Origin of the sequence: Sphaerisporangium aureirubrum (assembly GCF_042658925.1) — a bacterium.
In the GTDB taxonomy this organism is placed as follows: Bacteria; Actinomycetota; Actinomycetes; order Streptosporangiales; family Streptosporangiaceae; genus Sphaerisporangium; species Sphaerisporangium aureirubrum.
Genome location: NZ_JBHSRF010000021.1, coordinates 57,672 through 115,342, shown reverse-complemented (window position 1 = coordinate 115,342; position 57,671 = coordinate 57,672). Strand labels below are relative to the sequence as shown.

General features: G+C 72.3%; 18 protein-coding genes (2 of these 18 cut by a window edge). 10 read left to right on the top strand and 8 right to left on the bottom strand.

The window, feature by feature from the left end:
• The 5 genes in view from ACFP1K_RS16825 to ACFP1K_RS16805 are tightly spaced (at most 16 nt apart) and all read right to left on the bottom strand, a layout consistent with a single transcriptional unit that may run on beyond the window.
• On the bottom strand, nt 1–2,070 hold the start of the coding sequence (locus tag ACFP1K_RS16825) for a DUF6603 domain-containing protein (protein ID WP_380753732.1). Its footprint begins 2,220 nt before the window's first position; only the first 2,070 of its 4,290 coding nucleotides appear in the window; the start codon lies at nt 2,068–2,070; the stop codon falls past the left edge of the window.
• 16 nt (nt 2,071–2,086) lie between these two features.
• On the bottom strand, nt 2,087–3,736 hold the full coding sequence (locus ACFP1K_RS16820; protein ID WP_380753730.1) for a hypothetical protein: 1,650 nt from the start codon (nt 3,734–3,736) through the stop codon (nt 2,087–2,089).
• 12 nt (nt 3,737–3,748) lie between these two features.
• Nucleotides 3,749–6,397, bottom strand: a complete 2,649-nt coding sequence (locus tag ACFP1K_RS16815; RefSeq protein ID WP_380753727.1) for a LamG-like jellyroll fold domain-containing protein — start codon at nt 6,395–6,397, stop codon at nt 3,749–3,751.
• Nucleotides 6,394–6,573: a hypothetical protein gene (locus ACFP1K_RS16810; protein ID WP_380753724.1), complete on the bottom strand. Its 180-nt coding sequence runs from the start codon at nt 6,571–6,573 to the stop codon at nt 6,394–6,396. Before ACFP1K_RS16810 ends, ACFP1K_RS16815 begins: the two co-directional genes overlap by 4 nt.
• A complete protein-coding gene (locus tag ACFP1K_RS16805) occupies nt 6,573–10,145 on the bottom strand; it encodes a hypothetical protein (protein ID WP_380753722.1) in 3,573 nt (1,190 codons plus the stop codon). The genes ACFP1K_RS16810 and ACFP1K_RS16805 overlap by 1 nt, the downstream gene beginning before the upstream one ends.
• 193 nt (nt 10,146–10,338) lie before the next feature.
• On the opposite strand from ACFP1K_RS16805, the gene ACFP1K_RS16800 reads away from it, so the two are divergent.
• From ACFP1K_RS16800 to ACFP1K_RS16780, 5 genes are all read left to right on the top strand, one after another.
• On the top strand, nt 10,339–11,241 hold the full coding sequence (locus ACFP1K_RS16800) for a DUF6039 family protein (RefSeq protein ID WP_380753719.1): 903 nt from the start codon (nt 10,339–10,341) through the stop codon (nt 11,239–11,241).
• 2 nt (nt 11,242–11,243) lie between these two features.
• Nucleotides 11,244–12,467, top strand: coding sequence for a hydroxymethylglutaryl-CoA synthase family protein (locus ACFP1K_RS16795; RefSeq protein ID WP_380753716.1), 1,224 nt, complete (start codon nt 11,244–11,246; stop codon nt 12,465–12,467).
• A 5-nt stretch (nt 12,468–12,472) separates the two neighbouring features.
• The gene (locus ACFP1K_RS16790) at nt 12,473–13,186 is read left to right on the top strand and encodes an enoyl-CoA hydratase-related protein (protein ID WP_380753713.1); all 714 of its coding nucleotides are present in this window, start codon (nt 12,473–12,475) and stop codon (nt 13,184–13,186) included.
• Between the two features lie 16 nt (nt 13,187–13,202).
• Complete coding sequence (fabD, locus tag ACFP1K_RS16785) at nt 13,203–15,500, top strand: ACP S-malonyltransferase (RefSeq protein ID WP_380753710.1); 2,298 nt, start codon at nt 13,203–13,205, stop codon at nt 15,498–15,500.
• 713 nt (nt 15,501–16,213) lie between these two features.
• Nucleotides 16,214–16,711 (top strand): nuclear transport factor 2 family protein, encoded by a 498-nt coding sequence (locus ACFP1K_RS16780; RefSeq protein ID WP_380753707.1) that lies wholly within the window; start codon nt 16,214–16,216, stop codon nt 16,709–16,711.
• 249 nt (nt 16,712–16,960) lie between these two features.
• Here ACFP1K_RS16780 and ACFP1K_RS16775 read toward each other — a convergent pair whose 3' ends face one another.
• Both ACFP1K_RS16775 and ACFP1K_RS16770 read right to left on the bottom strand, forming a co-directional pair.
• A complete protein-coding gene (locus ACFP1K_RS16775) occupies nt 16,961–17,161 on the bottom strand; it encodes a DUF397 domain-containing protein (RefSeq protein WP_380753704.1) in 201 nt (66 codons plus the stop codon).
• On the bottom strand, nt 17,158–17,910 hold the full coding sequence (locus tag ACFP1K_RS16770; protein WP_380753699.1) for a helix-turn-helix domain-containing protein: 753 nt from the start codon (nt 17,908–17,910) through the stop codon (nt 17,158–17,160). Before ACFP1K_RS16770 ends, ACFP1K_RS16775 begins: the two co-directional genes overlap by 4 nt.
• Nucleotides 17,911–17,929: 19 nt before the next feature.
• Between ACFP1K_RS16770 and ACFP1K_RS16765 the strand changes: the two genes are divergently transcribed.
• Complete coding sequence (locus ACFP1K_RS16765; RefSeq protein WP_380753696.1) at nt 17,930–18,265, top strand: hypothetical protein; 336 nt, start codon at nt 17,930–17,932, stop codon at nt 18,263–18,265.
• A complete protein-coding gene (locus ACFP1K_RS16760; RefSeq protein WP_380753693.1) occupies nt 18,265–18,696 on the top strand; it encodes an ATP-binding protein in 432 nt (143 codons plus the stop codon). The genes ACFP1K_RS16765 and ACFP1K_RS16760 overlap by 1 nt, the downstream gene beginning before the upstream one ends.
• A gap of 160 nt (nt 18,697–18,856) precedes the next feature.
• Here the strand turns inward: ACFP1K_RS16760 and ACFP1K_RS16755 are convergent, their stop codons facing one another.
• Nucleotides 18,857–19,612, bottom strand: coding sequence for a thioesterase II family protein (locus ACFP1K_RS16755; RefSeq protein WP_380753690.1), 756 nt, complete (start codon nt 19,610–19,612; stop codon nt 18,857–18,859).
• 97 nt (nt 19,613–19,709) lie between these two features.
• Between ACFP1K_RS16755 and ACFP1K_RS16750 the strand changes: the two genes are divergently transcribed.
• The 3 genes in view from ACFP1K_RS16750 to ACFP1K_RS16740 are tightly spaced (at most 4 nt apart) and all read left to right on the top strand, a layout consistent with a single transcriptional unit that may run on beyond the window.
• Entirely contained in the window at nt 19,710–33,503 is a 13,794-nt protein-coding gene (locus tag ACFP1K_RS16750; RefSeq protein ID WP_380753687.1) for an amino acid adenylation domain-containing protein, read from the top strand.
• A gap of 4 nt (nt 33,504–33,507) precedes the next feature.
• Nucleotides 33,508–56,739: an SDR family NAD(P)-dependent oxidoreductase gene (locus tag ACFP1K_RS16745; RefSeq protein ID WP_380753685.1), complete on the top strand. Its 23,232-nt coding sequence runs from the start codon at nt 33,508–33,510 to the stop codon at nt 56,737–56,739.
• Nucleotides 56,736–57,671, top strand: the 5' portion of a protein-coding gene (locus ACFP1K_RS16740) for an LnmK family bifunctional acyltransferase/decarboxylase (protein WP_380753682.1). The gene runs 18 nt beyond the window's last position; 936 of the gene's 954 nt are visible here — the first part of the coding sequence; it begins with the start codon at nt 56,736–56,738; its stop codon lies beyond the right edge, outside the window. The genes ACFP1K_RS16745 and ACFP1K_RS16740 overlap by 4 nt, the downstream gene beginning before the upstream one ends.

The following is a 57,671-nucleotide window of genomic DNA, read 5'->3' as shown; positions in this document are numbered from 1 at the left end:
GGCGACCGGCGCCTTGAACTCGCCCACCTTCAGCGTCGCCTCGAACGCGAAGCCCGCCGCGATGTCGCGTTCCGGCAGCTTGGCCACCGTGTCGGGCAGCAGCTCGTTGATCTTCTTCACCTGGTCGGCGGCGATCGGCGCGGACGCCACGACGATCCGCAGCGGATCGACCCCCGCCGTGCCGAGATGCTCCCCGGCGACCGGCAGCCCCGACAGGTCCACGGTGGCCGCGACGTCCGCCATGAACAGGTACGCCGTCGTGGTGGTGCGGTCGGCGGCGAACACCACGTCGCGCACGTCCACCGAGATCCCGTCCGGGATCAGGCCGGCGGCGGACGGCGAGAACGCGGCGACCACGCTCTTCAGGTCGGGGGCCGGGTCGCCCGCGCCGTGGGAGTAGGCGGCGGCGAACAGCTTGGCGCCGGCGCCGGTGGCGAAGCCCGCGTCGAACCGCAGGGGAGTGCCGCCCGCGAGGACTTCGACCCTCCCGTGGAACGTCGTCGTCGCGGTCCCGCCCCGCGTCGTGGCCGGCTGCACCCCGACGTCCACGGCGAGCGTCACCGGGGCTTCGGCGATCGTCATGCCGCCCCGGCAGGCGAAGGTGAACGCCCCGGTCTTCGTTTGGTAGGCGACCCCGAGCTCGGTCAGCGCGAGGCTGGTCACGGCCTCCGGCAGGTCGTGCACGCCGAACCGGTCGCCCAGCTCCGCGACCAGATCGCCGATCGCGAGATAGGAGCCGGGCGCGGTGCTCCCGGCGAACGCCCACCCCGTCTCCGGTTCGTAGGCGGCGACGAGCCCCAGGCGGGTCGACGTGCCGATGCCGACGACCCCGTGGATCACGCCGCTGAACCCGCGGCCCTGTTTGTAGGAGACGACGACGCCGGCCTCGGCGATGCCGACCGGCCCCGCCTGCCATACGTCGTCGAGGTCGAGCTCGGCCGTGTAGGAGCCGCGCCGGGGCCGGGCGGTCAGCCCCGCCTTGTGGATCTTCAGGGCGGCGGGCACGCCCTGGGTCGGCAGGCCGTACGAGGAGAGCACGTCGGTCAGTGGCACGGGCCCGCCGCGCAGGGAGCCGCGCACCTCGATGTCCGGCAGCCGGAGCACCACGTCGAACTGCAGCGCGCCGAGGGTGAGCAAGCTGTTGACCTGCACATATTCCAGAGCCGGGGCTTTCCAGTCGAAGCCGGTCTCGACCTTCTCGATGGCGAGGTCGAACGCCGAGGCATCGAACCCGGCCGCCTGAAAGGCCGTGCCCACCGGCGCGCCGCCGATCCACGACGCGAGCGCCGCCACCCCGGGGAAGGCGTGGCCCGGGGCGGGCTTCAGGTACGCGTACCACTGCGTCCCCGGCTGCATGCCGACGCCGATCTCCAGGGGGACGCCGTCCACCTCGACCGCACCGGCGAGGATCACGGAGAACGCCACCGTGGACAGGGCCGCCCGCAGCTCGATCCCGTCGAGTTCGACGATCGTGGGCACGATCTTCCACTGCACGGCGGGCAGAGGCACGGTGACGGTGGAGTACGCCTCGGAGGCGGTCCCCGGGTAGAAGGTCACGCCGAAGCCGGTGGCGGGCACCGGATGCGCGCCGGCGAGGGCGTCGAGCTGCGGCGGGATCGGCACGGGAGCCGCGCCGCCGGGCTTGCCGAGCATCAGCAGGTCCAGAGGGGAGACTCCGGGGAGGTCCTGCGCGAGCGCGATCCGCCACGCGCCGGGGTCCGGGCCGGAGGTGACGGTGACCGGTGCCACGACGGACGAGGTGAGCGGCAGGGTGCCGGTGGCGCGACCGGTCACGGGGGGAGTGGCGCCGTCGGTCAGGGTCAGCGCCACGCCGCTGAGGGTGACCTGGACGCCGGAGAGTCCCTGGACGGGCCACATGTCGCCCGACGGTCCGGCGATCGTGAGCGTGGAGCCGCCGGGGGTGACCTCGGCGCCGGTGAGCGTGACTCGGCCGCCGGGGACGGTGGCCAGGAAGTCACGCAGTTCACGCGGCAGCCGGGCGTCGCCGGAGTCGAGCACGACCGGGCCGTCGACCCCGGAGACATAGGTGGCGAGCGCGTTCAGGTCCATGGCTGTCCTCGGCCGTTCAAGGGACGTAGATCCGGTCGAATATGGCGCTGCCGTCAGAGGCTTTGTAGGTGACCACGAACGCCACGGGGGCCGTGGCGCCGATCGCCGAGATGGTGATGAAGACGTGGCCCCGCACGTGCTGCGTGTTGTCGGTGGCGGAGTTGTCGCCGCAGACCGTTGCCTTGCCTCCGGGGACCGGCCGGCGGGGGGCGTTGCCGCCGGGCCGGTAGGTCCGGGGGTAGTCGCAGTGCGTCAGGTAGATCCGTTGGATGAGCGCGTTGTCGTGCAGCCTGTCCACGATCTTCTGCGACGGGGACTGACTGAGCTGGAGGGGGTCTATCACCTTCCCCGAGGAGATGAAGGCCACCGCCGGTCGCGCGGTGTTCAGGAAAGCGTCGCTGGTGCCCGCGTCGTCGCCGTGCACGCCGCACTTGAAGCTCGCGATCTTGGTCGCCGGCGGCAAGGGCTGCCCCCCCTGGGGGTTCGGCAGCCCGTAGGTCGTCACGGCCGTGGCGACGAGCTCGGAGCCGGCCCACGGCAGGTCTCCGCCGGTGTAGTGGAAGTAGTCGTTGAAACGCACGACCATGCCGAGCCCGTCCGTCTGTGACACCGACACGGCGCCCGTGAAGGTCTGAGTGGTGTGCCAGACATTGCCTTCCGTGGCCACCAGGAAGACGCCGGGTGCGCCGGCCGGGGCGGGGACGGGATGGGGCCCGGAGTTCCACAGGATCTCGGCGCCGAGATTCGGCGGCGTGAGCCGGGTGACCGTGCGCGCCACGCCGGGTGCCCGCGCCGGCCTGCCCGCGATGAACACCGCGCCCGCCGCCGCGTCCACCATCCACCTGGCGGCGGCTATCGCGGCCTGCCGGGGGCCTGGGCCGTTGTCGCCCACCGTGCCGTTGTCGATGATGTTGGTCGTGGCGTAGGCGCCGCCGGTCTCGAATCGCGCCCCCGGCGGAGCCTCTTTGAGCAACTCGGTGAGAACGCTGTCGCGAATGCCTTTTCTGACTTCGTCCAATGTCGCCTGTGGCGCGTTTCCGTTGGGGAAACCCTCGTCGTCGAACGTGTACCACGCGTCGTCGCCCGCGGCGAACGCCACCGCCTGCGCCACGCGCTGGAGATTCGTCAGCACCGGGTTGAGCGGCGGGGCCGCGTTCAGGTTCGCCGCGACACCCGTGTGTCCGGACGCGATGGCGGCGTTGAGGGTGGCCCGGGTGTCCGCCTGCGCACGGATCGTCGCCGCCTGGTTGGCCACCCATCCGGTCACGCCGGCCTGGCCGCCGGTCATGTCGTAGCCGCCGAAGCACGCGGCGTAGGCTCCGGCGGCGGCACACGCGGCCTGCTGCTTGTCCGAGGTGCCGAGCGCGGCCTCACGGGTGGCGACCTCGGCGATCACTTCGGCGACGCGGTGCATGTTGTCGGCCCAGAGCATGCACAGCAGTCCTTCGTAGTGCTCCTCGCTGTAGGTGCTCACCAGCATGTGGTCGAGCGTGTGGCCTTGAGGCAGCCTCAGGTCGACATAGTCGTGGACGGTTTCGGCGAAGTCCTGCGTGCCCGCGTCGATCAGCATGCTTCGTCGCTGGCTGGTCTGTTCGTTCTCGGCGATGATCAGCGAGCAGTCCCCTTGCCGGACGTCCACCGTACTGATCAGCATTTCCCAGGCCATCGTCGCTCCCTTTCAGGCCGGGAAGGCGATGCGCCATCGCCCCTGGGAGACCCGCGTGTTCTTCTCACCCCAGGTGAAGACGTAGCGGCGGTTGTCGGTGAAGGTGTACGTCCCGGCGAAGGCGTACTCGCTCTGCGCGGTGTTGTACAGGTCGCATTCCAGCGCCCCGGACGCCAGCCGCCGCAGGATCTTCAGCTCGTTCTCGCCGATGGTGGTGGCGCCGATGGTCAGGGAACCCAGGGTGGCGCCGGAGGCCCACAGGGGGACCAGGTTTTCGTAGCTCAGGTCGCCGGTCTTCAGGTAGAAGCCCTCCTTGCCAGCCTCGATGCGGTGCGCGAACTTGCCCGCGTGGTGGAAGCGGATGCTGGGGGAGGTCAGGACACCCGTGGCGGTGTCGGCCTGGTACAGCTCCAGGAACAGGATCTTCCCCGCGGTGGTCGCCTCCCGGCGGAGCTGGAGGTGCTCCGACGCCGAGCCGACCGTCAGCCTCGCGGGGGCCGCGGTCGTCGTGCCGACGCTCACGTTGTTCCCGAGCGGGTTGACGGCCAGCGGCTTGCCGCCGTGCGACTGGATCCAGCCGTACTGGGCGTGGTACCCGAGGCGCAGGTTGGACCCGTCCGGCGGGCCGACGGCCAGGGAGCCGCCGTTCGCGTCGCCGGCCGCGCCCCGCACCGCCAGCGTGCCGACAGAGGTGTTCCCCGCGCGCAGGCCGACCGGTTCGTCGGAGGTCAGGTCGCCGGTCTTGAGGTGGAAGCCGTCGGTGCGGGCCTCGATGCGGTGCCAGAACTCGTAGGCGTGGTGGAACCGGATGCTGGGATACGTCGCGTCCCGGTTGTTGGCCGGGTCGTCCTGGTACAGCTCCAGGTACAGCTGCGGGCCGGCGGACCCCGCGTCGGACTCCCGCCGCAGCTGCAGGTGCCGGCCCTCCGCGCTGACGGTCAGCCGTGCCGGGGGCGCCGCGGACGGCGCCGGTTCCGCCGTGCCGATCGTGACGTCGCGGGCCGTGAACAGCAGCGGCGTGCGCTCGGCCACGACGGAGGCGAACCCGTCCTGGTAGCCGGGGACGTTGCGGTAGGCCACCACGATGGGCGCGTGGCCGGGCGAGCCCAGGGCGTACACGTCGTCGAGCTTCAGGTCCAGCGAGCCGCCGGGCGGCAGCGCCGTGTCGGCCCGGGGGGTCAGCGTCCACTGCACCCGCTGGCCGAGGTCCTCCCGGACGATGTCCCAGCTCACCGCGGTCGGGCCGGCGATGTCGAAGTGGACGTCCCCGGCACGGCCGGACTCGGTCAGGGCCCACTGCCGGTCCTCGCCCTGCTGCCGCACGTCGAAGCCGACGGTGAAGGCGGACGCGGCGTCCTGGGCGGACGCCGACCCGGCGAGGGCGATGGCCGTGTCGCGCGAGACGTTGGCGACGCGGACGCGCAGGGAACTCGGCGTGGCGCCGTCGCTGAGCACCCGGTCCCCGCCGACGAACCCCACGTCCAGCGGGATGCCGGGACGGCCCCGGTGGTTGACCACGTCGAGGAACCGCCGCCGGCTCCCCGACAGCTCGCCGGGCTCGCCCGCGTATCCCAGCAGGCGGTAGGCCAGCTCCACCCGGGTGCCCCGGGTGCCGCCGGCGCCGTCGGCCTTCAGTCCTTGCAGCTCCACTTCCAGGGCGGCGCCGGGACGGATCGTCGTCGCGCCGTCGTGGAGCAGGTGGAACGTGGTGCCGCCGGGTGCGGCGGCCATCGACCAGCCCGGGGTGACGACCCGCGGCGCGGCCGTGGCGGCCAGGGTGCGCGTGCGGAAGGTCAGCGCCGCGTGGTGGTTCACGGCGGACGCCCCCGGCGTGCCGGACGCGCGCAGCTCCACGTCCTGCCGGGAGGAGTTGACCAGGCGCAGCGTCATCGCCTGGCCGCCGGGGTTGTCGTCGATGTACAGCACGGGCTGCTGGTCGGCGTTGGTCAGCTCGAAGTCCAGCGGGTGGGAACGGACGAACGCGGCCAGCGCCGCCTCGTCCGCGGCCATGTCGCGCCGGATCTCCTCCGCGGTCAGGGCGCCGTCGTAGACCCGCAGGTGCGCGATCCTGCCCGTCAGGTAGTTCTGCCGCGCGTCCGGGTGGCGTCCCACGACGAGCGCCGCCCGGCCGGGCAGGGGATCGCCGGGCAGGGCGTACTGCGCGAGCTGGACGCCGTCCACGTGGATCCGCGCGACCCGCCCCTCGCAGGTGACCGCCACGTGGTGCCACTGGTTCCACCCGAGCGCCCCGGCCGCGGTGGCGTACACGTCCGCTCGCCCGGCGGCGGGCACGTTGTGGCGCAGGACTCCCCGCGCGTCCACCGACACCGCGAAGCCGTCGGCCTTCCCGGCGATGAACACCTCGTCCGGGAGGGCCTTCGGGGCGGGAGGGGTCTTGGTGGCCTTGGCCGGCCGCGTGGGCTGGGCGGTGTTGACCCACGCCGCCACGGTGTACGCGGTCAGGCGGAGCGCCTGATCGTCCGGCACGGTCAGGGCGTCCTTCTTGCCGTCCAGGACCAGGCAGCTGCCGAACCGCTCGTCGGGCGAGGCGCCGGGGTCGCCCTCGACGGCGCCGTTGAGGTGGTTGCCCGAGGAGTCGATCGCGCGGCTCTCCGCGGTGAGGTCGTCGAGCTGCCAGTGCAGCACCAGGCCGGGGGTCACGACGCCTCGCCCAGGCGGTGCCCCGGCTGCGCCGTCCCGTCCGTGCCCAGTTGCGCCTCGGCCTGCCGGTGGATCGTGTTCACCAGCTCGTAGACCCGCGCGTAGGGTAACTGGCCGAGCGCCTCCAGGATCAGGTTCGTCTGTGGGATCGGCAACGTGAGGGTGATCTCCTGCATCACGGGTTTCCTTGTCCGGGGGTAGTGGGGCGCAGGGCCAGCCGGCCCTCTCGCACGGTCAGGCCGGCGGGGAACCGCTCCTGTGGCTGGGGTGGGTCCGTGACGCGGGTCCATCCGGCCGGGTCGCGCTCCAGCCACGACCATCGCGCGCCCTGCGCGGCGGGAAGGGGAAGGGCGACCTGTCCGGCGTCGGTGAGGATCGGCGCGACCATCAGGCCGACCTCCAGGCGCTCGACGGCGTCCCGGTAGTGCTCGTCGGCCAGCCTCGCCGACTCGGTGGGCAGGATCCCGGTGGTCGCGTGGATCGCGCCGTGCGGGTCGAGCAGCAGGGTGAGACGGCGCGGCGGCAGGTCCAGGCCCACCAGCACCGGGCTCGTCGCGTCGTCGTCGCCGAGCGCCTGCACGTCGTGGTAGACCTGCCCGAGCGCGCCGGGTGCCTCCTCCAGCCAGTAGCCGAGCACGCCGTCGCCGAGGCGGCCGTGCTCGCCGATCCGGACCGGGAAGCGCACCAGGGGATAGCCGTTGGTCTCCCGCCCGCCACGTGCCATGTCCTGCCGGAAAACGTTCCAGTCCTGGTGCACGGCGGGAGGTTCCAGCGGATCCAGGCCGACCTCCGCGCGCACCACCGCGATCGGGCGGCCGAGCAGCGCCGCCAAGCCACCGAGCCCGCCGGGGTCCTCGGGCTCCACGGACGCCTGGGCGTCGTCCAGCGCGGGCAGCAGCTCGCCGGCCGCCTCCGCGCCGGAGGCGAGCAGCCATTCGACGACGTCCCGCAGGTGCGCGTTCGCCAGGCCGGTCGCCGGGTCGGCCACGCCCGACTCGGGGGCGGCCCGCCACGACGCGCGATCGGGACGGTCCGCGTCGGCGAGGGCGTGCACCGAGCCGGCCCAGGTGCCGTCGGCGGTGTAGACGCGCAGGGCGTCGTCGAGCGCGTCGGGGACCAGCCATCCGCAGACGGGGGAGCAGGTGGGCAGCCCGGTGAGCGGCTCCTGCTCGCGTTCGGCGTCCAGCAGGCTCAGGGCGAGGCGGGCGGGCTGGACCAGGCGCGGGGCCATCGCGATCCACTGCGGGTGGTCCTGGACGGTGAGCCGGGTGGTGGTGCGCAGCAGGCGCACGTCCACGTCGTGCGTGGTGCCGAAGTTGTCGACGATTCGCAGCCGCCGCACCCGCAGCGCGCCCGCCCGGATCGGGTTGAAGTCGCTGAGCGGCTGGGGGGCGTGCCGGTTCTCGCCCGCCACCCGGTCCGCCACCCGCGCGGTGAACTCCCGGGCCGAGGGGAAGCCGAGCGGGTCGTCCACCGGCAGCTGCCGGGCGAGCCGCAGCATGAGCAGCGCGTCGTTGAAGCCGCCGAGGCTCTGGGACAGGTTGTTGTCCTGGTTCTCCGCGAGGTGGCGGTAGACCATGGCCAGGGTCTTCAGGCGGGCGTCGTCGCCGTTCGCGTCGTACCAGTCCAGGACGGTGTCCGGCGCCGCGCGGAAGTCGTCCCCCGGCAGGGTCGCCAGGTGGGCCCGCGTCCGCGCCGCGTTGTACGCGGCCAGCATGTCGCCGGACAGGTAGCGCAGGATGCGCGCCGACAGCACCGGCCGCGCCGACGGCGAAAGGACGGTCGTCCCGGAGTAGACGTTCGCCGCCTTGTCGGGGAAGCCGCGGCCCGGCCGCAGCCGGAGCTCGACGTCGGCGGCGGTCAGGGCGTAGTTCGCGGTGACGAAGTCCTGGTCGTAGTCGCGGTGGCCGGCGCCGATGTTGCCGCCCCCGCCGGTGGGGAAGAACTCCACCTCCCACTGCAGCAGCACCGGATGCCACGGCGCGTGCGTCCACGTGCGCAGCGCCGGGTTCGGGGCGGGCAGCGCCGCGACGCCGGCCGTCACCGCCGTCCGCAGGGCGGTGGCGCCCGCGGCGCCGGCCGGGCTCGCCGCCGGGCCGGTGATCGCCGCGCAGGCCAGCAGCCCGTCCGGGTCGGACGCGCCGTCCTGGCCGTAGCGGTCCGAGGGGGTGGCGGCCGATCCGGTGAGCAGTACGGTCGGCTCGACCGGCCGGTAGTGGCGCGGGCCGGGGACCTGCCGCAGGACGTAGCGGGTGCGCGCCGCCCTGGCCGTGGTGGCGTTGAAGCGGGCTATCGAACGGTCCACGGCGTCGCGGGCCGCGGCGAGGCGGTGGGCCAGCGTGTCGCCGTCGCCCACCGGGGGCTGGACCCCGACGGCGGCCGTCAGCAGGTCCATCTCGTCCATGGCGCGGCCGAGGTAGAACGCGACCTCGTCGGGGGAGGGGTGGCTGTCGTCGCCGGCCGACTCGCCCGGGTAGGAGCAGAGCATGTACTTGTACCAGTCGGCGAACAGCCTGCGGCGCAGCCCGGCCAGCGTGCGGCGGGCCCGGTCGTGGCGCGTCTCGGCCCGGTTGAGCGCGGCCAGCAGCCCGTCCAGCTCGGCCGGGGGCCGCAGCCGTTCGCGGGCCTGTTTCTGCTCGGGGGTGATGGGCGGCGCCCCGGCCGCCGCGGCCTCGGCGTCGGTCTCGTCCTCGGCGTAGACGTTCCACCGCACACCGGCGGAGACGGGGGCGAACGTGGCGGTGTGCCGGGCCTCGTCGAGCCGGATCGAGAGGTCCACCGTGGTGCTCTCGAGATCGTCGGCGTACGTCAGCGCCTCCAGCAGGTCCTCCAGGGACTGCGGCGTGACGCCGGGCAGCGCCGCGCCGAGGTGCGCGGCCAGCGCCTCGGTGATGTTGCCGCCCACGCACACCCCGGTCTCGGTGTCCGCCAGCAACGGGTTGACGGTCAGCGCCGCGGGCGCGAAGCGTAGCTCGCCGAAGCACACCATGCGCGTGGGCCGCTCCGCGCCGGGCTGCGCCTTCCAGCCCAGCCGGTCGGCGAGGGCCGCCCGCCAGTCGCCCTTCGCGGGCAGCACCCGCGCCAGCTCGTCCTGGCCCGGCGTGCCGTACCAGCCCGTCACGTCGTAGCGCAGCCCGGCGGGGGGAGTTCCCGGGTAGGCGGGATCGTGGAACCCGAACACGCTGTGACAGTTCGGGTAGAAGGCGGCGAAGGCCGGGTCGCCGTGCCCGACGACGGTGAGCTCGGGCAGGCTGTCGGGCGGGTCGCGCAGCAGCAGATCCCACTGCCCCAGCGGCAGCTTGCGGCCGAGGTAGCGGTACGGCCGCCCCGCGTTCCCCGGCGGGACGCCGCCGGAGACCGGGTAGGTGACGCCGTCCGCGTTGTCGTCGGACAACGCGTCGCTCAGCACCAGCCACTGCTCCTCGACGGTCTCGCCGCGGGAACGGGTCACCAGCCAGCGGTTGGGGACCACCGGGACACGCGTCCCGTCCTCACCTCTGACCATCCGGGTGAGGGCGTCGGGCAGGGCCCAGTGCAGGTGGATCCCGGCCTTGAGCCGGAGATTGTGATCCTCGAACGGGCTCGCGAGCACGACCTCACCCAGGTAGGGCAGGTTCGCCCCGACGTCCCGGCCGGTGACCGGGTCGACGTAGGGCAGCCGGGTGAAGTCCACCGACGGCCCGGCGACGTCCGTGTCGGCTGCGAGACACAGGGCATCGACATGAACTGGAACACATAACACGCTCACGGCACATCCTCCTCAGGAGGAAGCCAATGATGTGGACCGGACGATCATAGGACCGTTCTCGATCTTTTACGACGGCCGCGACAGGACCGTGACATACCCTCTCGGCAGCCGTCCCCGTGCTCAAGATTGAGCGGACGGCCGGGGACGGTTGCGTGACATTCGGAGGAGGATCTGCCTTTCGGAAAGGGATGTCATGACGGAAACGGATGTGTGGGCGTCGAAGACGTCGGCGCAGCATCAGACCTCTCTGCCGCCCGAGCATCTGCTGCACTCGGGGAACGCCGGGCTCATCATCCATCGCGTGGGGATGCTCGAGTACGAGATGGCGCAGGAGGGCCGGGACTTCAGCGCCGAGCTGGTGAACTACATGAACCGGGCGCAGGCGGGAGTCGCCACGACCTTCCTGTACGAGGAGGTGTTCGGGGTCCGGGACCGGGTGCACTGGTTCGTGCACATGAAGTCCCCCGAGCTGTACAGCAGGCTCCTGGAGATGGTCGACCACGACGCGGTGTTCCAGGACATCTCCCTGCGGGACCGGCTGCCCAAGAAGGGCGGCGGCAACTGGGAGAAGATGTTCATCTACGGCAGCCTGCGCGAGACGATCATGTGCCCGCAGCACGGCTTCGCCAACGTGGACCACGAGGAGCACACCGACCCCCGTGAGCGGCGCGAGACCTTCGTCCCGCCCGCCACCCACCAGACGCACCAGCCCGCCGACCAGCAGCTCAACTCGGCCAACGCCGGGGCCATCATCCTGCGCACCGGGGACGTGCGGTACGAGTTCCGCGAGGAGGGACGCAAGTTCCTCTACGACTGGTCCAGCTACGTCAACGACAACCTGCCGGGCCAGGCCACGGCGTTCATCTACGAGCAGACCTGGGGACAGCAGGACAGGATCCACTGCCTCATCCATCTGCGGCAGCTGGAGGACTACCGGCTCGTCCAGGAGATCGACCGCAGCGAGGGCATGGCCAAGGAGGTCTACGACATCGAGCGGGTGCCGGAGGCCAAGGGCGGCGGACGCTGGGACCGCCTGTTCGTCCCCACCAGCATCAACGACGTGGTGATGGTGCCGCATCTCGCCGACGGGCGGTAACCATGGCGCTCGGAATCGAGTCGATCGGCGCGTACGTGGGCCGGGCCTTCCTGGACGTACGCGGGATGTTCGAGGCCCGCGGCCTGGACATGAGCCGCTTCGCGAACCTCATGATGGAGCGGCGGTCGGTCAACCTGCCCTGCGAGGACCCCGTCACCAACGCCGTCAACGCGGCCAAGCCCGTCCTCGACGCGCTCGACCCGGCCGAGCGTGAGCGCATCGAGATCCTCGTCGTGGGCACCGAGTCCGGGCTCGATTTCGGCAAGCCCATCAGCACCTACATCCACCACCACCTGGGCCTGAGCCCCAACTGCCGCTCCTTCGAGGTCAAGCACGCCTGCTACGGCGGCACGGCCGCCCTGCAGACCGCCGCCGGCATGGTCTCGGCGATCCCGGTGCCGGGCGTGAAGGCGCTGGCCATCGCGACCGACGCCGCGAGCGCCACCGAGAAGGCGTCCTACTGGGAGCCCTCGGAGGGCGCCGGGGCGGTCGCCATGCTGGTGAGCGACCAGGCCAAGGTGCTGGAACTGGACCCCGGCGCCAGCGGCTACCACACCTTCGAGGTGATGGACACGCTGCGGCCCCGCCACGACCACGACGTCGTCGACCCCGATCTGTCGCTGCTGGCGTACATGCGGTGCATCGAGGAGAGCTTCGCCGCGTACCAGCGGCGGGTGGCCGGGGCCGACATCGTGGACACGTTCGCCTACCTCGCCCTGCACACACCCTTCGCCGGCATGGTGAAGGGCGCGCACCGCATGCTGCTGCGCAAGCAGAAGCGGCTCGGCCCCCGCGAGATCGAGGCCGACTTCACCACCAGGGTCATCCCCTCGCTCAACTACGGGATGCGGGTCGGCAACACCTTCTCCGCCGCGCTGTACCTGGCGCTGTGCTCGCTGACCGACCACGGGGACTTCACCGAGCCGAGGCGGGTGGGCCTGTTCTCCTACGGCTCCGGCTGCGCCTCGGAGTTCTACAGCGGCGTCGTCCCGGCGGGCGCACGGCCCGCGATCGACATCGAGGCGGCGCTCGCCGACCGGCGCGAGATCGGCGTCGACGACCTCGACATGATCACGGACCTCAGCGCCGACCGGATCTTCGGCGTGCGCGACGCCGTGTTCGACACCAAGCCGTACGGCGACCTGTTCGAGGACAGGTTCGAGGACCGCGGCCTGCTCGTCCTGGACCGCATCGCGGGCTTCCACCGCGAATACCGGTGGAGCTGATCGCCATGGCCACCACGTTGCGACTCAAGATCCGCGGCACCATCGACGCCGCGGCCATCGCGGAGATCCACGGCGCCCTGGACGAGGCCGAGGCCACCCCCGACTGCCGCATCCTGGTCCTGGAGGGCGGCGGCGACGGCGTCTTCTGCACCGGCCTGAACCTGGAGGGGGCCGCCGCCGACGACGCCTCCGACGGCGGCGCGACGTTCTACGGACTGCTCGAACGCTTCACCACGACCCCGCGCGCCGTCGTCGCCCAGGTCGACGGCCGGGCCGCGGGCGGCGGCGTCGGGCTGGCCGCCGCCAGCGACTTCGTCTACGCCAGCGAACGCAGCGCCTTCAGCCTCCCCGAGGCCCTGTGGGGGCTGCTGCCGTGCTGCGTGCTGCCGTTCCTGATCAGGCGCGTCGGCTTCCAGAAGGCGTACACGATGACCTTCAGCACCCAGCCGGTGAGCGCGTCGGAAGGCGAGCGGTTCAACCTGGTCGACGCCGTCGCCGACGACCCCCGCGCGCTCATCAACCGGCTCGCGTACCGGCTGACCAAGCTCGACGAGTCGATCATCGCGGACATGAAGCAGTACTTCCGCAAGATGTGGATCCTCTCCGACGAGGTGGAGGAGACGGCCGTCAAGGAGTTCAGCCGCCTGATGTCCACCCCCGCGGTGCGGCAGAGGCTCGCCGACTACGCGACGGAGAAGCGCTTCCCCTGGGAGCGCTAGAAAGGATCGCTTGCCGATGTCTGTCGTGTGGGTCTTTCCCGGGCAGGGCTCCCATCGCCGGGGCATGGGAGCCGGGCTGCTGGACCGCTACCCCGATCTGCGCGACCGCGCGGACGAGGTCCTCGGCTACTCGATCGAGGAACTCTGCGGCGACACCCGCCGCCTGCGCGACACCCGGTACGTCCAGCCCGCGCTGTACACCGTCGACGCGCTGAGCTACCTGGCCAGGCGGGAGGACGGCGGCAGGCCGGACTACCTGGCCGGGCACAGCCTGGGGGAGTACGCGGCACTGTTCGCCGCCGAGTGCTACGACTTCGAGACCGGCCTGCGGCTGGTCCGGCGGCGCGGCGAACTGATGGGCGAGGCGAGCGGCGGCACGATGAGCGCGGTGCTCGGCATGCCCCGGGAACGGCTCGAAGACCTGCTGGCGGGCACCGGCGTGGACATCGCCAACGACAACTCGCCCGAACAGGTGGTCATCGCCGGCCCCAAGGACGCGATCGAGACGGCGAGCCAGGCCATCAAGGAGGCAGGCGGCAAGTGCGTGGCCCTCAACGTCCGCACCGCGTTCCACTCGCGCTACATGAAGGACGCCGCCGAGTCCTTCGCCGAGGCCCTTGAGTCCGTCACCTACGCCGCCCCGCGGATCCCGGTCATCTCCAACGTCACCGCCCTCCCGCACACCGCCGCAGCGATGGCGGAAACCCTGCGACGCCAGATCGACAGCCCCGTGCGCTGGCTGGACGGCATGCGCTACCTGATCGAACACGGCGTGGACGAACTGGAGGAGATCGGCCCCGGCGACGTCCTGACCAAGCTCTGGGACGTGACCCGCAGACACCCGTCCGGCTCACCCCCGGCCGCCCCTGAGACCACACCGTCCCGCACCACCGCCCCGGCCGACCGTGAGACCACACCCTCCCGCACCACCGCCCCCGCCGTGGCGCTCGACGGAAGGGGCACGGACGCCGCGGCGAACCTGGGATCCCGGGAGTTCCGCGAAGACTACGGGCTGCGCCACGCGTACATGACCGGGTCGATGTTCAAGGGCATCGCGTCCACCGACCTGGTGATCAGGATGGGCAAGGCCGGCCTGATGGGCTTCTTCGGCGCCGGCGGCCTCACCCTGGCCGAGATCGAGTCCGCGATCGAGACGATCCGGCGCGGCCTCGGCACCGGCGAGGGCTTCGGCATGAACCTGCTGTACGGCTTCGACGAAGACGGCCTGGAAAGCGACACCGTGGGCCTGTACCTGAAACACGACGTCCGCCACGTGGAAGCCGCCGCCTACCCGCACGTCACGGCCCCCCTGGTGCGCTACCGCTTCACCGGCGCCCACCGCGACGCCTCCGGCCGCCCCGTCGCCGTACGCCACGTCCTCGCCAAGGTCTCCCGCCCCGAGGTGGCCGCGGCCTTCATGCGCCCGCCCCCCGAGCCCGTACTCCGCCGCCTGGTGGCCCAAGGCGCCCTGACCCCCGAGGAAGCCGAGGCGGCCTCATCCCTCCCGGTCAGCGAGGACGTATGCGTAGAGGCCGACTCCGCAGGCCACACCGACGCCCGCTCCCCCTACGCCCTGATGCCCGCCATGCTCGCCCTACGCGACCGCGAGAACGCCGGCCACCGCTACGCCAAACCCATCCGCATAGGCGCCTCCGGCGGCCTCGGCTCCCCTGAGGCCATAGCCGCCGCCTTCGTCCTAGGCGCAGACTTCGTCGTCACCGGCTCCGTCAACCAGTGCACCCCCGAAGCAGGCACCTCCGACGACGTGAAGGACATGCTCGCCGGCCTGGACGTCCAGGACACCGCCTACGCCCCCGCCGGCGACATGTTCGAACTCGGCGCCCGAGTCCAGGTGGCAAGAAAAGGCACGCTGTTCCCCGCCCGAGCCAACAAGCTCTACCAGCTCTACCGCCAGCACACCGCCCTGGAAGACCTGGACCCCAAAACTGCCACCACCATCCAGGACAAGTACTTCCGCAGATCCTTCACCGAAGTCTGGGACGAAACCGCCACCTACCTAGCGGCCCGCAAACCCGCCGACCTGGCGAAAGCAGAATCCAACCCCCGCCACAAAATGGCCTTGATCTTCCGCTGGTACTTCGTCCACTCCATCCGCCTGGCCCTAAAAGGCACCCCCACCCGCCGAGTCGACTACCAGGTCCACTGCGGCCCCGCCATGGGCTCCTTCAACCACTACGCCAAAACCATAGGCCTAGCAGACTGGCAAACCAGACACGCAGACACAATAGCCGACCACTTGATGACCGACGCCGCAACCCTCCTAACCACCCGCCTAACCCACCTAACCCACTAACCCCCCAACCCAACCCCGTAGACCAAACCGACCGCCCAAGAAATGGGCCTCGCCTTCGGCTCGGACAGCTCCCCCCAGGGGGCTCCGCCCCCCTCGCCCCCCGAAAACCCCCACTCCAAGCCCCCGAAGCAGCCACATCCGCCGTGCTCCCAACCTACGACTTAAATGTCATCGGAGTGGTGACCCCTTGCACGGCTTACCTCGAACCAGACTGTGCGACCGTTGTGGGAGCCTTCACGATCTTGTCGTTCCCCGGCGAGGCCGATCCTGACGTCGCATATATCGAGAGCACGGCAGGGGACGCGTACGTCCGAGTTCCGAGCAGGTTGATCGCCATAAGGTGGCTTTTGAGCGCCTCTGCGATATGCGCACCGGAACTCGGTCTGCTCCGCGGAGCGGATGTACCGAGCCGGTGAACTTCGGCGGCGCACATCAATCAGCGCACGCCAGTACAAGCGCTGGAAAAGCGGCCAATGCGACTGGCCGCATGAAGATCACCGCGTCTTGCTGGAACGTTTCTGCGGCGAGCCGATCACCGGGGCCGGCTTCACCCCATCCGGCATATCCTCCCCACCGGATCATCGAATGCTTCACGTCCCACACGCCACCGATCTGTTTCCGTCGGAGATGCGCGATCCGGCTCCGGGGGAGCCCGGTGGACGGCACACGCAAGCCACCTCTGTCCGGCACGGGCCGGGGGTTATGGTGATCCGATGACCGAAACTCCTCGCGAAGCCTTCCTGAAACTTGTGCACGGCGTCTGTGAAGAGCGCTGGGCGGACGTGGTGGACCTGTACGCGGAGCAGACCGATGTCTCCCACCCGTTCCACCCGGTGGGGGCACCGCCGCTGCTCTCCCGCGAAGCACTACGGGCCCACTTCGGCGGCGGGCCACAGCCGTACCAAGGCCCGACCCTGCGGCGTCGGCCGACGCGGATCAACGTCCACGAGACCACCGATCCCGAGGTCATCGTGGCCGAGTTCCAATACGAAGGCATCGTGGTGGAGACCGGCGAACCCTTCACCATCCCGGCCGTCTTCGTCATGCGCGTCAGGGACGGAAAGATCGTCGAATCCCGCGATTACCTGGACCATCTGCGTTCAGCCGCGGCCCGCGGCATGCTCGCCGAGGTCTTGGACGACATCCGCGACCACCACGCCAAGGGCTCTGTCACCGACCCACCAGGTCACATCGGCGCCGAACCTCGCTGACCTCGTCGATGTGCCGTCCGCCCAGTCGCAGGCGGCCGCCAGCGGCCGCACCAGGGTCCGGCCGAGAGCGATCTTCGGGTGGCCGTTGCGGTCGCCCGAGGCGGATGGTGGCGCCATCTTGTCACTCCTGTCGATCCACGCTGGACCGTCGAGGAGGCTTCTCCGACGGGGAACAGTCCCCCAGTTGGGCGGGAGCGGCATGCAACGCACAAGGCGCGGTTTCGCTGGCTTACGGCTGCCGGCGAAGCCTCAGACCTCGAACTCCCCGTTCTTGACGCCGTTCACGAAGGCTGACCACTCACCTGGTGCGAAGAGGAGCACCGGGCCGGTTGGGTTCTTGCTGTCTCTGACGCCGATGACGCCTGGCAGGTTTCTGGCGACTTCGACGCAGTTGTTGCCCCCACCGCTGTAGCTGCTCTTACGCCAGGGGGCGCCTGGAAGATCAGTCATTCGAGTCGTTCCTTGGTCTCGGCGATGAGCCCGATGGACTCCTCCGGAGATAGAGCCACATCACAGATGCGCTCAAAAGCCACCTTATAGCGATCAACCTGCTCGGAACTCTCGACGTACACGTCCCCTGCTGTGCTTTCGATGTACGCGACGTCGGGATCGACCTCGTCGGGGAACGACAAGATCGTGAAGGCTCCTTCGAGGCCTGCGTGGACTCCGGCGCTGTACGGGAGAACCTGGATGGTCACGTTTGGCCGCCGGGAGGCGACGATCAGGGTCTCCAGCTGATCGTGCATCAGCTCAGGACTTCCGATCGGACGGCGTATGACGCCTTCGTCCAGTACGGCGTGCAGTTGTGGTGCGTTGGTCCGGCTCAAGAGGGTTCGCCGTGCCATACGAGCCATGACTCGCCGGTCGATCTCCTGAGGGTCGTCCTGTTGCGGCCGTACCACGCTGATCACCGTTCGCGCGTAGTCCTCGGTCTGGAGAAGGCCGGGCACAAGCTGTACTTCCCATTGGTGGATGAGGGACGCTTCGTCTTCCAGCGCGATGTAGGAGCCGGTGAAAACGTCTGAGTACGCCGTCCACCACCCTCGCCGACGGACCTCCTTGGCGAGTTCCACCAAAGCGGCACGTGTGGACGATGGGGTGCCGTAGAGATCACAGACCTGCGCCACGTCGGTAGGGCTGGCACGGGTTCGGCCGGTTTCGATGCGGCTTATCTTGCTACGGCTCCATCCGACGTGCATCACAGCGGATGGAGTCCGAATGACAAGCCAGGATCTTGTGCGCGGTCGCTCCAAGCGGAACAGCGCCGCGCCTGCCACCACAGCGAGCGTCTCCCGGACAATGAGGGAGCAGCAGTACCTCTACCTGGTTCGGCTGGCCTGGAGTCTGTACCGGCGGGGCCTGCGCGTGACGGTGGATCTTTCCTTGAAGTCCGAACCCGTGCTGATAGCGCCCCGGACGGGGGCGGCTTCCCTCAGAGTCATGGTGTGTCGCACCAAGGGGATCTGGATCTATACCTGGGGCCGAGGTGACAGCCAGCGGGTGCGAGTGCTCGCCGACGACGCGGCCGACCGGATCTGGGAGGTCGCCCAGTGATGACCACGGGGGACCGTCTCGGCAAGATCGATCTACTCGGCCTGGCCAGCTCGGCCAAGATCGCGCGAGCGTATGTGTACTCGGTGCTCTACCGAGCGGGACGACGGGATCTGGACGACATCGAAACCGTGGTCAGCGAGGTGTTCACCAACGCCATTCGCCACTCCGAATCGGGACGCAGACCAGGTGGCTTGGTACAGGTCCGGGTGTACGACGACGGTGCGACGAGCCGGGTCGAAGTCACCGACGAGGGCTCGCCCAACGGCATCCCGGCCATTCCTGAGCAGGCCGACCCTGTCAGCGAGGGGGGCCGGGGGCTTTGGTTGGTCCGGGAGTTGTTCTCATCCTGGGGGTGGGGACAGGACCACAGCGGCCGCACAGTCTGGTTCGAGGTAAGCCGAACAAGTAGTCGCCACTTCGATGACATTTAGGTCGTGGGTGGGACCACGGCGGATGTGGCTGCTCCGGGGCTAGGAGGTGGGGGTTTCGGGGGGCGAGGGGGGCGGAGCCCCCTGGGGAGAGCAGTCCGAGCCGAAGGCGAGGCCCATGCCGAAGGCGGGGTTCATGGCGTCGGGGGGCTGTCCGTTCGGGTTAGCGGACGAAGGGGGAGAGTAGGGCTCGGTCCAGGTCTTCCTGGATGGCGTCTAGGACTTCGGGGCGGGGGCCCTTTAGGTAGAAGTGGTCGCCGGGGAAGACGCGGAGGGTGAAGCCGCCTTTGGTGGTGTCGTGCCAGGCGGCTATTTCGTCGGGGTCGACCTCGGGGTCGGCGTCGCCCAGGAGGGCTGAGATCGGGCAGGTCAGGTCGGGGCCGGGGAGAGGGGTGTAGTGCTCGTTCAGGGTGAAGTCGGCGCGGAGGGTGGGGAGGAAGACGTCCAGGAGGCCGGGCTGGTCCAGGACCTCGGTGGGGGTGCCGTTCAGGTTGCCCATCTCGACCAGGAGGTCGTCCTCTGAGAGGTCGGAGAAGCGGCGGCGGGTGGTCGGCAGGTGGGGGGCGCGGCGGCCGGAGACGAACAGGAGGACGGGCTCGCCCTGGCCAGGCGTGAGGCTGCGGGCGACCTCCCAGGCCACGGCGGAACCCATGCTGTGGCCGAACAGGGCGTAGGGGCGGTCGGCGTACGGGCGCAGGGCCTCGGTCAGGGGAGTGATGAGCTCGTCCATGCGGTCGTAGGGAGTCTCGCGGAGCCTTCCCTCGCGGCCGGGCAGGACCACGGGGCAGACGTCCACGCCGGGGGCCAGGTGGTCCTCCCAGCGGCGGAACAGCGCCGCGCCGCCGCCCGCGTGTGCGAAGCAGAAAAGCCGCACTTCCGCGTCCGGCCGGGGTTGTCCTGAGATCCACGCCTTCGACATGCCCCAGACGCTATCGGGGCCCACGCGGAGCGACTGCTCAGTCTTGAGCAGGCATGTCCCGCTCTCGTCATTAGCGTCGATTAGTGGGAGGAGGGCCATGGAGTCGAACGAGAGTGTCATTGAGACGGTCATCCGGTTGCTCGGCGATGTGCTGCCCGGCGACGGGGAGCTGACGAGGGATTCGGTCCTGCGAGACCACGGGCTGGACTCGATCTCAGCGGTGCGGGTGTGGTTCGAGATCCAGCGGGTGTTCTCGCTGGACTTCCCGGTCGAGAAGCTCGGCGAGTGCGCCACCCCGGCCGCCCTGGCCGCGCGCATCGCCGAGGAGACGGACGCCACGGCAGGCGCCGAGCCCGCGTCGGGTGACGCCGGCCCGGTCGTGACCGCGCGCCCGGAGGACCGCTTCGCGCCGTTCCCGCTCACCCCCATCCAGCAGGCCTACCTCATGGGGCAGGACGAGGACCTTACCGACGACCCGGTCGGCTGCCACGTGTACCGCGAGTTCGAGGTGGAGGGCCTCGACGCGGAACGTCTCGAAGCCGCCTGGCGCCGCGTCGTCGACCACCATGACGCGTTGCGCCTGGTCATCGGCGAGGACGGCACCCAGCGTGTGCTCGAACACGCCCCCGACTGGTCCATGCCCGTCCACGACGGCTCCCCGGAGCAGGCCCGTGACCGCCTCACCGGGCACGTGTACGAGACCGGTGTGTGGCCGCCGTTCTCCGTCGAGGTCACCCGCCCCGGCACCGTCCACCTCGGCGTCGACGCGAGCGTCACCGACGGCCGCGGCCTCGACATCCTCCTGCGCGACTGGTGGCGCTGCTACCGCGACCCCGCTCACACGCTCACCGACACCATCGTCTCGGCCAGGGACTGCGTCATCGCCCTGGACGATCAGCGTGACGCGCCCGGCCGTGCCAAGGACCTGGACTACTGGCGGGGGCGGCTGGCTGAAATGCCGCCGGGCCCTCACATCGCCTCCGGCACCCTCGACGAGGACGACACCGCGCGCGTCGGGATGGCCGCCGCGCTGACGGACGCCGAATGGGGTTCCCTGCGCCGCGTCGCCGGTGAGCTGGACGTCTCCCCGACCTCCCTCGTGCTCACGCTGTTCGCCGAGGCGCTCGCCGCGGCGTCCGGCTCCGAGGACGCCGACGGGTTCTCGCTCGCCGTCACCACGACCGCCCGTGCCTGGCTGCCCCGCGAGGTGGACGAGGTCGTCGGCCCGTTCACCTCCACCGCCGTGTTCGTCGCGGAGAACACCCGCGGCGAGCCGCTCGACGACGCGGTGCGCGCCGTCCACCACCGGCTCTGGAGCGATCTCGGGCACGCCTCGGTCTCCGGCGTCGACGTCCTGCGCGAACTGCGCGCCGAGCTGCCCGCGGCGAGCGGCCCGCTGCCCGTGGTGTTCACCAGCCTGCTGGACGCCCGCCAGGACGACGCCGTCCCGCCCGTCACCCACGCCCTGAGCCGCACCTCGGGCGTGGCGCTCGACCACCAGATGTGGGAGCACGACGGCGAGCTGCGCCTGCGCTGGGACGTCACCCCGGGACGGTTCGCGCCCGGCGCGCTGGACGTCGCCTTCGCGGCCTTCGTCAACTCCCTGCGCGCCCTTGGCGCCGACGGGGACGCCGTGGAACGGCCGCTGAACGAGCTGCAGAAGGCGTACTACGTGGCCCGCGCGAACGGCGCCTGCGACTACGACGGCTGCCAGGTCTACCACAGCTTCCACGTCCGCGACCTGGACGTCGGCCGGCTCGCGGCGGCATGGACCCGCCTCGTCGACGCCTACGACGCGCTGCGCTCTGAGGTCACCCACGACGGGCGCGTGCGGACCCGGCCCCGCGCCCCGGAGACATGGACGATCCCGGTCGTCGACGCCGTCACCCCCGACGAGATGGCCGCCGACGCCTACCCGCTCGGCCGCTGGCCGCAGTGGGACCTGCGCGCCACCCACGACGGCGCCGTGCACGTCGCGATCGACCTCACCGTGCTAGACGGCAAGAGCATCCACGTCACGCTGCGCGAGCTGTTCCGCCTCTACGACGACCCCACGGCGACGCCCCGCGAATCGGTGCCGGTCCAGGACGACGCTCCCGTGCCCGACGACGGCTACTGGGCCGGGCGGTTCGCCGGCATGCCGTCCGGGCCGCCGCTCGCCTCGCCGCCCACGCCCCGCGTGCGGCTCACCGGCGAGCTGGAGGAGCGTCCGGGGGCCGAGATCGCCGACGAGACGGTGCTGGCCGCGCTCACCGAGGCGCTGTCCGAGCAGTTCGCGGACCCGTTCACCGTCTCGGTGGTCCGCTGGACGCCGGAGTCCGAACCCCACCGTCCCGGCGAGTTCACCGCCCTGAGCTGGGTGACCACCCCTGAGTCCGGCGAGGACGCCGAGGACGTCTACCGCCGCCAGATCGCCGCCGACCTCGCGCACGGCACCCTCGAAGGCCTCGGCGCGCTGCGCAAGATCGTCATGAAGGAGCGGCGCAGCCGGTCCTACGCCTTCCCCGTCGTCTACACCAGCACCCTCGACCTGCGTGAGCACCCCCTCCCGGACGGCGTCGAGCTCGGCCCGTGGATGACCTACACCCCCGACGTGGCCCTCGACTGCATCGTGGCCAGGGAAGGGGGACGGCTGCGCTACGTCTGGGACGTCGTCGAGGCCGGCTTCCCCGAAGGCCGCCTTGAGGAGCTGTTCGCCGCCTTCGAGTGCGCCCTGCGCTCCGAACGGCGGCCCGATCGCGACACCATCCTCTACACGTGGAACGACACCGCCAGGGAGGTCCCCGAGCAGCGGCCCGCTCACCTGCTGTTCGAGGAGCAGGTGAGGACGCGTCCCGACGCCGTCGCCCTGCGCACCCGCGGCGGGACCATCACCTACGGCGACCTCAACCGCAGGGCCAACGCCATCGCCTGGCGCCTCAAGGGCATGGGTGTCGCACCGGGGACCGTCGTCGGCATCCGCATGTGCCGCGGGTTCGACATGGTCGCCGCCGTGTTCGGCATCCTCAAGGCCGGCGGCGCGTACCTGCCGGTCGAGCCGACCCTCCCGGCCGAGCGCGCACGGGTCATGCTGGACGACGCCGGCGCGGGCATCGTCGTCACCTGCTCCGAGTCGACCAGCGGCTGGCCCGTCCCGGACGACCTGCGGGTCGTCGACCTGAGCCGCGACCTCGCCGACGAGGACGAGGGCGACCCCGAGCCGGTCGGCACCGCCGACGACCTCGCGTACGTGATCTTCACCTCGGGGAGCACCGGCAAGCCCAAGGGCGTCGAGGTGACGCACCGGCCGCTGCTCAACCTGCTCAACTGGTGTAACCGGAGCTTCGGCTTCGACTCCGCCGACGTCGGGCTCTGCGTCACCTCGCTCGGCTTCGACCTGTCGGTCTTCGACATCTTCGGCCTGCTCGGCCGCGGCGCCTCGCTGTACATCGCCGACGAGGAGCAGCAGCGCGACCCCGAGCTGCTGCTCGACGTGCTGCTCACCGAGCCGATCACCTTCTGGAACTCCGCGCCGACCACTCTGAACCAGTTGTCGCCGTTGTTCCAGGACCGGCAGGGCCATGAGGGGACCGGCGACCTGCGCCTGGTGTTCCTGAGCGGCGACTACACCCCGCTGCCGCTGCCGGACGCCGTGCGCGGCCTGTTCTCCCGGGCGGCCATCGTCAGCCTGGGCGGCGCCACCGAGGCCACCGTCTGGTCCAACTACTTCGAGGTCGGGGAGATCGACCCCGAGTGGCGGAGCATCCCGTACGGCAGGCCCATCGACAACTCCCGCTACTACATCCTCGACGAGGACCTCGAACCCTGCCCTGTGGGCGTCGAGGGCGACCTGTTCATCGCCGGTGAGTGCCTCAGCCTCGGGTACCGCAACCAGCCCGAGCTGACCCGGGAGCGGTTCGTGCCCGATCCCTTCGCCAAGGAGCAGGGGCAGCGGATGTACCGGACCGGCGACCGCGCCGCGTTCTTCCCCGACGGGGTCATGACCTTCCTCGGCCGGGCCGACAACCAGGTGAAGATCCGCGGCTTCCGGGTGGAGCTCGGCGAGATCGAGCACCGGCTGCGCGCGCACTCCGGTGTGCGGGACGCCGTGGTGCTCGCCCGCGAGGACCAGTCGGGCGAGCGCAAGCTGGTCGGGTACGTCATCGCGGACACCACCCCGCCGTCCGTCGCCGACCTGCGCCGCCACGCCGCCGAGACGCTGCCGGCCTACATGGTGCCGAACTACATCGCCTTCGTCCCGACCTTCCCGGCCACCTCCAACGGCAAGCTGGACCGCGACGCCTTGCCGTGGCCCCTTACCGACGAACCCGTCCCTTCCGAGGAGCGGACGCCGGCGTCTGAGCCCGTCTCCGAGCAGGTTCCCGAGCCCGTCTCTGAGCCCGCTTCCGAGCCGGTCGCTGAGCCGGTCGCCGAACAGTCACGCCCCGAGCCTGCCCCCGAGCCCGAGCCTGCCCCCGAGCCCGAGCCTGCCTCCGAGCCGGTCGCCTCGGAGCAGTCCGGCCCGGCGCCCGAGCTGGTGGCCGAGATCTCGGCGTTGTTCGCCGAGCTGCTCGCGGTGGCCGAGATCGATCCCGATTCCGATCTGTGGGACCAGGGCGCCACGTCGTTCACGATGGTCCAGGTCTCCAAGGCCCTGCGGAAGAGCCACGGCCGGCGGATACCGGTCCAGTCCCTGCTCGACGAACCCACGATCACCGCCATCGCGGCCGTCGTGGCCGACTCCCTCCCAGGCGACCGGCCCGCGAAGCCGAAGGCCGCGCCCGCCGCCACCAAGCCCGAGCCGTCCGCCAAGCCCGAGCCATCCGCCAAGCCCGAGCCGTCCGCCGAGCCCGTGAAGGCGGTCGAGCCGGTCGTGCGGGACCAGGACGTGGAGCGGGACGGTCCCGGTGAGGTCGAGTTCTTCTCCGCCGAGGATCGCGCCCGTTTCAAGGAGGGAGCGTGGAACCTGCGTCCGCTGGAGCCCGACGCCAGCCTGATCCGGCTCGACCGGATGGAGGTGGCGGACGAGCACTACGCCTGGCGGGCCAGCGCGCGTGAGTTCGCCTCCGGGCCGATCCCGTACCGCTCCTTCTGCAAGCTGCTCGGCCTGCTCCGCGAGGCCACGGCCGGTGGGCGCACGTCGCACCTGTATCCGTCGGCGGGCGACACCTACGCCGTCCAGGTCTACGCGCACGTGAAGCGCGGCGCCGTCGACGGCATCGCCGAGGGGATCTACTACTACAACCCGCGCGAGCACGTGCTCCAGCTCGTCAACGACCGCCCGGACATCGACAGGTCCGTGCACTTCGTCTACAACCGCCCGGTGTACGACCGGGCCGGCTTCAGCCTGTACCTCATCGGCCAGACCAAGGGCATCGAGCCCCTGTACGCCGAGGCCAGCCTGCGCTACCTCACCCTTGAGGCGGGCTACATGGGCCAGCTCCTGATGACCGGCAAGGCCACCTGCGGCATCGGCCTGTGCCCGATCGGCGACGTCGCCTTCGCCCCGCTACGCGACCGTCTGGCCCTGGACGACGGCCACCGTTTCCTCCAGGCCTTCCTCGGCGGCCCCGCGGAGTACGCCCCGCAGGCCGCGGAGACCGGCGAGACCCCGCTGTTCACGGCCCCCGCCAACGGCTCCGCCACCACCGCCCCCGTCACGACCGCGTCCGTCACGACCACCGCCGACCTCCAAGCCGACGGCGAGGTCGTCACCGGCGCCTCCCCGGACGGTGTCGCCGATGTCGCGATCATCGGGCTGGCCGGGCGCTACCCCGGCGCCGCCGACCTGGACGCCTTCTGGCACAACCTCAGCTCGGGGATCTCCGCCATAGGCGAAGGCCCGCGTGGCGGCGTCCCCGGCGGCTACCTGGAGCACATCGACCGGTTCGACAACATGCTGTTCCACATCGCGCCCCGGGAGGCCGAGGCGCTCGACCCGCAGCTGCGGCTGCTGCTGCACAGCGTGTGGGAGTGCCTGGAGGACGCCGGTCACACGGCCGCGTCCCTGCGCCGCGCCGCGCCCCGCGTCGGGGTGTTCGTCGGCGCGATGTGGCAGGACTACCAGCACACCGGTGCCGCCGCGTGGCGTGCGGGCGGTGACGCGGTCGTCTCGGCCACCGCGTCCGAGATGGCCAACCGCGTCTCGCACTTCTTCGGCTTCACCGGCCCGAGCCTCGCGGTGGACACCTCGTGCTCGTCCACCCTCACCGCCCTGCACCTGGCGGCGGAGAGCCTGCGGCGTGGCGAGTGCGACGCGGCCGTCGTCGGCGGCGTCAACGTCGTCGCCGACTCCTACCACACGAGCCTCCTCGCCGGCCTCGGCCTGCTCGCGGAGAACCCGGCGGGCGGTGCCTTCGACGGCGAGAACCCCGGCTGGACGGTCGGCGAGGGCGCCGGCGCGATCCTGCTGCGCCCCGCCGCCGACGCCGTGCGCGACCGCGACGTCGTCCACGCGGTCGTCCAGGCCACCTGGACGGCGCACTCGGGCCACGCGGCCCGCTTCACCGCGCCCAGCGCCGGCGCCATGGCCGCCTCCATGCGGGAGACCCTGGAGCGGGCCGGCGTCGACCCCGGGGACGTCTGCTACGTCGAATGCGCCGCCGCCGGTGCCGGGCTCGCCGACGCGGCCGAGGTGGAGGCGCTCACCCAGGTCTTCGGCGACCGCGAGGAGCCGGTCGCGGCCGGCACGATCAAGCCGAACATCGGCCACCTGGAGGCCGCGTCCGGGATGTCGCAGCTCACCAAGGTGCTGCTGCAGATACGCCACGGCCGGATCGCGCCGACCCTGGTGTCCGGCCACCCGAACCCCCTGATCGACTTCGACGGCGCCGCGGTGGAGATCGCCGACCGGCTCGGCGCCTGGGAGCACGAGCCGCGCACCGCCCTCGTCAACGCCTTCGGCGCGACCGGCACGCACGCCCACGCCGTGGTCCGCTCGCCCGCGCGCCACGAACGGTACGTCCCGGCGCGCCCCGGCGGGGACCCGCACGCCGTCCTGCTGTCCGCGGCCGGCGAGGAGCAACTCCTCACCTCGGCCCGGCGCCTCCTGGACCGTCTGGGCCAGGACACGCCCCCCGCGCTCGCCGACATCGCCTTCACCACCCAGACGGGCCGGGCACCCCTGGCACACCGTCTCGCCGTCACCTGCGCCGACGCGCGTGTCCTGCGCGAGGGCCTGCGCGCCTTCCTGGCCGGAAAGCCGCACGCCGCGGTCACCACCGGCGTCGTGGAGGGCCCGCGTGCCGCCGCCGCCGACCAGCCGCCCACGGAGATCGAGGCCGTGGCCGCCTGGGTGTCCGGGCAGGACGTGGCCTGGGAACAGTACTGGCCCGCCCCCGGCGCCAGGGTGTCCCTGCCCACGTACCCGTTCGCCGAGGAGCCGTACTGGATCGACGCTCCCGCACCCGCGACGCCGATCGACGGTCCCGAGCCCGCGACGCCCACCGCCGAGCCGGTCCCGGCCTCCGAGCCCGTCGACCGGGACGGTTCCGGAACCGCGGCCGCCGCTTCCGCGGAGAGCGTGGAGGGCGTGGAGGACCTGAGGGAATACCTCAAGGCCATCTACGCGGACGTCTCCGGGATCCCGCTCGGCAAGCTGAGCGTCCACGTGCCCCTGGAGCACTACGGCATCACCTCGCTCATGGTGACGCAGCTCAACGCGAAGCTGCGGACGGACCTGGGCGAGCGCTCCCGCACCCTCTTCTTCGAGCACACCGACCTGGCCGGTGTCGCCTCCGCCCTCGCCCGGCGCGGGACGACGCCCCCGGGCGCCGGCGCCACGCCCGCGACCCGGCCCGCGCCGGACGCGGCGCGGCGGTCCGGTGTCACGGCGGCGGTCCGGCCTACGCCGGAGCCGGAAGGGCGGTCCGTCGTGACGGCCACTGCCCGGCCCGCACAGGGCTCCGTACCGGACGCCGGCGGGGACGTGGAGCGGGACGGGATCGCCGTGATCGGCATCGCGGGCCGGTATCCGGACGCGCCCGACCTGGACGCGTTCTGGGAGAACCTGGCGGCTGGACGTGACTCGACGAGGCGGATTCCGGCGGAACGGGCCCGGGAGGGCTGGCCGGTCGACCTCATGCGCGGCGGGTTCCTGGACGACGTCGACAAGTTCGACCCGCTCCTGTTCGGCATCACCCCGCGCGACGCCGCCCTCATGGATCCCCAGGAACGCATCCTCCTCGAAGTCGTCTGGGAGGCGCTGGACGACGCCGGATACCCGCGTACACGGCTGCGCGACCAGCACGGCTCGAACGTTGCCGTCTACGCCGGGGTGATGCACAACGAGTACCCGTACTTCGGCGTGGAGAGCACCCTGCTGGGCACCCCGCAGGACACCGGCGCCACCCCCGCCGGGATCGCCAACCGGGTCTCGTACCACCTGGACCTCACCGGCCCCAGCATGTCCATCGACACGATGTGCTCGTCCTCCCTCACGGCCCTGCACCTGGCGGTCCGCTCGCTGCGCCAGGGCGAGTGCGAACTGGTCATCGTCGGTGGCGTCAACCTGAACCTGCACCCGAACAAGTTCATCCAGCAGGCTCGGATGAAGATGTCCGCCCCCGACGGTGTCTGCCGCAGCTTCGGCGCCGGCGGCGCGGGCTTCGTCCCCGCCGAGATGGCCGGAGCGATCCTGCTCAAGCCGCTGTCCCGGGCCCGTGCCGACGGCGACCGCATCCACGCCGTGATCAGAGGCACCGCCGTCCTGCACACCGGCAGGACCAACGGCTGGGCCGTCCCCAGCCCCGCCATGGAAGGCGAGGTCGTCCGCAGGGCCCTGGCCGACGCGGGCGTGGAGCCCAGCGCCATCGGCTACGTGGAATGCCACGCCCCCGGCACCGACCTGGGCGACCCGATCGAGGCCAACGCCCTGATGCGCGCCTACGCCGAAGCCGGCCTGGAGCCTGCCAGCATCCCCATCGGCTCCGTGAAGTCCAACTTCGGCCACGGTGAAGCCGCAGCCGGACTGGCCGGCCTAACCAAGATCATCCTCCAGCTCCGTCACCGGAAGCTGGCCCCCTCCCTGCACGCCGAAGAACTGAACCCCAACATCGACTGGCCCGCCATCCCCTTCCACGTCCAGCGCCACCTGACCGATTGGCCCACCCCATCCAACGGCACCCCCCGCCGCGCCGCCATCAGCTCCTTCGGCGCCGGCGGCACGATCGCCCACGCCGTGATCGAGGAGTACACCCCTTCCCCCACCCCCGAGCCGCCCCACACGTCCACCACGCGCCGTGAGCCGGCGACCGCCACGGACCAGACACCCACGGCCCCCCACACCCCCGAACCCCACGGCCATGAGCTGATCGTCCTGTCCGCCCGAGACGAGGACCGCCTCCGCGCCGTCTGCGAGCGCCTCGCCGAGTACCTGAACCCTGCCCGAACCCCCGACGACCCCGCCTCCCTCATCAAGGAACTCCGCCGCATAGCCTCCGGCCAGACCCCGACCCCCCTGTCCGCCGAAGCCCTCGCCACCCACCTCCTCCGCACCCACGACGAACACCACACCCCCACCCTGTCCGACATAGCCCACACCCTCCAGGTCGGCCGCGAGCCCCTCCGTGAACGCCTAGCCATGATCGTCTCCACCCTCGACGACCTCCGCGCCCACCTGACCCGCTACACCCAAGGCGACACCAGCGAGGCCCTAAGAGGCCGCGCCACCCCAGGAAACGACGGCCAAGAACCCCCTTCCTGGCACCGAACCCCACCCACCCTCCACACCCTCGCCCACCACTGGCTCTCCGGCGGCCACATAACCTGGCCCCACCACCGCCCCACCCCCGCCCAAATCATCCCCCTACCGTCCTACCCCTTCACCCGCATGCACTGCTGGGCCCCGACCCACCCTTCCCTGACCACAACGGCACTGAGCGCGTCGGCGGGCGGACCGGCACCAGGTGGAGCGACACCTACGCCAACGGCACCGAGCGCGGCGACTTCTGCCCCGACGCCACCGGCCGGGCCGCCGCCGACTGCGGCGGCGACGGCCGTCGCGCCGCCGGGGAGTGCTACGGCCGGTGCGGCGGTACCAGGTGCGGCGGCGACGCCGAATGTGGCGGCACCGGGTGCGGTGGCACCGGGTGCGGTGACGCCGGGTGCGGTGACGCCGAGCGCGGCGACTTCTGCCGCGACGGCACCGGCTGGGGCGCTGCCGACTGCGGCGGCGACGGCCGTCGCGCCGCCGGGGAGTGCTACGGCCGGTGCGGCGGCACCGGGTGCGGCGGCGACGCGGAGTGCGGCGACGCCGGGTGCGGTGGCGCCGGGTGCGGTGGCGCCGGGTGCGGTGGCGCCGGGTGCGGTGGCGCCGGGTGTGGCGGCTTCTGCCGCGACGGTGCCGGCTGGGGTGCCGCCGGTTGCGGCGGCGGCCTTTGGGGCGCCGGGGGGCGCGGCACGTTCGTCGTCCGATGTGACGACGCCTTCCCGGCGCCGCGACGGCGGGGCGTTGTACGGCGAATCCGGCGCCGCTTTGCGGCGGCCGGGCGGGGGGGAGGTGCCGCTTTACCAGAAGGTTTGGGTTGACGCCGGAGGGTTCTCTGGGGGCGGGATCGGTGGTGGCGGGAGTGTTCTGTGTTTGTTCGAGGAGGGGGCGCGGGAGCTGGCTGAGGGGCTGGCGCGGGGGATTGGGGACAGGGCCGTACTGGTGGGGGCGGCGGGGGCGGAGGTTGTGTTGCCTGCTGATCTGGTGGGGTGGATCGATCTGTGTGATCTTGGGCGGGCGGATCCGGGGGCGGAACTTGGACGGCTGCGGCTGCTCCAGCGGGCCCTTGGCGGGCGGGCGGACATGCGGGTGTTGCATGTGACCCGAGGGCTGCTCGACATGGATGGCCCCCAGCCCAGCGTGGCGGGGGCGCGCATGGCGTCGTTCGTGCGGACGTTGACGGCTGAGTACGGGGGAGTGCAGGCCACCGTTCTGGACATCGACAGGCCGGATGCCGGGGCGATCCTCGCTGAGGCGGCCACCGTTGAGCCGTATGGCGAGATCTGCCACCGAGACGGTAGGCGACTCCGGCCGGGGCTGCGGGCACTGGCCGCGCCTTACGCCGGGCTGCGCGCGGACCCCGATGCCGTGTATGTGGTGAGCGGCGGCACCCGGGGCCTCGGCGCACTGGTGGCGCGCCATCTCGTGAACCAGGGAGCCAGGAAGCTCGCACTGCTCGGTGAGCGCCCGATCCCGCCTCGCGACCAGTGGGCCGACACCCCCGCTACCGAGGTGATCGAGGGCATCCAGGCCCTGGAGCAGGCCGGAGCGCGGGTGACGATCCACACCGGCCCGCTGACGGACCGGAACGCGATCGAGGGCTTCCTGGAGGCGGTGCGCGGAGACCTGGGCGACATCGCGGGCGTCGTGCACTGCGCCGGCCGCGGCAGCCAGGGCAGACCCGCGCTGGCCCACAAGGACCCGCACGACATCGAGGCGGTGCTGGCCCCCAAGGCAGGCGGCCTGGAGGTCCTCGCGGACGCCTGCGCGGGCGACCGGCTCGCCTTCTTCGTGACGTTCTCCTCGATCAGCGCCGCCGTCCCCCGCCTGGCCGTCGGCGTCTCCGACTACGCCGCCGCGAACGCCTTCCTGGACCTGTACACCGGGTACCAGCGGCGCGCCGGACACCCGGAGTTCCGCTCGATCGACTGGCCGCAGTGGCACGAGTCGGGCGGCGCCCGCGGCAAGCCCAACGCCTGCGCCCCCGTGGGCATCGCGACCCTCGGCGACGAGGACGGCCTCCGGATACTGGACCGGGTCCTCGCCCTCCCGCACGGCGTCACAGCGGTGCCCTGCCCCCCGCAGGACGTCCCCCTCGACCCCGAAACCCTGCTCACGGTCTCACGGCCTCAGTCCCGGCCCGGCCACGAGGTCCCCAGCTCACCGCCCCGGACCGTGGCCGAGGCCGCTCCCTCGGAGACGGCGACGGCACCACATCGGCGCGCGTCCGGGCCGGACTGGCTCGCGGAGCTGTTCTCCCGGACGCTGGGCATCCCCCTGGACGCCCTCGACCCGACCATGGAGTTCGGCGACATGGGTGTGGAGTCGGTGATGCTGGCCGAGCTGGTGCAGCGCATCGAGGAACACCTGGGCCGCAGCCTGGAGCCCACGGCCCTGCTCGACCACCCGACACTCGACCTGTTGCGTGACCACCTCGGCATCGACGAGGCGAGCGCGACCAGCGAGCTCACGGGCAGCGGCGAGTTCACCGACACCGGCGAGCCGGACCGAACCGGCGCGAGCGGCGAATCCGGCGCGAGCGGCGAATCCGGCGCGAGCGGCGAATCCGGCGCGGCAGACACGGTGCACGGCGCGGCAGACACGGTGCCCGGCGCGACAGACACCGTGGCCGGCGCCGTCGTCACGGCCACTTCCAACGAGGCCGCCACCTCAGGCGCGTCACCGGCCGCCACAGCGGGAAAGGTCGCGATCATCGGTATGGCGTGCCGCCTCCCGGACGCCCCCGACATCACCACCTTCCTGGACAACCTCCTCGCGGGCCGCTCCGCCGTACGTGAGGTGCCGCCGTCCCGCTGGGACCATCGCGCCCTGTACTCCCCGAAGCCGGAACTCGGCCGCAGCATCAGCAAGTGGGGCGCGTTCGTCGACGGCATAGAGGACTTCGACCCCGGCTTCTTCGGCATGAGCGACGACGAGGCCCGAGCCCTCGACCCCGCCATCAGGCTCGTCCTGGAATGTAGCGCCGCGGTCATCGGCGACGCCGGCTACGACCGTACGGAACTGCGCGGAAAGAACCTCGGCGTCTTCATGGGCGCCAGGATGTCGGACTACGGCTGCCGCGCCGGGGTCCGCCCAGGCGGCATGGCGGCGGACCAGAACTTCATCGCGGCCAGGGTCGCCCATCACTTCGACCTGCGCGGCCCCAACCTCGTGGTGGACAGCGCCTGCTCGTCCGCCCTGGTCGGCGTGAAGCTGGCCTGCCAGAGCCTGCTGGCGGGGGAGTCGGAGCTGGCGCTCGCGGGCGGCGTCGAGGTGCTGCTGGACGAGAACGACTACCTGCAGCTCAGCGCGGCCAAGGCACTGTCCCCGACGGGGCTGTGCCACACGTTCGACAAGGACGCCGACGGGTTCGTCCCGGGCGAGGGCTGCGGCGTCGTCCTGCTCAAGCCGCTCGACGCCGCACTCGCCGACGGCGACCGCGTCCACGCGGTCATCGAGTCGGTCGCGGTGAACAACGACGGCCACACCATGGGGATCACCACACCGAACCCGAAGGCCCAGGCCGAGGTCGTCCGCCGCGCGCTGGCGGACGCGGGCCGGACCGCGCGGGACATCGGGCTGATCGAGGCGCACGGCACCGGCACGCTGATCGGCGACCCGATCGAGCTGCGCGCCCTGACCGAGGTGTTCCGCGAGACCACCTCCGAGACCGGCGTCTGCGCGATCGGCAGCGTGAAGACGAACATCGGCCACACCCTGACGGCCGCCGGCATCGCGGGCCTGCTCAAGGCCGCGCTCGCCGTGGAGTCGGGCCGGATCCCGGCGACCCTCGCCTGCGAGACGCCCAACCCCCGGTTCGACTTCGCCGACTCCCCCTTCTACCCCGCCACCGAGACCAAGGACTGGCGCCCGGAAGGACGCGAGCGCGTCGCGGGCGTGAGCTCGTTCGGCCTGGGCGGCACCAACGCCCACCTGATCCTGAGCGAACTCGAACCCGGGGCAAGGGACGGCGCGCCACCCCCACGCGAGCCCAGGCCCGCGCCGGTCTTCGACCGCAGGCGGCTCTGGCTCGACAAACCCGCCCCGGGGATCCCCCGCCAGGCGGCACGGACGGACGAGCCCCCGGCGCGCGAGACGACGCCCGTCCAGGCGGACGAGCGCCCCACGAGCCCGGCCCACCGGCCCGTCTCGATCCTCGACCTCCAACTCACGATGAACGGCGACCGCGCGCGAAGGGGTGCCTGAACATATGCCGGCGATCGAATGTCAGACCCTGCTCACGCACTCCGACTTCATCATGCGCAACCACCGCGTGCACGGAGTGTCCGTCCTGCCCGGTGTGGTGTTCTTCGACATCGTCTACCGCACGCTGGCCGCGGCCGGATGGGAGCACCGCCGGGCCGTGCTCCGCGACGTCCTCTTCACCGAGGCCGTCGCGACCAGGGAGGACGCCGACCGCGAGCTCCGCATCACCGTGGACGAGCCACGCGACGGAGAGCACGAGTTCCAGGCCGAGAGCCGCTGGGTCAAGGACGGCACCCCGTTGTCGCAGTGGCGGCGAAACCTCGCCGGCAAACTCGTCCTCACCGACGAGGAACCCCCCGGCCCGATCGACCTCCCCGCCCTGAAGGCCGCCGCGGAGCGTGTCGGCGACATGGAGGACCTGTACGCGAGGGCCCGCGCCGAGGACATCAGGCACGGCGACGCGATGAAGTGCTCGGGCCCGCTCCACCAGGGCCCCGGCCACCTGCTCGCCGAGCTGCGGCTCACCGCCCCCGAGGCCGGCCACGAGCGGTTCCACCTGCACCCGGCGGCCATGGACGCCTCCACCATCGCGGGCCTCGGCCAGACGCGCGCGTCGGGCGAGGAGCCGTTCATCCCCGTCTACGTCCGCGAGTTCCGCGCCCCCGAGCGGCTCGGCGAAGCCTTCTACGTCTACGCGCCCCGGCCCGAGACGCTCGCCCCCTCGGGTGACGTCATCACCAACGACTACGGCCTGTACGACACGGAGGGCCGCTTCGTCGCGGGCTTCACCGGCCTGTCCTGCAAGCGGATCAGGTTCCCGGGGCTGATGGAGAAGCTGCTCGACGTCGAGCCCAAGGAATCGGCCACGGCCGACGGGACGGCCCCGAAGGGGCTCGTGACGCACCTGCGCGCCATGGTCGCGGAACGGCTCGGACGCGAGCCGCGCGAGGTGCCCACCGACGTGGGCTTCTACGACATCGGCCTGGATTCGGTGACGCTCGTCCGCCTCGGCGAGGAACTGGAACGGCTCGTCGGGCAGGGGCTCTACCCGACCCTGCTGTTCGAGTACAGCGACATCGACAGCCTGGCCGCGCATCTGGCGGAGACGTACGAGGACCTGGCCGAGGGCTTCGACGGTGCCCCGGCCGAGGCACAGGAGGAACCCGCCGCCCCGCGCCTCCCCGGCCGGGTCGCGACTTCGCTGTATCGGGAGGTCTGGGTACCGCAGGAGCCCGAGGACGGCGCCGCGGACCCGGGCGCGCCCGTGGTGATCGCCTCCGGCGGGGACGCCTTCGGCGGCGCGCTGTGGGAGCTCGGCGGTACGTTGGTCCAGGTCGAGCACGCCTCTGAGTTCGAGAAGACGGGCGAGCGGGCCTACCGCCTCGACGCCCGCAGCCGCCGGCAGACCGGCCGGCTGGTCGCCGACCTGTCCGGGACCGCACTGCCGCGCCACTTCGTGCTCGTCGCCACCCCCGGCGACGACGGCACGGACACCTGCCTGAAGGTGTGGTCGCTCGCCTGCGCGATCATCGCCGGGAAGCCCCAGGAGCCCGTGACCCTGACGTTCCTCCACGGCGGGCAGGACCCCGCCGCGGACGCGGTCGGCGCGCTCGCCCGGACGATCTCCGCGGAGACCCCCGTCCTGCGCTGCCGCAGCGTGCGGCTCGACTCCGAGGCGTCCGCCGAGGACCTGGCGCGGGCCGTGCGCGACCCCTCCCCCGAGCACGAGCTCCGCTACCGGGACGGCACCCGCACGGTGCGCCGCTGGGCCGGGCACAAGCCGGGCCTCGGCACCGTCGCGTTCAGGAAGGACGGCGTCTACGTGATCGCCGGCGGCGCGGGCGGCATCGGCAGGCTCGTCGCCGAGCACCTGGAGAGCGAGCACCATGCCCGCCCGGTCGTGCTCAGCCGCACGGCCGGCGTGCGGGCCGACCTCGCGAGCCGGGACGACGTCGAGCGCGCGCTGGCCGCCGTACGGGAGCGTCACGGCCGGATCGACGGCGTCATCCACTGCGCGGGCGTGCAGCACGACGGCGTCTACTTCCGGCTGGACGAGGCCGGGATCGAGGCCGTGCTGGCGCCGAAGACGCTCGGCGTCGCCAACCTCGACGCCGCCACCGCCAATGACGACCTGGACTTCTTCCTGGTCTTCTCCTCGCTCGCCGCCTCCCTGCCCAACCCTGGCCAGGCCGCGTACGCCTACGCCAACGCCTACCTGGAGGGCTTCGCGCGGTGGCGCGAGGAGCGGCGCGACCGGAACGGCAGGACGCTGGCCATCGCCTGGCCGTACTGGGCGGACGGCGGAATGCGTATCGGCGCCGACGCCCTGGAGCGGTCACGCCAGGCCACGGGCCTGGTGCCGCTCCCCACCGCCGACGCGCTCACCGTGCTGAACCGTGCCCTGTCCGCCCCGGGCGCCGGGTTCGTCGTACTGCACGGCGACGAGGACCGCGTCCCCGACCTGCTGCCCGCCGCCGATCCCGGCCAGACCCTAACCACGACCCCGGATCCCGCCCCGCCCCGCGCCACGGCTTCCGATCTCCCCGCGGAAGGCGCCGAGGGCGACGGGCACGCGGACGACGACGCGATCGCCGTCATCGGGCTCGCCGGGCGGTACCCGCAGGCACCCGACCTGGACACCTTCTGGCGGAACCTCGCCGACGGCCGCGACTCCGTCACCGAGGTCCCCGCGAGCCGCTGGGACCACGACGCCTACTACGACCCCGACGAGGGCCGCGAAGGCCGGACGTACGGCCGATGGGGCGGCTTCCTCGACGGCGTCGACCGCTTCGACCGGGCGTTCTTCGGCATCTCCCGGCGCGACGCCGAGCGGATGGACCCCCAGGAGCGGCTGTTCCTCCAGACCTGCTGGCACGCGCTGGAGGATGCCGGCTACCCGCCGGGCGCCCTGAACGGCGAGAGCGTCGGCGTGTTCGCCGGCGTCATGTGGAACCACTACCAGCTGGTCGAGGGCGGCGAAGGGGACGTCGCGCCGCTGGCCATGCACGCCTCCATCGCCAACCGCGTCTCCTACACCTTCGACCTCGTCGGCCCGAGCATGGCCCTGGACACCTCCTGCTCCTCCTCGCTCACCGCCGCGCACATGGCAGTGGAGAGCCTGCGGCGCGGCGAGTGCACGCTCGCTCTGGCCGGTGGGGTCAACGTCAGCGTGCACCCGCAGAAGTACCTGCAGCTCGCCCAGGGACGGTTCCTGTCCCCGGACGGCCGGTGCCGCGCGTTCGGCAAGGACGCCGGCGGCTACGTGCCCGGTGAGGGCGTCGGCGCCGTCCTGCTCAAGCCGCTGGCCGCGGCCCGCCGGGACGGGGACCACATCTACGGCGTGATCCGCGCCTCCGCCGTGAACCACACCGGCAGGACCAGCGGCGCCACCGTGCCCAGCCCCACGTCCCAGGCCGCGCTCATCGGCATGGCCGTGCGGCGGTCCGGCTGGGACCCGGCGACCATCGGGTACATCGAGGCCCACGGCACCGGCACCTCGCTCGGTGACCCCATCGAGGTGGAGGGCCTGCGCAAGGCCTTCGCCGGCGCCGGGTCCGCCTGCGCCCTCGGCTCGGTCAAGTCCAACATCGGCCACCTGGAGGGTGCGGCGGGCATCGCCGGGCTGACCAAGGTGCTGCTCCAGATGAAGCACGGACGGCTCGTGCCGTCCCTGCACACCGAGGAGCTGAACCCGCGGATCGACTTCTCGCGGACGCCGTTCCACGTCCAGCGCGAGCTCACCGCCTGGCCGCGTCCTGACGGGGCGCCGCGGCGCGCCGGGGTCAGCGCCTTCGGCGCCGGCGGTGCGAACGCGCATCTCCTGCTGGAGGAGCACGACCAGGTCCCTGCGGGCGTTCGGCCGAGCGGGCCGTGCCTGTTCGTGCTGTCCGCGCGTAGTGAGGAGGCGCTGAGGGAGTACGCGCGGGCGTACGTCGCGTTCCTGGACTCCGGCGGGCATGAGGTGGCGGGGTCCACCGACGCCGTCGAGCGGGTCGCGGCACTGCTGGGCATCCCCGAGGACCAGATCGACACGGGGGAGACCCTCGGTGACCTCGGTCTGGACGCCGCCGGCCTGCTCCGCCTGACCGGCCGCCCCGGGCTCACGCTGGACAGCACCGTGGACGACCTGGCCGCCCTGGAATCCGATGAGGATTCCGGGACGTCCCCCGGCATCCCTCTCGCCGACCTCGCCTACACGTCGCAGGTCGGCCGGACCGCCCTCCCCGTCCGCCTGGCTCTGGTCGTCGCGGACACGACCACCCTGCGGTCCCGGCTCACGGCGTTCGCCCACGGCGACGACCTGGGTGGGGACGGCTACACCGGCACGGCCGGTGACACCGCGCCCGAGGACGGCCCCGGAGCCGAGGAGTGCGTCCGGCTGTTCCGCGAGGGCCGGCTGGCGGACCTCGCCGCCCACTGGACGTCAGGTGGGCGGATCCCCTGGCAGGAGTGCTACCCGCGCACCACCGGGGACCGCCCCCGCCGGGTGTCCCTGCCCACCTACCCGTTCCAGGAGGAGCGCTGCTGGATCGGCGGCTGGCGCGGCACCGGTCGCGGCGCGGACGCGCCGCTGGTGACCACCGTGCCCAAGGACGCGCGCACGGACGCCGGGCGCGTGGCGAGCGGTCGTTCGGCGACCGGAGATGTGGAGAACGGACACGTGGACAACGGACTTGGCGCCACTGGACATGGGGACGCGGGGCATGTGAACACGGGGCGCACGCAGCCCGAGGCCGTGGGTCCCACCTCTGTTGACCCTACCCCCGTGGACCTTGCCCCCGTGGGTTCCGCCTCCGTGGGTTCCGCCTCCGTGGGTTCCGCCTCCGTGGGTTCCGCCCCCGTGAGCCCCGCCCCCGTGAGCCCCGCTTCTGTGGGTTCCGCCTCCGTTGACTCCGCTCCCGTGGGTAACGGGCGTGTGCGGCCCGAGCCTGTGGGCCCTGCGTCGGCGGACCCTGTCTCCGGGGACATCGCTCCGGAGGACGAGATCGCGTTCGCGCGGCCGCAGGAGCATGAGGATCTGCGGTTCGTCGTCCGGGACGGCGTGGCGCTGGTGACGATGAACTCCGGGCCGAACATGTTCACCGACGCGCTGGTGGACGGTCTGCGGGACGCCTTCGCGCAGGTCGCCGGGCGGGACGACGTGAAGGTGGTCGTCGTCACCGGGGCCGGCAAGGTGTTCAGCATGGGAGGCACTCCCGAGGCGCTGCGCACCCTCTCCGAGGGGCAGGGCCGCTTCACCGACGTGCCGTTCCTCTACGAAGGCATGCTGAAGTGCGACCGTCCCGTGATCGCCGCGATCCAGGGGCACGCGTCGGGCGGCGGGCTGGCGTACGGCCTGCACGCGGACGTCGTGCTGATGGCCCGGGAGGGCGTGTACAGCGCCAACTTCATGAAGTTCGGCTTCACTCCCGGGATGGGCGCGACGTACGTCCTGGAGGAACGGTTCGGACGGTCCCTGGCGCACGAGATGCTGTTCACCGCTCGCTCGGTCAGCGGCGAGGAGCTGGAACGGCGCGGGGCCAACGTCACCATCCTCCCCCAGAACGACGTGCTGAAGGTCGCCCTCCGCCACGCACGTTCCATCGCGGCCCTTCCGCTCCCCGCGCTGCGCGCGTTGAAGACCGAACTCGCCGGCCGGATCCTCGGCCCCCTCACCGACGTCATCGCCCGCGAGGTCGACCTCCACGAACGCGTCCTCGGCCAGGAGTCCGCCTCCCTGGTGGAATCCCACTTCAACAAAATCAACACCTACCGAGCCCAGCCCACCCTTGCTCCCACACCCACACCTTCGTCAACTCCTACTCCGGTCTCCGCCCCGGCTCCGGCTGCGGCCTCGGCTCCGGCTGCGGCCTCGGCTCCGGCTGCGGCTCCGGCTCCGGCTGCAGCCTCGGCTCCGGCTTCAGCTTCCGTTTCAGTTCCGGCTTCGGCCTCGGCTCCGGCTTCGGCTTCGGCCTCGGCTCCGGCTGCGGCCTCGGCTGCGGCCTCGGCCTCGGCTCCTGCCCTCGCATCCCCTCCTGCTCAGCCGTCGCTGGATGCCGCCGAAGTGCGAGAGGTCGTCATGTCGACCCTCACCTCGCACCTTTATCTGGAGCCGGACGAGATCGACGACACCCAGAGCTTCAGCGAGATGGGCCTGGACTCGATCGGTGCCGTGGAGATCGTCCGCGACCTGAACCGCCGCTACGAACTCGACCTGGACTCGGTGGCCGTCTACGACCACCCGACCATCCCCGCCCTCGTCGACTTCGTCCTCACCACAGCCGCCGACCAGGACGTCTCCGTGGGCAGCCCCGAGGCAGTCACCCCTGCCGCCGAGAACGCGACGACGGCCGCCACCCAGGCGCCCTCCCAGCCCGAGCCCTCCGCGATGGCCCGCGGTGGCGTCGCGCACGAGTACGGACCTCGCCCCTCCGGCGCCGGGTCGGCGGGACGCGGGGCGGCGAACTCGGCGCCGTCCTACGGCGAAGAGCCGACCGCTGGAGTTGTGACGGAGGCGGGGGATTCGTACCCGCGTGCGGCGGCGGAGGGCGGGGTCGTGACCGAGTCGGGGCAGATCCGGCTTGGGTCCGTGGGTGGTACCGCGGCAGCCCCGTCCACGGCCGAGAACGTGACAACGGCCGCCGTTCAGCCGCCGTCTCGGCCTGAGCCCTCGGTGGCGTCGGCCGGTTCGGCGCCGTATGGCGGCGCCGACTTCGCCGCCCCGCGTCCCGCCGACCCGGCGCCGGAAGGGCGGGGCCCGTATCCGCGCGTGACGGGGGAGGCCGCCGGCGTTGTGCCCGAGCCGGGGCGCGCGCATTCGCGTGCGGCGGCGGAGCCCGCTGGTGTCGTGACTGAGTCGGGGCTCTCGCACTCGCATGCGTTGACGGAGCCCGCTGGTGTCGTGGCTGAGTCGGGGCAGATCCGCCTCGGCTCCGTAGGAGGCTCCCCGGCAGTCTCCCCTGCGGCTGAGGATGTGACAACGGCCGCCGTTCAGCCGCCGTCTCGGCCTGAGCCCTCGGTGGCGTCGGCCGGTTCGGCGCCGTATGGCGGCGCCGAGTTCGCCGCTCCGCGTCCCGCCGACCCGGCGCCGGAAGGGCGGGGCCCGTATCCGCGCGCGAAGTCGACGGCCGCCGGCGTCGAGGCCGAGGCGGGGCGTTCGTACCCGCGTGCGGCGACGGCCGCCGGCGTCGAGGCCGAGGCGGGAGATTCGTACCCGCGTGCGGTGGCGGCGGGCGGTGTCGTGGCCGAGGCGGGGCGTTTGTATCCCCGTGCGACGTTCTCGGGTGCGTCACCTGCGGCTGCACCCGTTGGGGCGCTTGCCGGTGCGGGGGCTGGTGGCGGGAAGGTGGGGGATTCGGGGGCGGTTGAGGTTGCGGTTATTGGGGTGGCGGGGCGGTTTCCGGATGCGCCTGATCTTGTGAGGTTTTGGGAGAACCTTGCGGAGGGGCGGTGCAGTGTTCGGGAGGTGCCGGGGGAGCGGTTCGACATCTCTGCTGTTTATGACGCGGATCGGAGGGCTTCGGGGAAGACGTACAGCAAGTGGGCGGCGATGTTGGCCGATGTGGACGCGTTCGACGCGGGGTTCTTCAATGTGTCGCCGCTTGAGGCGGAGGCGATGGATCCGCAGCAGCGGTTGTTCCTGCAAGAGGCCTGGCACGCGCTGGAGGATGCGGGGTACGCGGGGCGGAACGGTGTGCGGCGGCCGTGGGGGACCTTCGTCGGGTGTGCGGCGGGGGACTACGCGCGGCTGCTGGCGGCGGCGGGGGAGGGGCACAGCGGGCATGCGTTCCTTGGGAACGTGTCGTCGGTGCTTCCGGCGAGGATCGCCTATCTGCTGAATTTCAGCGGGCCGACGATGGCCGTGGACACGGCGTGTTCGTCGTCGCTGGTCGCGGTGCACCTGGCGTGCGAGAGCATCCGGCGCGGTGAGTGTGAGGCGGCCATCGCGGGTGGGGTGGCCGTGATGACGACGGCGCAGATGCACATCTGGTGCAGCAGCGCGGGCATGCTCTCGCCCAGTGGTACGTGCGCCCCCTTCGACGCGTCCGCGGACGGCATCGTGCTCGGGGAGGGCGTCGGCGCGGTGGTGCTCAAGCGGCTCGACCGGGCGCTGGCGGACGGCGACGACGTGCGTGCCGTCATCCGGGGGAGCGGCACCAACGGGGACGGGGCGTCGAACGGCATCACCGCACCCAGCGCGGCCTCCCAGGCGGAACTGCTGACCGAGGTGCATCGGCGGGCGGGCGTCCGGCCCGAGGACATCGACTACGTGGAGGCGCACGGCACGGGCACGGCCCTCGGGGACCCCATCGAGGCCAAGGCGCTGACGCAGGTCTTCGGTGACGGCGGAGGCGCGGGGCGCGTCCAGGGGCTCGGCTCGCTGAAGGCCAACATCGGGCACACGACGACCGCGGCCGGGATCGGCGGGCTGGTGAAGGTCCTGCTGGCCCTCGGCCACCGGCAGCTGCCGCCGTCCCCCAACTACACGACGGCCAACCCGAAGATCGACTTCGGCGAGATGCCCCTCAAGGTCGTCACCGAGCTGTCCGACTGGCTCCCCGGCCCTTCGGGTCGCCGCACGGCCGCGGTCAGCAGCTTCGGCTTCAGCGGCACCAACTGCCACGTGGTGGTGTCCGAGCCGGAGGACGAGCCTTCGTCCCCCGCCACCGGGCACGACGCGGCCGAGGTCGTGGTGCCGGTGTCGGCACGCGGCGAGCAGGCCCTGACCCGGCGGCTGCGCGAGCTGGCCGACCACCTCGCCGCCCACCCCGAGCTCGACGTCCGGGACGTCGCGTACACGCTCGCCGTGGGCCGCTCCCACCTGCCCACCCGGCTGGCCGTGGTCGCACACGACCTCCCCGGCCTGGTGACCGCCCTCCGCGACGCCGATCCGTCCGGTGCGCGGGAGGACGAGCCGGCCGACTCCCCCGCCGGCGAGACCGCCCGGCGCTACGGAGCCGGAGAGGACGTGGACTGGGAGGCGCTGTATCAGGACCGCCCCGGACGGCGTGTCCCGCTGCCCACCTACCCCTTCTCCCAGGATCGGTACTGGGTCGACACGACGCCGCGGGAGCGGACGGTCTCCGGCGAGCCTGCCGCGACCGGGAAGCGGACCGGATCCGGCGAGCCCGCCGCGACCGGGCAGGGTGCGGGGGACCCGGGTGCGAAGGCGGAAGTGGCGTCGCCCGATCGGATCGATCCGGGTGACTGGATCGTGGCCGATCACCGCATCATGGGGACTCCGGTGCTGCCGGGGGTGGCCTGTCTGGTGATGGCCGCGGAGAGGTCCGGGCTTTCGCTGCCGCTTCGGTTCACGAACGTGCGCTGGGTGCGGCCGTTCGAGGTCGCGGAGCCTCGGGTGGCGAGGTTCTCGTTCACCGAGGAGAGCGGGCGGACGCGGTTCACGCTGGACGACGAGAGCTCCGGCGCCTGTGCCAAGGGAACCGTGGCGCGTGGCTCCGAGGGTGGGGACGTGGAGCCGCTGGATCTGGAGGCCATCGCGGAACGGTGCCCGGGGCAACGGTCCGCCGAGGAGCTTTACGTGGCCTTCGAGGAGGCGGGGCTGCACTACGGGCCGGCCTTCCAGGTGCTGCGGGAGCTTCACGTGGGCCGGGACGAGGCGCTGGCCGTTCTCTCCGAGGTGCCGCGGCGCCGGGGAGCGGACGGGTCGCTTCAGCCCGCGCTCCTCGACGGGGCGTTGCAGGCGATCGCGGCCCTGCGGCCGGAGGACGCCTCGGCGCCTGCCGTCCCCTTCGCGGTGGAGTCCGTGGACGTCATACGGCCGACGGCCGGGCCCGCCCGCGCCCATGTCCGCAGGGACGGCGAGGACAGGTACTCCGTCTGGCTGGCCGATGAGCGGGGACGGGTCTGCGTCCGGTTCACCGGTGTGACGTTGCGTACGCGGCGGGAACCTCAGATGATCTTCGTGCCGGTCTGGCGGGAGGCCGAGCAGCTCACCGAGCCGCCCGCGGGCGGACGGGCCCTCGTGCTGCACACCTCCGCCGACGAGCCGCTCGCGCGGGCCGTGCTCGCGCTGCACGAGGACGGCCGGACGGAACCGCTGACGGAGACCCCGCCGGACCTGTCGGGCACGCCCTTCGACACGATCTATGTGCTGGCGCGGACCGCGGACCCGGAGTCGGCCCCCGAGGACGACCCCAGCACGCTCGCGGTCTTCCGCCTGGTCAAGAGCCTCATCGAGGCCGGCTACGGCGGGCGTCCGCTCACCCTGAAGGTCGTCGTCGCGGGAGCCGTGCCGGTGGACGAGGACGACGCTGTCATCCCGCACGCCGCCGGCCTGATCGGACTCACCCGGACCGCTGGGGCCGAGTACCTGCGCTGGAACGCCGGCTGCGTGGACGTCGGTTCCGCGCCGCCGCAGGCCGAGGAACTGGCTCGCCGCCTGCGGGCCGAAGACTGCGCGGAGCCGCTGGTCGCGCTGCGCGAGCACAGGCTCGTCCGGGTCCTGGAGCCGCATCGCGGGACCGGGACTCCGGGACCGGCGGACGGTGACGCGGCCGGCCGTCCCGGCGCGGGCTCCGGCATGGCGCCGTTCCGGGATGAAGGCGTGTACCTGATCGTCGGCGGCACCGGAGGAATCGGGCAGGTGCTCGGCGGGCACCTCGCGCGGACGGTGCGTGCGCGGCTGGCGCTGGTCGGGCGCGGCCCGGCCACGGAGGCCGTGGCGCGGCAGATCGCCGAGATCGAATCCCTCGGCGGGCAGGCCGTCTACCTGCGGGCGGACGTGTCCGACCCGAGCGCCGTCCGGCAGGCGGTCGCCGCGACGGCCGAGCGGTTCGGGCCGTTGAACGGGGCGTTCCACGCGGCCCTGGTGCTGCGTGACATGACCCTCGCGGACATGGACGAGACCGCCTTCTCCGAGGTGCTCGCCGCCAAGGTCGCCGGCTCCTCGGCGTTCGCCGACGCCCTGCGCGACCAGCCGCTCGACTTCCTCGCCTTCTTCTCCTCCGCCGCCTCGTTCGTGGATGCCGGCGGCCAGGCCAACTACGCCGCCGCCAGCACGTTCGAGGACTCCCACGCCCTGCGGCTGGCCCGCGAGGGCCACCCGGTGAGCGTGGTCAACTGGGGCTTCTGGGGCAGCGTCGGCGCCGTCGCCCGAGGCGGCTACGCCGACCGTTTCACCGCGCTCGGCATCGGCTCGATCGAACCCCAGGAGGGCCTGGAGTCACTGTCCCGGGTGCTCCGGGAGGGCCTGCCGCAGGCGGTCGTCGTCAAGGGCACCCCGTCCGGGCTCGCGCGGATGGGCGTGCGATCCGGCGGCGACCCGCAGGCCGGGCACGCCACAGGCGCCGAGCAGGATGGACGCGCCAAGCAGGATGGACGCGCCGACCAGGGCGGACGCGCCGACCAGGGTGAGCGCGCCGAGCTGGCGCGGGCGCGGGAGGCGTTCGCCGCGCTGGACGAGCTGGCCCAGAGCCTGTCGTTCCAGGCGCTCAGTTCGGCGTTCCCCGCGCCGGGGGAGCGAGTGCCGGTGGCCGATGTGCGTCGTGAGCTGGGGGTTCGCGAGGAGCGGAGCCGCCTCTTCGACGCGGTGCTGCACATGCTCGCCGCTTCGGGACAGGTGCGGCTGGAGGACGGCACGCTCACGGTCCCGCAGGACGGTGAAGCGCCGGTCCGGTCGCCGAAGGACGTGCTCGACCGGTTCCCCGACATGGCGCCGCACGTGCGGTTGCTCACCACCTGTGTGGACGCGCTCGCCGGCGTCCTGTCGGGTGCCCGTGACCCGATGGAGGTGCTGTTCCCGGGTGGCCGGGTGGACATGGTGGAGCAGGTGTACCGGGGCCAGTCGGCCTCCGACTACTTCAACCGGCTGCTGGCCGGTGAGGCGGCCGAGGCGGTGCGGCGGGCGTCCGGGGAGAGCGGGCGCACGGTGCGGCTTCTGGAGGTCGGCGCCGGGACCGGGGCCGCCACGGCGTTCGTGCTGCCGGCCGTCGCGGAGACGGGGGTGCCGGTCGAGTACGTCTACACCGACATCTCGCCCGCGTTCCTGCGGCACGGCGAGGACACGTTCGGGGAGCGGTATCCCTTCGTCTCGTACGCCATGTTCGACGTGGAGCGCGACCCGGCCGAGCAGGGATTCCAGGCCGGAGGCCACGACGTCGTCCTCGCCACGAACGTCCTGCACGCGACCGCCGACATCGAGCGGACCCTGCGCAACGCGGGCGGCCTGCTGCGGCCCGGCGGGGTCCTGCTGGTCAACGAGGTCACCCGGGCGGCGGACTTCCTCACCCTGACCTTCGGCCTGACGTCGGGCTGGTGGAGGTTCGCCGACTCCGAGCGGCGGCTCCCGCACGCCCCGCTGCTCGGCGCCACCCAGTGGCACGACGCGCTGCGGTCCGCCGGGCTCACCCCGGCCCGCACCCGAGGGATCCCCGGCACGCCGGTCGAGGAGCTCGACCAGTGCGTCCTGGTGGGGGCACGGCAGGCCGCGTCCGGCTCACCGGCCAAGCCCACCACGCCGGACAAGCTGGACAAGCCCGTGCGCGCCTACATCAAGCAGGTGTTCGCCGAGGTGCTCAAATATCCGGACGCCGACTTCGGCGAGCGCCTGACCTTCGACAACTTCGGGATCGACTCCCTGGTCACCCAGAACATCATCCAGCGGCTGGAGCAGGACCTCGGCAGCCTGCCCGCCACCCTGCTCTTCGAGAACCTCACGATCGACGAACTGGCCGACCACCTCGTGGAGGAGTACGAGGACCGGCTCCGTCCCCTGCTCCAGCCGAAGGCCCAGCCCGCCGAGCCGGAGGCCCCCGAGCCCGAAATCGCCGCACCCCCGGCGCCGTGGAAGGAACAGGCCGCCGAGCCGTCGCCCGCGCGACAGCCCCACGGAACCAACGACCGCACCGCCGAGAGCACAGCCCTCGACATCGCCGTCGTAGCGGTCACCGGCCGCTACCCGCGCTCGCCCGACCTCGACACCTTCTGGCGCAACCTCGCCCAGGGAACCAACTGCATCACCGAGGTGCCCGAGGACCGGTTCCCCCTGAACGGCCTCTTCGACCCCAAGCGGGGCCGCAAGAACCGCACCTACAGCCGCTGGGGCGGATTCATCGAGGACGTCGACCGGTTCGACCCCGCCTTCTTCGGCATCCTCCCGAGGGACGCCGAGGCCATCGACCCCCAGGAGCGGCTCTTCCTGGAGACCGCCTGGACCCTGCTGGAGGACGCCGGGTACCTGAGCGAGCACACCCGCGAGCCGAGCACCGGGGTGTTCGTCGGCACGATGTACGGCAGCTACGGGCGGATGGCCGCCGCCGAGGGCTGGCCGGAGGGCAGGTTCGCCGGGGCGCACTCGGCGTACTGGTCGATCGCCAACAGGGTGTCGTACGTCCTGGACCTGCGCGGGCCGAGCTTCGCGGTGGACTCGGCGTGCTCGTCCTCGCTGACCGCGATCCAGCTGGCCTGCGAGAGCCTGCGGCGCGGCGAGTGCGCGATGGCGATCGCGGGCGGGGTGAACCTCATCCTGCACCCGGCCCACCACGTCGCGCTCTGCTCGATGAACATGCTGTCCGGCGGCGACGAGTGCAAGGTGTTCGACGAGGCCGCCGACGGGTTCGTGCCGGGTGAGGGCGTCGGCGCCGTCCTGCTCAAGCCGCTGGCCCAGGCCGTGGCGGACGGGGACGACATCCACGCCGTCATCAAGGGCGCCTTCGCCAACGCCGGCGGCAAGACGGCCGGGTACACGGTGCCGAACCCGGGCTCCCAGGCCGAGCTGGTCGCCCAGGCGATCAGGCGGTCGGGTGTCGACCCGGCGACGATCTCGTACGTCGAGGCGCACGGCACCGGCACCGCGCTGGGCGACCCCATCGAGATCGCCAGCCTGACCAAGGCGTTCCGCGGCAAGGCCCCCGAGCGGTGCGCGGTGGGCTCGGTCAAGGCCAACATCGGCCACCTGGAGGGCGCCGCGGGCATCGCCGGGCTGACCAAGGTCCTGCTGCAGATGCGGCACGGGCGGGTGGCGCCGTGCGCGAACCTCGAGACCCGCAACCCCAAGATCGACTTCGCCGGGTCGCCGTTCTACCCGCCGACGGAGCTCGCCGAGTGGCCGCGCCCGGTGGCCGAGGTCGACGGCGTCCGGCGCACCGTCCCGCGCCGGGCGGGCGTGAGCTCCTTCGGGGCGGGCGGCGCCAACGTGCACATCGTTGTGGAGGAGTACATGCCGTCCGACGAGACCGAACCCGGCGCCACCGAAGCCGGGGAGCAGCTCGTGCTGCTGTCGGCCCGCACCGGCGACCAGCTGAGGACCCTGGCCGGACGGGTCGCGGACCTGGCGGCGAAGCAGGACGGCGAGGCGCCGTCGCTGCGCGCCCTGGCGTACACGACCCAGGTGGGCCGCGCCGAGCTGCCCGAACGCCTCGCGGCCCGCGCGTCCGGCCTCGGCGAGCTGGCGAGCCGCCTGCGCGACTTCGCGAACACCGGCAAGGCGGACGGCGTCACGTCGGGCACGGCAGGCACCGGCGACCAGGACCTGTTCGGTGACGGCGACGGCGCGGCGTTCGTCGCCACCCTGGCCGAGCGCCGCCAGACGGCCAAGCTCGGCCGCCTCTGGGTGACCGGCGTCCCCGTCGACTGGCGGCGACTGTGGCCGTCCCCGACGCCTCACCGGGTGACCATGCCCGAGTACCCCTTCGACCGCCGCCGGTACTGGCTGCCCGGAACCTCCGGACCGGCCGCCGAGCCGGCCCCGGCACAGGTCGCCGAGCAGCCCCAGGACCAGGTCTCCGAGCGAACCCCGGAGCGGGTCTCCGAGCGAACCCCGGAGCAGGTGTCCGAGCAGCCCCCGGCACAGGTCTCCGGACCCTCCCGCGACCAGGCCGGAGCACTCGAACCCGCGGCCGTGGACGAGCACGCCGACGCCCGCTGCACGTACCTGCGGCCCGTCTGGGCACCCGCCCCGGCGGCGGAGCCGGGCCCGATGCCCCGCACGGTCCTGATCCTCGCGGACGACGAGCAGGCCGGCGCCGGGCTGGCGGAGAAGCTGGCCGGAGACGGGGCGCGCTGCGTGCGCATCACCCCCGGCAGCGCGTACGCCAGGCACGGCGACGACGCCTACACCCTGGACCTCGGCGAGCCCGAGGACGTCAGGAGGCTGGCGGCCGAGCTCGCGGAGCGCGACGCGCTCCCCGGGGCCCTGGTGCAGATGTTGTCCGGCCCGTTCCCCGGCCCGGACCAGGAAGCGCTGAAGGCGGAGCTCGACCGCAGCTTCTTCCCCCTGCTCTGGACGGCGACCGCCGTCCTCGCCACCCCGGGCGGGCCGCTGCGCGCGGTCGTCGCCCACACGCGGGACGCCGAACATGACCGGCCGCACCACGCGGCGCTCGCGGCGGTGCTGCGGACGCTCGCGCTGGAGCACAGCCGCTTCAGCGGCGCCACCGTGGCGATCCCGGGCACCCTTCAGGACGGCTTCGAGCAGATCGCGGCCGAGCTTCGCGCCGCGGACGCCGAGGCCGCGCCGGAGGACCAGGTCACCGAGCTGCGGTACCGCGACGGGACCCGGTGGCGCAAGGCCCTCGCGCCGTACCAGCCGGGCCCGGCCGGGTTGCGGCTGCGGCGCGGCGGGACGTACCTGATCACCGGCGGCGCCGGTGCCATCGGCCTGGCCTTCGCCGGATACCTGGCCTCCAACGGCCCGGTGAACGTCGTCCTGACCGGACGCTCGCCGCTGGACGACGACACCAGGACCCGGGTGGAGGCACTGCCCGCCACCTACGTCCAGGCCGACGTCCGCGACCCCGCGGACCTCGCCCGCCTGGTCGAGGACACCCGGCGGCGGCACGGCCCGATCAACGGCGTCCTCCACGCGGCCGGGGTCCACCGGGACGCCAGGGCCGTGCGCAAGGAGCGCGCGGACGCCGAGGACGTCCTCGGGCCCAAGGTGCTCGGCACCGTGCTGCTCGACGAGGCCCTGCGCGAGGAGCCGCTGGACTTCATGGCGCTGTTCTCCTCGGTCGCCGCCGAGACCGGCAACCTGGGCCAGGTCGACTACACCTACGCCAACGCCTTCCTCAACCGCTACGCCGAACTGCGCGAGTCGCTCGGACGGGGCAGGACGGTCTCCATCTGCTGGCCCCTGTGGGAAGAGGGCGGCATGACCGTGGACGACGTCACCCGCCGAATGTTCGAGCGCCGCTGGGGCAGCGTGCCTATGCAGACGCGAGCCGGGCTCACCGCGTTCGCGAGAGGAGTGGCCGGGACAGAGGCATGCCTGGTCGTCGTGGAGGGCGCCGGAGAGACGACGCGAACGCCGGAGAAGGAGACACCGCACGTGGACACGACCGCGAACAGGCAGACCGGCGACATCGACCACGACGAGGCGGTCCGCGCCGGCCTGCGGCGGGTGGCCGCCGGGTTCCTGCTGGTGGACGAGGACGACGTCGACCTCGACGCCGACCTGACCGACAGCGGCTTCGACTCCATCTCGATCGCGGAGCTGGTCGACAAGGTCAACGCGATGTACGGGCTCGACCTGCTCCCCACCGTCCTCTTCGAGGCCTCCAATCTATCGGCCTTCTGCGACCACCTGGTGGAGAACCACCCCGCCGAGATCGAGGCCGCCCACCGCGCGGCCACGCCGGTCGGGCCTCGTGCCGGCGACACGAACAAGCCCGGCGACGCGCGCGAACCCCGGGCCGGCGAGGAGACCGGACTCCGCGCCGACGACGCGGACGAGCCGCGAGCCGACGACACCGCGGGAAGCTCGGAGAAGACCCCCGCCGACGGCATCGCGATCATCGGCATGGCGGGGACGCTGCCCGGTTCGACCGATCTGGAGGACTTCTGGCGGCATCTGGCCGCCGGCGACGACCTGGTCCGCCCGGTGCCCGAGGACCGGGCCGAGCTGCGGGAGAACCCCGGAACCGCGGATGTCCGAGCGGGCTTCCTGGACGACGTGCGGTCCTTCGACGCCGCGCTGTTCGGGATCTCCCCCAAGGAGGCCGCGACCATGGACCCGCAGCAGCGGCTGTTCCTGCAGACCGTCTGGCGCACGATCGAGGACGCCGGATACCGGCCCTCCGACCTCGCGGGCACGGCCACCGGCCTGTTCGCGGGCGTCTCCGCCTGCGACTACGACGACCTGCTCAGGGAGCACGACGTCCCGGTGGAGGCGCACACGGCCAGCGGCGTCGCCAGCTGCATCCTCGCCAACAGGGTCTCCCACGTCCTGGACCTGCGGGGCCCGAGCGAGGCGATCGACACCGCGTGCTCCAGCTCCCTGGTCGCGCTGCACCGCGCCGTGCGGGCCATCGAGGGCGGCGAGTGCGCGACCGCGATCGCCGGAGGGGTCAACCTGACCCTGAGCCCCGGCCTGTACATCGCGTTCACCGAGTCCGGCATGCTCAGCGGCGACGGCGCCTGCAAGACCTTCGACGAGCGCGCGGACGGTTACGCGCGCGGCGAGGGCTGCGGCGCGGTGCTCCTCAAGCCCCTGGCGGCGGCGCTGGCCGACGGCGACCACGTGCTCGCCGTTATCAAGGGCAGCGCGGTCAACCACGGCGGCCGGGGCACCTCGCTCACCGCGCCGAACCCCGAGGCGCAGGCCGACGTCCTCGTCCGGGCGTACCGGAAGGCCGGGGTCGACCCCGGCACCGTCAGCTACATCGAGGCCCACGGCACCGGAACCCGCCTCGGCGACCCCATCGAGATCGAGGGGATGAAGAAGGCGTTCGACCGGCTGTACGCCGAGTGGGACCGTCCCGCGCCGGGCGAGCCGCACGTGGCCGTCGCCTCGGTGAAGACCAACATCGGCCACCTGGAGGCGGCGGCGGGCATCGCCGGGCTGCTCAAGGTGCTGCTGTGCATGAGGCACGGCGAGCTGCCCCCGACCATCCACTTCGACCGCCCCAACCCCTACCTGCGGCTGGACGGCACCCCCTTCTACATCAACGACCGGCACCGGCCGTGGGACGGCGTCCCCGACGCCTCCGGCCGCCCGGTGCGGCGGGCCGGGCTGAGCTCCTTCGGCTTCGGCGGGACGAACGCGCATGTCGTTCTGGAAGCCTACGAATCCCCCGAGCCCACGCCGGCCGGTGGCGGCCCGCGCCTCCTGGTGCTGTCCGCGCGCACCCCGGACGCGCTCGACGAGTACGCCCGGTCGCTCGCCCGCTTCCTGGAGGAGCACCCGGACGCCGGCCTGGACCGCGTGGCGTACACGTCGCAGACGGGCCGGGAACCGATGCCCGAGCGCCTCGCCGTGCCCGCCGAGGACCGTGACGCCGCCATCGCGGCGCTGACCGGCGGCGCCGACGCCCCCGGCGTCCTGCGCGGGACCGCCCCCAGGGCCACCCGGGGGACCGCCCGCCCGGACGCCCCGCCCGCCGGCGCCGGCCTGGCGGAACTCGCCGGCGCCTGGGTGGCGGGCGCCGAGATCCCCTGGCGCGAGCTCTGGCCGGACCCCCGCCCGCGACGCATGTCACTCCCGAGCTTCCCGTTCGAACGGGCCGAGCACTGGTTCACGATCCCGTCCCAGTCCCGGACGGAGGCCCCGGCCGGCGAGCGTCCGGAGGCCCGTGCCGAGAAGCACCCCGAGCCCAGTGCCGAGAAGCACCCCGAGCCCGGTCCCGAGGAGCGTCCCGCCGCCCGGACCGGCAAGCGGACTCTGAAGCGGCCTGACGCCCGGCCCACCGACCGCCCCGAAGCGGGAGGCAGGGGCTCGAAGGTCCGGTTGCGTCCGTCCCGCCCGGAGGCACCCGCCGGGAGCACACCGGCGCGCAAGGACGGTGGGACACGTCCGGCGAAGCTGCGGATGTCCCCGAGCCGCACGACGCGCAAGGCCCCGCTGACCACGCCCGAGGCCGTGGAGGGCGGCGCCTCCCCGGCGTTGACGGCGGAGAAGGCTCCTCCGGCGGCGGGGGTCGAGGAGATGCTGCGTGAGCGGCTCTCCGGAATCCTCGGGACCGACCCGGCGAAGGTCTCCGTGGACACGCCGTTCGCGGAGCTCGGGCTCGACTCGATCTTCCGGATGGAACTGGTCAAGGGCATCAACGCCGCCTTCTCCCTCGACCTGCAGGCCTCGGAACTCTACGAGTACGACACGGTCGAACGGCTGACCTCCGCCGTCGAGGACGCGATGGGCGAACAGCCGCCGACGGCACGAAAGCCCGCCGAGCAGGCACCCGAGGAACAGCCGGCGACCGGGTCGACGGCCACGGAGCCGGCGGCCATCGAGTCGACGACCACCGAGCCGGAGGCCACCGAACCCCCCGTCGTGGAACCCGCGGCCGTCGAGCCCATGGAGCCCGAGGCCGTCGAGGAGGAAGAGCCCGTGATGACCGAGCGCGTGATCACGCCCTCGCAGGCCGCGAAGACCCCGCTCGCGCAGACCCCCGAGCCTCCGTCCTCACAGACCCCTGAGCCCCCGCCCGCGCAGACCCCCGAGCCCCCGGTCGTGCGAACGGACGGCACCACCGAGGAGCGGCTCACGCAGCTGGTGGGCACCGTCGTGGGGCGGGAGCTGGACGCGCGCCGGAGCTTCGCCGACAACGGGCTCACCTCGTTCGAGATGTTGCGTGTGGTGAGCGCGCTGGAGAAGCAGGTCGGGTCGCTGCGCAAGACCCTGCTGTTCGACCAGCCGACCGTGCCGGAGCTGGCCGCGCACCTGGACGCCGAGCACGGCGCGGGCGCCCTCGGGGAAACGGCCGGCACGACGGTGACCGTCACGGACGCCGGGGACGACGACGGGCGGGACGGGGAGCCTCTGGTCGTCGCGAAGCGGCGGGTGGCGGAGCGGCCCGCGCTGACGGAGGTGTTCGCGGCGATCGACCGTGAGCACGCCAAGGAGGGCGGCCTGGCCGGGCGCGACATCGCCCCGTTGGCGTTCCTCGGCGCGGAGCGCGAGGGGTACCTGAACTTCTCCGAGCACGACGGGAACCTGCTGGCCTGGAGCTACGTGGGCTCCGAGGAGTACTTCCCGAAGCTGATCGAGGAGTACGTGGGGCACGCGGAGCAGAACGGGCTCAAGCCGAACTTCCTGTCGATGATCCCCGTCTCCGAGGTGTCGGGCAGGCCGTACACCGCGACGCCGTTCGGCGCGGTGCAGCGCCTGGACGACCTGGCGGCGTTCACCCTCAAGGGCGGCCGGATGGAGCGGCTGCGGTACATGGTGCGCCGGTTCTCCAAGAACGCCGAATGCCGCACGGTGGAACACAAGCCCGGCGAGGACCCGGCGGTCGACCGCGAGGTGGCCGAGCTGGTGGACAAGTGGGGCGCCGGCAAGCAGATGGTGAACCCCTACGTGACGGTGGTCAGGCAGGAGATCGAGGGCGGGTCGCTGGACACGCGCCGCCACCGGGTGTTCCTCACCTACCGGGACGACGTGCTGACCAACGCCGTCATCGTCACCAAGATCCCCTCCGAGAACGCCTACCTGCTGGACGCCGAGTTCTACCCGAAGAAGATGCCGCTCGGCGGCCTGGAGTTCGCGATCACGAAGATCATCGAGACCCTGGTGTCCGAGGGCGTCACGATGTTCAGCTTCGGCGCGAGCTTCGGCGTCCAGATGGAGGAGAACACCGGGAACGCCGCCGAGGACGTCACCGAGGCCCTGAACGAGCTGCGCTCCGTCGGCATTTTCGGCGAGGGCAACTTCCAGTTCAAGAACAAGTTCCGCCCGGTGAACGTCCCCATCTACCTGTGCCAGCCCGCGGGCCCGGAGCGCACCTCGGTGGCCGACGTCATCCTCATGATCGCCGACCCCCACCTGGAGCCCGCCGCCGCGACCACCGGCGAGGCCGGCCCCACGACCGAGGCCGGCCCCACGACCGAGGCCGGCCCCACGACCGAGGCCGGCCCCACGACCGAGGCCGGCCCCACGACCGAGGCCGGCCCCACGACCGAGGCCGGCCCCACGACCGAGGCCGGCCCCACGACCGAGGCCGGCCCCACGACCGAGGCCGGCCCCACGACCGAGGCCGGCCCCACGACCGAGGCCGGCCCCACGACCGAGGCCCGCCCCGCGACCGAGGCCGCCCCAGCGCGCGCGGCGGAGCCCAAGGAGCCCCCGGCGCGTAAGGCCAAGCAGTCCCCGGCCCGTAAGCCGAAGCCAGGCTCCAAGCACGCTCCGGCCCGTGAAGCGAAGCCGGCTCCCAAGGACGGCCCCGCTCGCAAGGCGAAGCAGGCCCCCAAGGACACCCCGGCCCGTGAGGTGAAGCCGGTGTCCACCGCCGGGGACGCCGAGGCGCGGGCGGCGCTGCTCGCGGCCCACGGCCACAACCCCGTCCGCATCCCCGGCGACCAGGTCGAGACCGACCTGATCACCGACTCCTGGGCCGAGCTCGACTCCCCGTACATCCGCCACAGGATGCGCGAGCTCACCGACCGCGCCGCCGGCCGCCGGGACGCCACCGAGCTCCCCGCGATCGACTGGCTCCCGTTCCCGCTGGTCGTGCCCACCGGATCGGGCCGTTCCGCCGAGGCGCTGCTGTGCGCGGCGTGGCGCGGCAAGCGTGGCACGGTGCTGCACAACGGCCTGTTCCCGACCTGGTACCTGAGCCTGGTGGACGCGGGCTTCGACCCGGTCCGCATCCCGGGCACCGAGGAGTCGGGCGAGATCGACACCGAGGCGTTGCGGAGGACGCTGGCCGAGCACAGGAACGTGTCCTTCGTCTGCGTGGAGGTCAGCGACAACGCGGCGGGCGGGCACCCGATCTCGCTCGCGAACCTGCGCGAGGTGAAGACGATCGCCGCCGGTCACGGCGCCCCTCTGGTGATCGACGGCGCGCGCGTCGTGGAGAACGCGGTGTTCGTCGCCGACGAGAACGGCCGCGGTGAGTGGGACGTCGTCGCGGACCTGTTCGGGATCGCCGACCACGCCACCGTGAGCCTGTCCAAGGACTTCGGCCTGACGTCCGGCGGCCTGCTCGCCACCGGGGACGGCGCGGTCGCCGAAGCCGTGCGGGAACGGATCGCGACGCTCGGCAGGGACGTCGGGCTGCACGACCGGAAGGTCATCGCCGCGGCGCTGGACGACGTCGCCGCCGTGTCGGCGCAGGTCCGCACCCGGATGGAGGCCGTCGCGACGCTGTGGCAGGGCCTGGCGGACGGCGGCGTGCCGGTGGTGGCGCCCGCGGGCGGCCACTGCGTGCTGCTGGACGTGGCCCGCATGGAGGCGTTCACCGGTCACGACCACCCGATCATGTCGTGCCTGGCATGGATGTACCGCGAGACGGGCATCCGCGGCGGCCCGCACCTCGGCCGCGAGGGCTGCGTCAGGCTCGCCGTGCCGGTCGGGTTCGGCGTGGTGGAGGCCAAGGACGCGGCGGCGCGCCTGGCGGCGGCGTACCACGAGGCCGGGCCGGACGTGCCGCGGCTGGTCGCGGACGGCGAGCTGCGCGGCGCGGCGGCGGCCCAGGCCGAGTACCGCCCCGCCGACAGCGTGCCCGAGGACGTGCAGCAGGCGCTGCGCGAGCGTCACCGGCCGAAGAACGAGAACCTCGCGGTGCTCCGCGAGCACAACCCGGACGTGGAGGAGCACCTGGTGCGCACCCCCGACGGGGACGTCGAGGTCTTCACCGCGGGCTCGGGCCCGGCCCTGCTGCTCATGCATCCGTTCAACATCGGCGCCGGCGTGTACGCCGAGCAGTTCGCCGCGCTGGCGGACTCCTACCGGCTGATCAGCGTCCACCACCCGGGGGTCGGCCGCACCACCGCCTCGGCGGACATCACCCTGGACGGCATCGCGCGGCTCTGCCACGGCGTGCTCGGCGAGCTCGGCGTGGAGCTCCCGGCGCACGTGGCCGGCTGGTCGTTCGGCGGCCTGACGGCGCTGTCGTTCGCGTTGCGCTACCCGGCGGACACCGCGTCGCTGATCCTCATCTCCAGCTCGCACCGCATCGGCAACCGGGTCGGCGAGATCAACCGCCTCGAAGTGGTCGCGCGGGAGGACTTCGACCACGTCATCGCCGAGAGCGGCTCGGAGCGGCTGCGCGCGGACCGCGAGTCCCTGACGTCGGCGCTGCTGCGCTCGGAGAGCATGGACCCGCAGATCGGCCTGCGCTACCTGGACGTGTTCGCCGACCGGCCCGACCTGCTGGCGAGCCTGCCCGACATCACGGTGCCGACGCTGATCGTCCAGGGCGCGCACGACACGGTCATCCCCCGCAAGACCGCGCATCTGCTGCACGGCGCGATCCCGGACGCCCGGTACGCCGAGATCCCCGACGCCGGGCACTTCCCCGGCCTGACCAGCCCCGGCGCCGTCAACACCGCCATCGCCGAGTTCCTTGGAGGGATGTCATGAGCGTCGCCACGCAGAACAGGAACGACGGGAGCACCGCGAACAGATCGGTGCTGGTGAAACCGGGAATGTGCGGGCACAACTCGCTGTTCGTGGGCAACCTCGGCGACTGGACCTGGGAGACCGTAAGCGAGCTGTGCGACACCAACGCCTTCGACGCGGTCAACGCCGACGGCTCGCCGACCTACCTGTCCTTCTACTACTTCCACATCAGGGCGAGCCGCCAGATGCACGTGGGCGGCCTCACCTTCGGCGACCGCCTGGACGTCGCGTCCCGCCTGTTCGACTTCGGCAGCGAGTCGATCCTCACCCTGCACGAGGTGCGGCCGGAGGGCGCCAGGGCCGGACCCATCGACCCCGACAGCTTCTACCGGTTCGCCGACCCCAGGTGCATCTACGTCGAGAACTACAACCGGTGGATCACCCGGAGCCGTCCGGGCAGCAACGAGGACCTGGTCAAGTCGTCGCCGGTCGGGTTCCGGCACGACCACCTGCCGCGGCTCCCCGACGAGCACTCGCCCCGGCGGGTCTACAACCACGCCAGGAACCGGCTGACGTTCCTGGACGGCCTGCCCGCCGACCGGACGCCGCTTCGCCGCGCCTTCACCGTCGACTACCCGATCGAGCCGTCCCGGGACCTCAACGGCGTCGGGCTGCTGTACTTCGCCACCTACTTCTCGATCATCGACTGGGCGCTGCTGAGGTTCTGGCGGAGCCTCGGCCGGGACACCGCGGCATTCCTCGACCGGGTGGTGCTCGACCACCGGCTCTGCTACCTCGGCAACGCCGACGCCGACTCGGTCCTGCGCATCACGGTGGACGCGTGGGAGAAGACGGGCGAACCGGGTGACGAACTCGTGAACCTGGTGATCCGGGACCGGGACTCGGACCGGACGCTCGCGGTCAGCACCCTGCACGTGCTCTCGACAGGAGGT

Excerpts from the sequence above, each read along its gene's own strand:
- ACFP1K_RS16820 (WP_380753730.1), bottom strand. The coding sequence starts at position 3,736 with ATGGCCTGGGAAATGCTGATCAGTACGGTGGACGTCCGGCAAGGGGAC.
- ACFP1K_RS16810 (WP_380753724.1), bottom strand. The coding sequence starts at position 6,573 with ATGCAGGAGATCACCCTCACGTTGCCGATCCCACAGACGAACCTGATC.
- ACFP1K_RS16800 (WP_380753719.1), top strand. The coding sequence starts at position 10,339 with ATGACGGAAACGGATGTGTGGGCGTCGAAGACGTCGGCGCAGCATCAG.
- ACFP1K_RS16795 (WP_380753716.1), top strand. The coding sequence starts at position 11,244 with ATGGCGCTCGGAATCGAGTCGATCGGCGCGTACGTGGGCCGGGCCTTC.
- ACFP1K_RS16790 (WP_380753713.1), top strand. The coding sequence starts at position 12,473 with ATGGCCACCACGTTGCGACTCAAGATCCGCGGCACCATCGACGCCGCG.
- fabD (WP_380753710.1), top strand. The coding sequence starts at position 13,203 with ATGTCTGTCGTGTGGGTCTTTCCCGGGCAGGGCTCCCATCGCCGGGGC.
- ACFP1K_RS16780 (WP_380753707.1), top strand. The coding sequence starts at position 16,214 with ATGACCGAAACTCCTCGCGAAGCCTTCCTGAAACTTGTGCACGGCGTC.
- ACFP1K_RS16775 (WP_380753704.1), bottom strand. The coding sequence starts at position 17,161 with ATGACTGATCTTCCAGGCGCCCCCTGGCGTAAGAGCAGCTACAGCGGT.
- ACFP1K_RS16770 (WP_380753699.1), bottom strand. The coding sequence starts at position 17,910 with ATGCACGTCGGATGGAGCCGTAGCAAGATAAGCCGCATCGAAACCGGC.
- ACFP1K_RS16765 (WP_380753696.1), top strand. The coding sequence starts at position 17,930 with ATGACAAGCCAGGATCTTGTGCGCGGTCGCTCCAAGCGGAACAGCGCC.
- ACFP1K_RS16760 (WP_380753693.1), top strand. The coding sequence starts at position 18,265 with ATGACCACGGGGGACCGTCTCGGCAAGATCGATCTACTCGGCCTGGCC.
- ACFP1K_RS16755 (WP_380753690.1), bottom strand. The coding sequence starts at position 19,612 with ATGTCGAAGGCGTGGATCTCAGGACAACCCCGGCCGGACGCGGAAGTG.
- ACFP1K_RS16750 (WP_380753687.1), top strand. The coding sequence starts at position 19,710 with ATGGAGTCGAACGAGAGTGTCATTGAGACGGTCATCCGGTTGCTCGGC.
- ACFP1K_RS16745 (WP_380753685.1), top strand. The coding sequence starts at position 33,508 with ATGCCGGCGATCGAATGTCAGACCCTGCTCACGCACTCCGACTTCATC.